Below are 55,088 nucleotides of genomic sequence, written 5' to 3'. Positions count from 1 at the left end.
AACTTATCCCAGCTTTTACAGGTGGTCGTGGTCGTTTCTGTGGTGAAGGACTTCATCACTTCTTTGCTGGTTAACTCTCTATCGTCGTTATCATAAGTAAAATCTCCGGTGGTTGTACCTGATAGTGTTCTTGTTAAACGGTTTTTAGCGTCATAACTATAGGCGGTGTTGCCACTGTCATTGCCCAGCGTACTAACGCGTTTTGCCTCGGACAGCCTCCCGGCGTCATCGGCTAAAAATGTTGTTACCGCCTTGCTTGACTGGTGCTTTTGCTTGATGAGCAGGTCGGATGCCTCTTCCGATCGGACGATTCGGCCACCGTCACCGGTGAGCACGGTGCCGCTGATTTCTTGCGCCATCAGCTCATGGCGGGCATTGCCATTCTCAATCATAGACATGTTAAATGTTGAGCTGTAATCCCAGTTGTTATGGTTTTTATCAAGCGTGCTGCTGAACTGGATCACTAAAATACTCTTGTTAATTTGTGACCTGACGGTTTTTTTAGCGCGTGAATGCAGCAGGGTACCGCAGTCATCAAATTCTACCTGGGAATCAGCCGAGATATAGTCATCCTTGCTGGTTATACGCATGCTGATTTTTTTAGGCGTTTTCTTAGCTGACCACTCTTGAGCCAAGATGGCATTGTTAAAGGCGTTGTTGGCTGATGTTTTTTCAGAGCAGAGGTTTTCATTTGCATATACATTGCATGAATAAATAATCGGCAAACAGAACAACATTGATTTTTTCAAAGTGAACACTCCATGTCATAGCACATTGATGTTGTATGATTATATCTACGTATTGCCATATATCGCAACTTTCGCCAGCCTGGGCAACAGGCCATCCGTTTTTGCAAAGATAACGGAAAACAGGCCAGAGCGTTCATGAATCGGTACCTGTCGTTACGTTACACAATATATACTATGGTATTGTAATTTTAGAGCATGTACTATTATCGTAACTATACGACTGTAGTGATGGATATTTATGCTATGCTAACATCTGACCCACGTTATCAACTTCTAGCAGTATATAGTGCACAACATCTCCGTGCTGTTGCTGGCAGAGTCATTGCTCGTGCTGAGCTGACACCTCTGAATTTTTCTACGCTGCTCTGGCGCTCAATGTGGCAATCACCAATTCCACCTCTTTTACACCCTGAATCAGGTCACGAATTTTTACAGGAAAACGGCTGCCCCTATCCACGACCTTATGGCCTTGAGTCGTGGATCACGACCAACAATAAAGGTATTCTTGATTTCCAGTCTGCTAATAAGATTATTTATTTGGCTGGTTTTATTGAAAAAGACTGGGGTCTTAGCAGGCAAATGCCAATATGGAGAAAACACGCAACGAGTCGGATCAATGGCTATGCATATAATATTGTTCAGATGTTTATGTATGATGGGCTTTCGGATGCTTATCCAACTGAATACTATGTTACGTTCGACTACGATCTTTTGAGTGACGAGTTGAAAAACACAAGGCTTAATCGCTGGGTGTCTACATACCAAAAAAAATCGAAAGATCCCTTTGTCGTTGCATCAATGGAAATTACTCGGATATCTAATGCGAGATCAATATTTCTATGGCAAATTACGCTTGAGACAGTTAAAGGGTTATGTACATCTTTAACGGTGGAGGCTACACCGGGTAATTCATATTTAAGCTATTTTCACCCCGTCAGACAAAAGCGAGTTCATCCGTTTATTGGCTATATTTGAATGCTCAAAGGATATAGTATTAAAGGGGGGGGTATGTGCTATGCGATAAATTTACTCTGTAAAACCTAAGGGTATAGGCGTGGAGCAAGAAGATGAAATATAATACCACTCAGTCGCCGTAGAATTTCTCGGCCAAAACCGTGCGAATAGAGACTGTAATTTAAATTGTGTATCTGCCTGTTTTTGATATGTTCATTCCCACAACGGAGACAGGCAAATTATGGATGAAAATAAACTCAAAGTGCTGGCTGCTGAACTGGCCAAAGGCCTTAAAACCGAAGCCGACCTAAACCAGTTTTTCCGGATGCTGACAAAGCTTACCGTCGAAACGGCGCTCAATGCAGAAGTGAGCGAGCACCTCGGACACGAGAAAAACGCGCCCAAAAAGCTCAAAGACCCGCAATGGCTACTCGTTAAAACGCTGCTGAGTGATGATGGCGAGAGCGAGCTGAGCACCCCGCGTGACCGTGAAAATACCTTTGAACCTCAGTTACCAGACGCGTATTACGCAGATGGACATCCAGATTTGGTCCCTCTACGCCAAAGGCACGACCTCCCGCGAAATCGTCGCCACGTTCAAGGAAATGTACGATACGGACGTGTCTCCCACGCTGATATCTAAAGTCACCGATGCAGTTAAAGAACAGGTGACAAAGTGGTAAAGTAGGCCTCTTGATGTACTGTATCCCATTGTTTATCTTGACTGTATCGTGGCGAGGGTTCGTCAGGCTGGCAGCGTGATTAACAAAGCCGTATTCCTCGCTCTGGGCATTAATACAGAAGGTGATCTTGACCCGCTATCTCCAGACAGCTTTTGTATCTTGAGTTAACAATGCCCGCAGGCGTCGGTATTCTCCCGGGGAGTGATATCCCAGTGCGAAACGAGGGTTTCCTCACCCAAGCTGGTGAATTTCATTCTGACCAGTGGAACAGTCGGCACCATGTTGACCTTTGTGGTCACCGGGCCATTTGTGGCGCACTTAGGCGTACATGCGGTGCTGGTTATGGCGGATGTGCTGTATTTTTTGGTCTTTATTCTCTGCTTTGCCCTGGGGTTCTGCACTCGGCACCACTTGCACGGCGGCAACGCCGAAAATATCTGACTCGCGCCGTGCCGAATAGCAAAAAGCCCGCTCGGGTTTCCCTGAGCGGGCTTCTCTAAATATGGCTCCTCTGACTGGACTCGAACCAGTGACATACGGATTAACAGTCCGCCGTTCTACCGACTGAACTACAGAGGAATCGTTTGAACGGGGCGAATAATAGCGGGGCGGTTGCGGCTTGTAAAGCGTGAAGACGTCCGATGCGTTCGTTTGCTGCAAGATTGCCCAACCTGCTGCTTTTTCTCGCTTTTGTCGCTTATCCCGCGCGCAGCGCCGCCGGGTTGCCCGTTGTTTGGCGCATTTGCCTGCCGATGGTGCAACGGTTGCCCTGCGCGGTGGCGCGCGCCGCCCGGCGAACGGCCATTTACCGCCTTGTACCCCGCTTCCACGGCCGTTTACCGACTCTGGCCTGGATCTTGCTGTGATTGCATGACCGGATTTCGGCATTCTCAATTTAGCGGCTCGCTGGAGGCACTATGAATTTCAGACGTCTGAAGTACTTCGTGAAAATCGTCGATATCGGCAGCCTGACTCAGGCGGCGGAGGTGTTGCACATCGCCCAGCCGGCGCTCAGCCAGCAGCTGGCGACGCTGGAAGGAGAGCTGAAGCAACAGCTGCTGATCCGCACCAAGCGCGGGGTGCAGCCGACCGAGGCCGGCAACATTCTGTATGCCCACGCGCAGACCATTCTGCGCCAGTGCGAGCAGGCGCAGAGCGCGGTTAACAGCGCCGGACAGGCGATGAGCGGCCAGGTGTCTCTCGGGTTGGCGTCAGGCAGCACCGCGGCGCAGCTGGCGCTGCCGTTGCTGCAGACTCTGCGCGATCAGCAGCCGGGTATCCTGCTCAGCCTGCATGAAAACGGCGGCACGACGCTCACCGGACAGGTGGCTAACCAGACGCTGGACATGGCGATGGTCTACGGCGCCAAAATGCCCGCTGGGCTGCACGCCATCGCGTTGATGCGGGAAGATCTCTATCTGGTGGCGACGCGCGCGGTGCCGCATCCCGGCAACAGCGTCGAGCTGCTGGACGTGGCGCGGCTGAACCTGTTCCTGCCGCGCGAGGGCGATGCGGTGCGCAACCAGCTGGAGGAGGCGATGGCGCTGCGCAAGCTGGCTGCCAACGTGGTGGGGGAGATCGAATCCTCGGGTGCGTTGAGCGCCGCGATCGCCAGCGGGCTGGGGGCGACCGTGCTGCCGGAATCGGTGGCGCGCGCGATGATCGGCCCGGCCAAGGCCTGGATGGCACGCATCAATGCGCCGACGATGTCGGTGCCGCTGGCGTTGTGCATGTCGGGTCAACAGGCGCTGTCCGCCCCGGCGCTGCTGGTCAAAGATCTGCTGCTGTCGATCGCCGGCGGCCGCAGCCAGGAAAAACGCGCACTGGCGCTGGTGCGTTGAGGAAAAAACGGCCCGCCGCAGCGGGCCTGAGCACCGTTACCGGAACGGCGGTTCGTTGAAGGTGCGCAGCTTGCGCGAGTGCAGACGATCGCCCTCAGCGCGCAGCAGATCGATGGCGCAGATGCCAATCTGCAGGTGCTCGGAGATCGCCCCTTCGTAGAAGCGGTTGGCCTGGCCCGGCAGTTTTATTTCACCGTGCAGCGGTTTGTCGGAGACGCACAGCAGCGTGCCGTACGGCACCCGGAAGCGGTAACCCTGAGCGGCGATGGTGGAGCTCTCCATGTCGACCGCCACCGCGCGGCTGAGGTTGAAGCGCCGCGCCGAAGCGGAGTAACGCAGCTCCCAGTTGCGATCGTCGGTGGTGACCACCGTGCCGGTGCGCAAACGCTGTTTGACCTCTTCACCGGGCATGCCGCTGACCATCTTGGTGGCGTCGTACAGGGCGCGCTGCACCTCGGCGATGCTCGGGATCGGGATATCCGGCGGCAGCACCGCATCCAGTACGTGATCGTCGCGCAGATAGGCGTGGGCCAGCACGTAATCGCCGATCTTCTGGCTTTCGCGCAGGCCGCCGCAGTGGCCGATCATCAGCCAGGCGCTCGGGCGCAGCACCGCCAGATGATCGCAAATGGTTTTGGCGTTGGACGGGCCGACGCCGATGTTGATCAGCGTGATGCCCTGGCCGGTGCGCGAGATCAGGTGATAGGCCGGCATCTGGTGGTTTTTCCACGCCAGATCGGACACCGCCTGTTCGGGCGCGCTGGTTTCCGGCGTGATGTAGGTGCCGCCGGCGCTGGAGAGCGCGATGTACGGGCTGGCCGGATCGGCGATCTGCGCGCAGGCCCAGCGCACGAACTCGTCCACATAGCGGGTGTAGTTGGTGAACAGCACGAACGGCTGGAAATGCTCCACCGGGGTGCCGGTGTAGTGCCGCAGACGCGCCAGCGAGAAATCCGCGCGCAGCGCATCGAAATGCGACAGCGGGAAATGGTTGTCGGTGGTGTGATACAGACCGTCGGCGGTCTCGTCACCGATCTGCGCCAGCTCGGTGGTGGGGAAATGCTGCGCGATACCGGCGCTCATTGAGCGATCGAGCGCCAGGCTGGACCCGTCGATCACATAAGGGAACGGGATCTCCTGCTGCGACGGCGCCACTTCAATATGGGCGGCGTAGTCGTGTTCCAGCATCGCCAGCTGTTCGGCCAGATAGTGGCGGAACAGCTGCGGCCGGGTCACGGTGGTGCTGTAGCTGCCGGGATGGGTAAAGCGGCCGAAGGCGCGGGTTTTGTTCGGGCCGGACTGCTGCCCGTCCCAGCTGACGCGCAGCTCGGGATACACGAACAGCCCGGCGGTGCGCGCCTGCGGGTCCGGCAGGGTGCCGTGGCTGATAAAGTCACTGACCGCCTGCCGCAGCGCGTCTACCGCGGCGTCATACAGGGCTTCCAGTTGATCGAGTGCCTGATCGGCGCTGAGGCCGCTGCGAGGTGGGGCATAGCTCATACTTTCTCCTTCGATGTCCCGGCTCTGGGGCGGGATTGGCGGCATTTCACCGTCACAGGTTAGCCGAAGCAGGGCGTAAAAGCTTGGTCGAAATGACGGGCACGGCAAAGAAATTACCGCGCCCGTGAAGGCGGGGGGATCAGGAGGCGGGAGCGGCCGCTTCGACCTTCAGCGATACCAGGCCGATGCCCAGCTTCTTCGGCGTGAAGCCGCCGCTGGCGCTCTCTTTCGGCTCGGTCGGTGCCGGCGGGGTAATGCTGATCTTCTGCGCGCCGCGCGGGTTGTCGAAGCGCAGGGTGACGGTGCTGTCCTGCTCGCCGAGCGACACGAAGCGCTCTTCGTCGCCGACGCGCACCGAAATTGGTTCGCCGACGTTGTTGCCGTAGGCGCGGGCGCGCAGCACCAGATCAAAGGTCTTCGGCAGCGGGTCGACGTAATCGATGTCGACCGCCGGCGCCAGGTTGGCGTCGGACCAGCGGCCCCACTCCTCGACGGCGGAAACGCCGGTAATGGCCTTCACCTGCTCCGGCAGGCCGGGCAGCATGAACTCGATGGCGTCCGCCCGGTATTTCACCGCCGCATCGTCCACCTGCAGGCGAGCGACGGCGTTTTGGTAATCGGCGACGCTGTCCGTCGCCGGGCCGGTGAAGTTCACCTTGCCGTTGAAGCGTTCGCCGCTGGCCTGCGCGATCTGCGGCGGCGAGGCCAGGGTGCCGGAGGCCACGCAGATGTCGGTGCTCAGCGCCAGCTGCGGCGCCCAGACCCGGCCGATCTCGTAGCATTTATCGACCCAGACGAATTTCTCCCCCGCGCCCAGCCCGGCCAGCTGTTTGCGCAGCGGGGTGGAGAGGTAGACGTTGAACATCGGTTCGATGCGGTTGTCGCCCACCCGCAGGATGAACGGCACCTTGTAAGTGACGCCGGAGAAGCTGAAGCTGCGTTGGCGCGTGTCCACGCTGTAGTCGCTGATGCGGTTCGGCAGGCCCCACTGGTTGATCACCGCCGGTTTCCAGCCGTTAATTTTCTCTTCGATATTCAGGAACACCGTAGACAGCGACGGCGCCGACAGGCTGCTGCGGCCGAGGCCGATGTAGTTGTCGCCGCCCATCACGTCCAGCACCGTGGCGCCGTTGTCCAGCGTGCTGCGCTTCTCGTTGCGCTGCTCCGCCTGCGGCCGGGTGCCGTCGATGATGAAGAACAGGTTGCGGCGCTTCTGTTTGGTCAGGATGTCGTAGGCGGTGTTGTTCATCGCCAGATGATCGGAGGAGACCACGATCACGGTGTTGCTGAAATAGGGCGAGCGTTTGATTTTGTCGATCAGCGCGGCGATGTGTTGCTGGCTGCAGGCCACCGCGCTCAGCGAGCGGTTTTCCTTGTTCTGCCAGGCGTAGCTTTTCTTGCTGCAGCCGGCGGAGATAAAGCCGTCCGGGTGATGGGTATCGACGGTCAGGGTAAACAGCGAGAACGGTTGGCGCTGTTTGGACAGCTCGACGAACTTGCCGTACACCACGTCCAGCACGCTGTCGTCGTACCAGCCCCAGTCGTTTTTGTAGCTCGGATCGGCGACCTGTTCGCGCAGCTCTTTGAAGCCGTAAACGTGGTCGAAGCCGTGGGATTTCAGGAAGGTGTCTTTACCGGCGAACGCCAGCTCGGCGCCCTGATAGAAATAGTTGCTGTAGCCGGCGGCCTTCAGCACGTCGCCCAGGCAGACGTTCTCCGGGTAGAAGGTGGAGACCGCGCTGGAGGCGTTGCCGTCGAAGGGCGCGAACAGCGGAATGCCGCACTGTGAGGCGACCATGCCGGCGATGGTGTAACCGGTGCCCGGCAGCTGTTGGGTGTTGCTGAAATCGATGCTGTCCGCGCGCAGGGCGTTCAGCTCATCGGCCAGGCCGGGAAACAGCTCGGTATCGAAGTAGGTGCGCTCCAGGCTCTCGGCATAGATGTACACCAGGTTCGGCCGTTTGCCCTGCACGGTTTTTTTCGGCGCTTTGTAGTAAGTGGTGAAATCGGCGGTATCGCCGACGATCTGGCTCTTGACCAGCAGCGAGATGTCCTGAAATGCCGGGGTGGTGCCGACCGAAAACAGCGCCAGCAGCACGGCGACGATACTGTAGGCCACGCTGCTGCCTTTGGCTTTGCGGCGCAGCAGGCTGCGGGCCAGCACCGCGAAGATAAGCCCCAACGCCGCCAGCAGGCCGATGAACGGCAGCACGTATTTGCTGATGCCCGCGCCTTTGAGGCTGCTGGTGACGGTGTAAATCACCGCGTCGGTGATGCCGTCGCCGGTAAAGTAGTTGCTGGCGATCAGAATAACGTTCAGCACCAGATAGCTGCCGAGCAGCGTCAGCAAAATGGCGAACCACCAGCGGTTGGCGGCGGCCCGGGTGCGATAAATCAAAATCGACGCCAAGAAGAGAACAAACGAAACGACTGCTAAAACCATCCGCCAAACCCTGTCTGATTGAAAAAACGTTGCTGCCCTGGTCTGCGCCGCCGACCGTGCCGCGGCGCGAAAAGTGAAGGGTATAGCCTATTGCCGGCGGCGGAACAACGCGCGATCTCCCGCTACGGCCGACGAACGGCGGCTATTGTACATTTTTATGACAATAGTGTGACGTTAATCACGCCGACGGCGGCCTCGGCGGCGAAAGCTTGCTGGTCGGAGGTTTCGCTCTACGCTTAATGAGCGCCACGACGGTGCGCCCATCAGCCTTTCACAGGAGGAAGTATGCAGACGATTCCCGCCGCGGTACTCGACGATCTGGCCCCGCAAGGCGTGTTGCGCGCGGCGATCAACTACGGCAATCCGGTGCTGGCACAGGCCGGGGCCGGCGGTAAACCGCAAGGCGCTTCGGTGGAGCTGGCCGCCGCGCTGGCCCAGGAGCTGGGCGTGGCGCTCGAGCTGGTCACCTATGACGCGGCGGGCAAGGTGTTTGCCGACCTGGACAGCGGCGCCTGGAACCTGGCTTTTATGGCTATCGAGCCGGTGCGTGCGGCGCAAATCGCCTTCAGCGAACCCTATGTGATCATCGAGGGGACTTACCTGGTGGCGAACGACGCGCCTTACTTTGAGGTGGCGCAGCTCGACCGGCCGGAGGTGCGCATCGCGGTCGGCCAGGGGGCGGCGTACGATCTGTTTTTATCGCGCACGCTGCAGCAGGCGCAGCTGGTGCGGGTGGCAACCTCCGCCGAGGCGATCGCGCTGTTTTTCGAACGGGGGCTGGAGGCGGCGGCCGGCGTGCGTCAACCGCTGCTGGCCGCTGCGGCCGCCCATCCCGGCTACCGGGTGCTGGACGGGCATTTCACCGCCATCCACCAGGCGATGGCGGTGCCGCGGCAAAAAACGCAGGGCGCCGCCTACGTGAACGCGTTTATCGAACGCTGCAAGGCCAACGGGCTGGTGAAGGCGGCCTTGCAGCGCAGCGGCCAGGGCGAGGTGACGGTGGCGCCGCCGGCCGCCTCGGCGTGATCAGTCGAGCTCCACCGCGTACTGTTCCACCGGGGTGATTTTCTTGATCAGCTTGTTGTCGAGCAGGAACTGTTCGTAAGCCTGGTAGCGCGCGCGATCCAACTTGGCCGGATCGCGGGCGAACAGCGGCAGGCTGGCTTGCCACGCCTGTTTGTTCAGCTCGGTATTCAGCTCCGGGTGCGCCTTGGCGAACGCCAGCCAGGTGTCCTGCGGGTGTGCATGCAGGTAGTCGCTGCCTTGCTTCAGTGCGGCGAGGAATTTGCGGATTTTCGGCTCGTTCACCGCATCGCGGTTGGCGACGATGATCAGCTCGTCGTAGGCCGGCACGCCGTAGTCTTCGACGTTAAACACCACCGGCTTTTTGCCCTGCAGCTTCAGCTCCAGCGCTTCGATATTGCGGTAGCCGCCGATCACCGCATCGACCTGGCCCGCCAGCAGGGCGCTGGTCAGCTGGAAGTTGACGTTGATGAGCTTGATGTCCTGCGGCTTGAGGTGCTCGTGTTCGACCATGGTGGCCAGCGTCGCCTGTTCGATGCCGCTGACCGAGTAGCCCACCGTTTTGCCCTTGAGATCCGCCGGCGACGTGATGTTTTTGTCCAGCGCGATCACCGTATTCAACGGCGTGTTGATCAGCGTGCCGACGCGCATCAGCGGCAGGCCCTGATCGGCGAAGAAGTGCAGCTGCGGCTGATAGGTGATGGCGAGGTCGGCCTGTTTGGCGGCCACCAGCCGCGGCGGCAGCGCCGGATCGGACGGCGGCACGATCTTGACGTCCAACCCTGCGGCCTTGAAGGCGCCGATCTGCTCGGCCACCATAATTGGCGCGTGATCGGGGTTGATGTACCAGTCGAGCACCAGCGTCAGCTTGTCGGCCGCGCCGGCCTGGCCGGTGAGGGCGGCGCCGAGCAGCAGCCCGCAAACGGTTTGTTTGATCATGGTCGTTCCTTTATCCCTGGTTATGGTTGCAATCATCAGTCGTTTTCCGGCGCCCAGGCGATCAGGCGCCGCAGCAGCGCATCCACCGCGGCCCACAGCAGCACGGTCATCAGCACCAAAATAAACAGCGCGGCGAAGCAGACGTCGGTCTGCATGCGCGCGTTGGCGTTCAGCATCACGTAGCCCAGCCCTTCGGCCGAGCCGACCCATTCGCCGATGATGGCGCCGATCGGCGCGACGGCGGCGGCCATGCGCAGGCCGGAGCCGAAGGCCGGTAGCGCCGCCATCAGCCGCACGTGCCGCAGCTGCGCCCAGCGCGAAGCGCGCATCGTGCGCGCCAGATCGAGATAGTCGTTGTTGACCCGGCGCAGCCCGTCGAAAAAGGCCGACACCACCGGGAAGAAAATCACCAGCACCGCCATCGCCACCTTGGCGCTCATGCCGAAGCCGAACCACAGCACCAGCAGTGGCGCCAGGGCGAACACCGGTATCGCCTGGCTGGTGAGCACCAGTGGCATCAGCCAGCGCTGCAGCCGCGGCGAGAAGATCATGCACAGCGCCAGCGCCGCGCCGAGCAGCACGCCCAGCACCAGCCCGCTGACGATCTCCGAAGCCGTGACCAGCGTGTGCCAGGCGAGATAGCCGCGCCCGTCCCACAGCGCCTGCGCCACCGCGCCCGGCGTGGGCAGCAGAAAGGCCGGAATGCCGCTTTGCGCCGCCAGCCACCACAGCAGCAGCAGGCCGGCAAACACCGTCAGCCCACGCCGCAGGCGGGTGAGGCCACGCTCTTCGGCAATCTTCATTGCGCGGCCCTCACCAGCTGTTGCAGCAGCTCGGCCTGGCTTTTCAGCAGGTCGGCGTCATCCGGCGCGCGCGGCGGTTGCCCGCTGATACGGTGGGTATCGTCGAGGCCCAGCGGCCAGGGCGACAGTACCAGCAGCCGGTGGCTCAGGCGGCAGGCCTCCATCGGATCGTGGGTGATCAGCAGTACGGTATTTTGCGCCAGCAGCTCGGCGGCCAGGCTTTGGATCTCGGCGCGGGTAATGGCGTCCAATGCGGAGAAGGGTTCGTCCATCAGCACGATCGGCTGGCGTTCGTAGAGCGTGCGGGCGATGGCGGCGCGCTGGCGCATGCCGCCGGACAGCGCGGCGGGCAGGCTGCGGCCATGCGCGGCCAGGCCTACGCGTTCGAGCAGATGCGCCACCCACGCCCGATCCGCCACTTCGCCGCGCAGCCGCGAGCCGAGGGCGACGTTCTCTTCGACGGTCAGCCACGGGTAGAGCAGGTCTTTTTGCCCCATGTAGGCGATGCGCCCGGCGATCGGCAAACCGTCGCTGCCGGTCACCGTGCCCGAACTGGCCTGCGCCAGGCCGGCGATGATCTTCAGCAGGCTGGTTTTGCCGGCGCCGCTGGCGCCGAGCAGGGCGACGAAGCTGCCGCCGGCGATGTCGAAGCTCAGCCGGTCGAAGACGATTTGCTGACCGAAACGCAGGCTGAGATCCCGCACCTGGATGCCGGGTGGGAGAAGCGGGGAGGTCATGAGGCGTTCAGCCCCATCTGCCAAAATGCCGATTCCAGCTGGGTGGCGGTGGTGAAAATCTGCGCCAGCTCGGTGAAGCGGCCTTGTGCGCCGCGCTGGTGGCCGACGGTTTCCAGCAGTTCGATGGCGGCACGCACGCCGGCCAGATAGCCCTCGTCGCCGTAGTTGCGGATCCAGGAGGCGTAAGGATTGCCCTCCATCTGAGTGGCGGGATCGTGCAGCAGCCGCAGGCCGATTTCGGCATAGCCGGCCACGCAGGGCAGCAGGCCGGCCAGCAGATCGAGGGCGTCGCCGGCATGGCCGATATCCAGCACGTAGCGGGTGTAGTTCATGGTTTCCGACGCTTCCGGCTGGGCGGCGATCTGCGCTTCGCTCAGCCCCCATTCGGCGCAGTAGGCCACGTGCAACGGCAGTTCGGCGACGATGCCGTTGAGCGAGGCGGTGGCGGCGCGCATCTCCGGCAGGGTGCGCAGCTTGCTGACCAGCAGCGCGTAGGCGCGGGCGAAGTGCAGCAGAAACAGATAGTCCTGGGTCAGGTAGCGGCGAAAAGCGCGTTCAGGCAAGGTGCCGGCGGCCAGCTGCTGCAGAAATGGATGATCGACGTAATCTTGCCAGTGGCTGCCGGCATGGTGGCGCAGCCGGCCGTAAAGACCGCTTTCGAACAGGGTAGTGATGGACATGGGACCTCCTTGAGTCAGTGGAGATCCGGGCACGCTGGGGTATGAACAGGCAACGGGTGAGAGCGTTGTTGCCTAACCGTCCCTTCGCTGGCATGACCCAGATCAGGTTCAAAGGGTTCGGCTTGCGCCATCTCAGCCCGTAACAGGACACCCCTCGGAGCTGCTTGTTATACGACATTTGTTTTTTGATTACAATCGCCGGGCGGTGCGGCGGCAATCGGTTCGTTTAGTGCGATCGAGGGTGATTTTGCTGGCGCAAGGCGCGCGGTTTTTGTCACTGTAGGCTCATGTTTTGCCTCTGAGGATGATGCCCGATGAAAAAGATTGGTTTTCTCTCGTTTGGCCACTGGTCGCCTTCCGCCCAGTCCGGCACCCGTTCCGCGGCGGATGCGCTGCTGCAGTCCATCGATCTGGCGGTCGCCGCCGAAGATCTGGGGGCGGACGGCGCCTATTTTCGCGTGCATCACTTCGCGCGCCAGCTGGGATCGCCGTTCCCGCTGTTGGCCGCCATCGGCGCCAAAACCCAACGCATCGAGATCGGCACCGGCGTGATCGACATGCGCTATGAAAATCCGCTGTACATGGTGGAGGACGCTGGCGCGGCGGATCTGATCGCCGGCGGGCGGCTGCAGCTCGGCATCAGCCGCGGCTCGCCGGAGCAGGTGATCGACGGCTGGCGCTATTTCGGCTATGCCCCGGCCGACGGCGAAACCGATGCGGACATGGCCCGCCGCCATACCGAAGTGTTCCTGGAAGCGCTGCGCGGCGAAGGGTTCGCCGAGCCCAATCCGCAGCCGATGTTCCCGAATCCGCCCGGGCTGCTGCGGCCGGAACCGTTTTCCGCCGGGCTGCGCGACCGCATCTGGTGGGGCGCCGGCTCCAATGCCACCGCCGTCTGGGCGGCGAAGCTCGGCATGCACCTGCAAAGCTCGACGCTCAAGAACGACGAGACCGGCGAACCCTTCCACATCCAGCAAGCCAAGCAGATCCGCGCCTACCGCGCCGCCTGGCAAGAGGCCGGCCACACGCATGAGCCGCGGGTTTCCGTGAGCCGTAGCATCTTCGCGCTGGTGGATCAGCGGGATCGCAACTACTTCGGCGGCAGCGGTAAGGAAGGCGACCAACTGGGGTATATCGATGCGCAAACCCGGGCGATCTTTGGCCGCAGTTACGCCGCAGAACCTGACGCGTTGATCGAACAGCTGGCGCAGGACGAGGCCATCGCCGAAGCGGATACCTTGCTGCTGACCGTGCCTAACCAACTGGGCGTGGATTACAACGCCCACGTTATCGAATCGATTTTAACCCATGTCGCGCCGGCGCTCGGCTGGCGCTAAACGGAGGAGCTGCATGTCACGCATTTTCATTACCGGCTCGGTGGACGGGCTGGGCCGCGCCGCCGCGCAAACGCTGTTGGACGAAGGGCATCAGGTGATTCTGCATGCGCGTGAGCCCGGCCGTCTGGACGCGGTGCGCGATCTGCTGGATCGCGGTGCACAGGCGACGATCGGCGATCTGTCCGATGTGCAGCAGATCCGGCAGCTCGCCGAGCAGGTCAATCGCCTCGGTCGCCCGGACGCGGTGATCCACAATGCCGGTATGTTTACCGGACCGCAGGTGATGCCGGTGAACGTCATAGCGGCCTACCTGCTGACGGCCCTGATCGAACGCCCCAAGCGTATCGTCTATCTGAGCAGCAGTATGCACTTTGACGGCGTGGCGGAACTGAACGGCGTGGATTGGCTTGGCGGCGCCGCAGGCTCTTATTCGGACAGCAAACTGTTCGTCACCGCGCTGGCCGCCGCCGTGGCGCGCCTGTGGCCTGACGTGATCAGCAGCGCGGTCGATCCCGGTTGGGTGCCGACAAAAATGGGCGGCGCGGACGCGCCCGACGATCTGGCGCTGGGGCATGTGACGCAGGCGTGGCTGGTGAGCAGCGATGAACCGCAGGCTCTGGCGTCCGGCGGTTATTGGCACCATCAGCAGCGCCTCGAACCCCACGCGGCGGTACACGACGAGGCGTTTCAAACGGCGCTGTTGGCGCAATTGGCGCGCGCTGGCGGGGTGAGCTTGCCGCAGGTTTGAATGGTTATTCCTTCCTGGCCCGTCGAGGTTATCGGCGGGCTTTTTTATGCCTGCAGGGTGAACCCGTGGCGCTTTTCTTATACAGTGGTTGTCTGGCCTGTTTTGACTGTTTTCTCTATTTTTGCCATGCACACATTCCTGATTATCGTCCCTGAAGGGGGCATGCTGTTCGAAGCGGCGGGCATCGCCGATATTCTGATGCAGGCTAACCGTCTGAGCCCTGCCGAGACGCCGCTGTATCAGATCGCGGTCGCCACCACGCAATCCCATCGGGTGGTGCACGGCCTGTCCGGGCTGAGCCTGTTGGCCGATCATCGCCTGACGGATCTCGATCCGGCCCTGCCGCGCGATACCGTCATTGTTGCCGGCAAGGGGGCAACCGAAGAAGAGGGCGCCCTGGTGGCGGATTGGCTGCGCCGCGCGGCGCCGCAGACGCGCCGTATCGCTTCGGTTTGCGGCGGGGCTCTGCTGCTGGCCGAGGCCGGGTTGCTGGACGGGCGGCGGGCGACCACTCACTGGCGGCTGGCGGAAACGCTGCAGGCGCGCTTCCCGCGGGTGCAGGTTGAAAACGGCCCGATCTACGTGCAGGACGGGCCGATTTGGACCTCCGGCGGCGTCAGTTCCGGCTTCGATCTGACGCTGGCGCTGGTGGAGGATGATTACGGCTTCGTGCAGGCGCGCGAAGTGGCGCAGGATCTGGTGATGTTTCTGCGCCGCCCCGGCGGGCAGGCGCAGTTCAGCCGCTACCCGCTCAACCAGGCCAAATCGCCGGGCCCGATCCGCGACCTGCAGTCCTGGATCCTGGAAAACCTCGCCGACGATCTCAGCGTCGATCGGTTGGCCGAACGCGTGGCGATGAGCCCGCGCAACTTTACCCGCGTATTCACCCGCGAGACGGGCATTTCTCCCGCCAAATTCGTCGAAGAAGGCCGGTTGCATACCGCCAGGCAGCGCCTGGAGCAGAGTGCGCAAGGCATCGAGCAGATCGCCCTGGCCACCGGCTTTGGCAACGGCCTTAACCTGCGGCGGGTGTTTGAACGCAAACTGCAGCTGACCCCGAGCGAATACCGCGAACGCTTTCATGCGCGCAATTTGGCGTAAATTGATCGGTAAACGTCATTTACGCCGCCTCGGGGCAGGGCTAGAGTTGAGGCAAAGCCCAAAACGAGGAGTGCATCATGGTGAGAGTAGGCATTAATGGATTTGGCAGGATCGGACGCAACGTGCTGCGCGCGGCGCTGGGGCGCAGCGATTTTGAAGTGGTGGCGATCAACGATCTGACGGACAGCAAAACGCTGGCGCACCTGCTGAAATACGACACGCTTTCCGGCACGCTGGCGGCCAGGGTGGAAGCCGGCGACAACCAGCTGCTGCTGGACGGCCGGCCGATTCAGGTGTTTTCGCAGCGCGATCCCGCCGAGATCCCCTGGAGCAGCGTGGGCGTTGACGTGGTGATCGAAGCGACGGGCTTCTTTACCGACAAGGCCAAGGCGGAAGTGCACATCACGCACGGCGGCGCCAAGCGGGTGATTATCTCGGCGCCGGCCAAGAACGACGACATCACCATCGTCATGGGGGTTAACGACCAGCTTTACGATCCGGCGCTGCATAAAGTGGTCAGCAACGGCAGCTGCACCACTAACGGGCTGGCGCCCGCCGCGCAGGTGCTGCATCAGGCGTTCGGCATCGAATACGGGCTGATGAACACTACTCACGCCTATACCAATAGCCAGGCGCTGCACGATCAGCCGGAAAAAGATCTGCGCGGCGCGCGGGCGGCGGCGGAATCGATCGTGCCTTATTCCAGCGGCGCGGCCAAGGCGCTCGGCAAGGTGATCCCGGATCTCGACGGCAGGTTGACCGGTTACTCGCTGCGGGTGCCGGTGCCGGTCGTCTCGATCGTCGATCTGACGGTGACGCTGAAACGCCCGGCGACGGTGGAAGAGATTAACGCCGCTTTCCGCGCGGCGGCGGCATCCGGCCCGCTGAAAGGGATCCTGGGCTACAGCGATGAACCGCTGGTGTCGAGCGACTACCGGGGTGATGCGCGTTCGTCGATCATCGACGGGCTGTCCACGCTGGTGATCGGCGGCAATCTGGTGAAAGTGCTCGCCTGGTATGACAACGAATGGGGCTTCTCCAATCGGTTGGTCGATCTGGCGCTGCTGATGGAAAAACGCGGGCTGTAAACGCCCCATAGCAAAAAGCCCGCTTAAGTTTCCTTAAGCGGGCTTCTCTAAATATGGCTCCTCTGACTGGACTCGAACCAGTGACATACGGATTAACAGTCCGCCGTTCTACCGACTGAACTACAGAGGAATCGTGTGAACGGGGCGCATGATATCCAGCGGCCCCGGGTGTGTCAACGCTAAATTGCCTGGAGTGGTGCGACTGCTCGGTATCTGAGCAATGTGCCCGTCAATCAGCCCATTGCGCGTCGTTTTCCGCCTGGCCGCGCAACAGGCGCGCCAGCGGATCCTGGCGGTAGAAGCGGCAAAAGTGCTGATACAGCGCCGGGAAGCGTTCGGCCAGCAGCTCGGGAGCGCTGAAGAAATACTCCGACAGCACGGCGAAGCACTCGGCCGCATCGGTGGCGGCATAGGCATCCATGCTGGCGGCCTCTTCACCGACCATGTCGATCTCGTCCTGCAGGCTTTCCATCGCGGCGTGCAGATCGTGCTCCCAGGCGGCCACCTCGCGCAGTGGGATCGGCGGTACGCCGGTGGCGACGCCGCCGTTGCGCATATCCAGCTTGTGCACCGCTTCGTGGATCACCAGATTGAAACCAGAGAGATCGAAAGAGTCCTGCACGTCTTGCCAGTTGAGCACGATCGGCCCCTGTTCCCAGCTTTGGCCAGACTGCACCACTGGCCCCGAGTGCACCAGGCCGATCTCGTCCTGCCATTCGTCTTCCACCACGAACGGGGTGGGGTAGAGCAGAATTTCGTTGAAGCCGTCGAGGCACTCCGCGCCGAGTTCCAGCACCGGCAAGGCGAACAGCAGGGCGATGCGCGCCTGCATTTGCGAGGTGAGCTGCAGCCCCTGCAGCGGCACGATGCGCTTTTGCTGCAAGATCTGCCCGGCAACGGCCACCAGCCGCTGCTGCTCCTGCTCATTCAGCGGCGAGAGCAGCGGGATCGCCAGCGCGTCCTGCCACTGGGCCTGAGTGTCTGCCTGGGGTTGAGAGGGTTGAGTCGCTTTCCACGGCCATTTAATCATCAGGTTGCTCGTAAAGTCGTCACTTGAACGTTCAGCGGTGTGCTAATGCTGTAAAAATGCCGTAAAAGCGGGCATGATAGCAAGCGTTGTTAGGAGAGATGCCGGAGCGGCTGAACGGACCAGTCTCGAAAACTGGAGTAGGGGCAACTCTACCGGGGGTTCAAATCCCCCTCTCTCCGCCATTATTCAATCACTTACGAATAAATCTTTCAACGATCCCCATCACAGATAGCGCTGGCCTGGCGCCAAATCACTGAACCACAATCCATTGCCTGCCGCTGATTTTCATCGCGTATTTTCGCGCCACATTGGCATTCTTTCATTTTAAACTCGCCTGGCTTTCACGCTTCCAACGCGCTTTGAATATAGCGCTGCGGCGACACGCCCAGTTTTTTGCGAAACATGGCGATGAACGCGCTAGGGCTGGCATAACCCAGCTCGTGGGCCAGTTGACCCACGGCCACGCCGCGCGCCAGATTGCACACCGCCTCCAGCAGGCGAATTTGCTGGCGCCATTCGGAAAAACTCAACGCGGTCTCTTCACGGAACAGCCGTGCCAGGGTGCGTTCGCTGGCGCCGACCTTTTTCCCCCACCAGGCGAGCGTTTCGCCATGGCCCAATTCGCGGCACAAAGCATCGCATACCTGGCGCAGGCGCCGGTCGTTCGGCAGGGCCACGTGACACAGTTGGCCACTTTGCATGCGTTGAAACTCATCGCTCAGCAGATTTTGAATGAGCGTAAGCCGTTCGGCGGAAATGGCGTTTTCAAGCCCGGCGGCAATCAGGGGATGCAACAGAGGAGTGGCGCTCAGCCCCTGAGGCCGTGCGCCATAGCGGCGAGAAAAGGGCGGCGTAAAGTAGATGTTGTGCGTCACGACGTCATTGATGGCTTCCAAACCGTGCGGTGTGCCGCTGGGGAGCCAAATGGCGCGGCCCGGCGAGAGCAGCCAGATGTGCTGCGCGGTGGCGATTTTCGCCACGCCGCGCAGCGGCAAAATCAGCTGCCCCTGTTCATGCTGATGGACGGGCTCTTGGCTGCCGGGGCTGTAGCGCAGCTGACGCAGGCCTTCAATACCGTGATGGGATGTCATGTTTACCTGCCTCTGTCCGGTTCTCACCATTTGTGCCTATTGCTGCGATAACGGACAACGTTTGTCCGTCTGGCGACATCCTGACTGTCGGTAGCGCCATTCTGCCATGAACGGGCTTCTCTTTTAAAGTTGAATAATTATCATTTCGATAAAATTCTACTAACAGTCGGAAATGCGATGAGACAGATTGGCAAGTTATTCAGGGAAAAACCGTTGAAAGTGCTGGTATATACGATAATCGCAGGCTATAGCGGGCAAGCGTTTACCGCGGATGGCAGGCAGAATACCACAAAAGAAGAGACCCTGGTGGTGAGCGCAGCGGCGTCTCAGGATCAGGATGACGAGAGCACGCTGGTGGCGCACGGCGCCGCCTCCGCGACGAAGTCAAACCAGCCGATTAGCCGCACTTCACAGAGCATCTCGGTGGTGACGCAAGCGGAGATTGACGCGCAAGCGGCGAAAAACGTCCCGCAGGCGCTGCGCTATGTTTCCGGTGTCAACTCGGAGAACGCTGGGCCGGATACCCGTTTCGATACCATCATCGTGCGCGGTTTTGAAGCCGACGAATACCTTGATGGCCTGCGGCTGCCGCGCGAAGCGTGGTGGAGCCGTCCGGCGTGGGATCCGTTCCTGCTGTCGCGTATCGAAGTGGTCAAAGGCCCTTCCTCGGTACTGTATGGCCAGGCGAATCCCGGCGGGATCGTCAACCTGGTCAGCAAAACGCCGCAGGCGACCCCGTCCGGTGAGGTGTATGTCAGCGCGGGCAACGAAAACCAGTTTGGTGCCGGCGTCGACGCCACCGGGCCGTTGAACGATAACGGCACGCTGTTGGGGCGCGTGGCGGGGACCTTTTTTGATACCGAAACCCAGGTTGATCACACCCGCTATCAACATTATGACATCGCGCCGTCGCTGACGTGGCAGCCGGACGCGCGCACCAGCCTGACGATTATTTCGCAGCTGCGCAAAGATCCGGACAGCGGATTCTACAACCAGATGCCGCTTTCCGGCACCTTGACGCCCAACCCGTACGGCCACATCTCGACCCGTTTTTACGGCGGCCAGCCGGGCTTCGACAAGTACGAACGCCAGCAGGGCAGCATCGGTTACCAGTTCCGGCACGATTTCAACGATACGGTGACTTTCCGCCAAAATCTGCGTTACCTCAGCAGCACCGGCGACTATCTGATGGTCTATCCATGGGGTGTGCATGCGGATGCGCCGCTCATCGATCGCTATTCGATGAACCTGAAGGAGAGCATGACCAACTTTGCGGTGGATAACCAGGCTGAATTCCACTTTGATACCGGTCGGGTGAAACATACGCTGCTGACCGGGATTGATCGCATGCATACCTCGGTGCGCAGCCAGTCGGGCTACGGTGACGCCAGCCCGATTAACTTCCTCAATCCGGACTATAGCGTGCCGGTGGCCATACCGCCGCTCGACAGCAGTACGCACAATACGCTCGATCAAACCGGGTTCTATCTCCAGGACCAACTCGAACTGGGGGGCTGGATCCTGAACCTTGCCGGCCGTTACGACGCGGCGAAAACCAAAAGCATCGACCTGCTGAACGACGCTCGCACCGAGCGCAGCGACTACGCGACGACCGGGCGCGCCGGGCTGTTGTACCACTTTGATAACGGATTGGCGCCTTACATCAGCTATTCCACGTCGTTTGTGCCGAGCAGCAGCAATGACTTTTACGGCCACGCCTTTAAACCGACCGAAGGCAAACAGACGGAAGTGGGGTTGAAATACGATCCGGTCGGGCTGGATGCCTTGTTTACCCTGGCGTTGTTCGACCTGCGTGAAACCAACGTGGCGACCGCCGATCCCGATCACCCGAACTTCAGCGTGCAGACCGGCGAAGTGCGCTCGCGCGGGATTGAGCTTGATGGCCGCATCAACATCACGCCGGCATGGTCGGTGCTGGCGTCGTACAACCTGACCGATCCGAAAGTGCTGAGCGCCAACGACGATACGCAGGGCAAGCGTCCGGTGGGCATTGCGCGCAATACCGCCAAGCTCTGGAGCCAGTATGCCTTTGACGGCGCGCTTGACGGCGTGACGCTGGGCGGCGGCGTGCGTTATGTCGGCACCAGCTACGCCACCTCGGACAACGGTCTGAAGGTGCCGGCGGCCACGGTCTACGATGCGCGCGTCGGCTATCAGTGGCGCCAATGGCAGCTGGCGCTCAATGCCGCCAATCTCGGTAACAAGACCTATCTGGCTTCCTGCTCCAACAATGGCTGCGAGTATGCGCTGAAACGCCAGTACATCGCGACCCTCAGCTATAAGTGGTGACCGATGCTGTCGCGACGCAGGTTGTTGACCGCTCTCCTGTTGGCCCCGCTTTATGCGCGGGCCGACGCCGGCCGGCCGCCGCAAAAGCTGGCCGTGTTGGATTGGGGGCTGACGGAAATTCTGTTGGCGCTGGGGGTGACTCCGGCGGGCGTCTCGGCGCCGGATTGGTATCGCAAGCTGATCCCGACGCCTGCGCTGCCTGCGTCGGCGTTGGATCTTGGCCTGCTGTTCCAGCCCAATCTGGAAACGCTGTACGCACTGCGGCCGGACACGATTGTCATCACGCCGCAGCATGCGTTGCTGAAGCCGGCGCTGGAACGCATCGCGCCGACGATCGCGCTGCCGGCTCACGGGCTGGCGGAACTCATCAGCGCCGCCCGGCAATTGGGCGAACGGCTTCAGCGGCAGCCTCAGGCCGCGCAGATATTGGCCAGCCTGAACGGCAAGCTGAGCCGCGCCTCGCTGCTGGCGCGGCAGGTTGAACGTCCGGCGCTGCTCGCCGCCCCGGTAGATGCGCTGCATCTGCGGGTCTACACCGCAGGCAGTCTTCCCGGCGACGTATTGGCCGCCTGCGGGCTGCGCAACGGATGGCATGGCGGCGCGGGAGCGGAAGGCAGCGTGCTGGTGGAGCTGACCCGCATCGCCGATCTGAATGCGCGGCTGATGCTGTTGACGCCTGACGATCAGCGGGAATCGGTGTCGCAATGGCGCCAAAGCCCGCTGTGGCAACGTCTGCCGCTGACCGCAGCGCACAACCTGAACCTGATAGACGAAAACATCAGCGATGCCGGCGCCCTGATAACCGCCGGGCGCTTTGCCGATATTTTCATCGGGATGATGATGAGGTGGCGTGATGCATGAATCTTTTTCCCGCCGTCTTTCCTGGGGGGTAATCGCCGCGTTGTGGCTGACGTCGTTGCCGTTGGCGCTGGCCGATATTCATCGGCAAGGCGGCATTGTCGCGTTGTTCTCCGAGCATAATCTCGATCCGGCGGCCATTATCCTGCATAGCATGTGGTTGCCGCGTCAGGGTATGGCGATGGTGGGGGGCGCGACGCTGGGGCTGTGCGGCTGGTTAATGCAGCGTGCGTTGCGCAACCCGTTGGCGGAGCCGATGACGCTCGGCATGACCGCCGGGGCGACGTTGGCGATGGGGCTGGCATCGTTGTGGTTGCCGTCGCTGCTGGTCGGCGCGCGCACCGCCGTGGTGATTGCCGGTGAGATTGCGGCGCTGGCGTGCGTGCTGGCGCTCAGCTGGCGTCAGCGTATGTCGCCGCTGGCGATGGTGCAGGCGGGCATCATGATCAATTTGTGGTGCGGGGCGCTGACCTTGCTGATTGCCATTATCAACGATCGCTTTTTACTTCAGGTGCTGATGTGGGGAGGCGGTTCGCTGGCGGTGGAAGACGGACAAATTCTGCTGCGGATGTTGCCGTGGCTCGCCGTCTGCGTAGTGGGCCTGTTGTTCTTGCTGCGCCCGCTTGAACTGCTGCAATTGCCGGAAACCGTGGTCAGCAGCCTCGGCGCATCGCCGGTGCGCATCCGCGCCGCCGCGGTGCTGCTGGCGCTGACCATGAGCGCCCTCATCATTAACGCAGTCGGCGTCATCGGCTTTTTAGGGCTCGCAGCGCCCCATCTGGCGCGCTTTGGCGGCGCGCGAACCTCCCGGCAAATGGTGCTGCATACGACGCTCATCGGTGCGGGCCTCCTGTGGCTGACCGATCTTTGCGTCTCTCGCGTGTCGCTGGAGAGCGGCCAGCTGCTGCCCGTCGGCATGCTGACCGCCCTTACCGGCGGCCCGTTGCTGATGCTGCTGGCGCGTTTTGCACGGCAGCAAAGCATCGATCTTGCGCCGCCGTTGCCGGTGTCGCATACCTCGCATCAACAACGGTTCATCTGGTTGTCGGCCGGCATTCTGGCTGCGGGGATCGTGGTCTCTTTATGTTTCGGTCATGGATTGCAGCATTGGCATTGGGCGGAAAGAGGGGAGCTGGCGAACCTGCTGCCATTGCGGTTGCCACGACTGCTGGCGGCGGTGAGCGCCGGTGCGCTGCTGGCGGGGGCCGGCGTGTTGATGCAGCGGGTGAGCGGGAACCCGCTCGCCAGCCCGGAAGTGCTGGGTATTGGCGGTGGCGCGGCCATGGGCGTTACGGCCTTTGTGTTTTTGCTTCCCGCTGGCGGCAGTGGCTGGCTGTTGGTGAGTAGCCTGGGGGGCGCGTTGATAAGCCTGTTGCTGACGTTGTGGAACAGCCGTCGAAGTGACTTTAATCCGCAGCGGGTATTGCTCAATGGTTTGGCGCTGAATGCGCTATGCCAGGCAGCGGTCAGCATCGTGATGCTCAACAATCTTGCCGCAAGTGCGGTGTTGTTGCCGCTGATGACGGGCAGCACCTATTACGTTGGCGCTTCGTTGGCCGAAGGCGTGTTTGTCATCACGTTGGTTCTCCTGGCGCTGATGCCGCTGTTTCGCCGCTGGCTGGTGCTGTTGCCGATGGGCAACGTCGCCGGCGCGCTCGGCGTGCCATTGCCGCGCGCACGTTTCAGCGTGCTGGCTATGGCGGCAGTCATGACAGGGCTGGCGACGTTGCTGGTCGGCCCGGTGTCTTTCATCGGCCTACTGGGGCCGCATCTGGCGCGCAAGATGGGCGCGAAAGGGCCGCTGATGCAGCTCTACACCGCCGCGCTGTTGTCATCCTCCATCATGACAGTTGCCGACTGGCTGGGGCGCAATGCGCTCTACCCGCGCCAGCTGCCGGTCGGGTTGGTGGCGTCGCTGATCGGTGTCCCTCTGCTGGTATGGCCGTTAATTCGCTATAAGACATCCCGGTTAAAACCATAAAAATTGTGAATATGAGCAAGGAATTCGGCATGTCGGTATTAATGATGTTGTTTCGTATGGTGCGCGGTTGGCTACTGCTCGCCGTGGTCGCCGGTGTCGTCAGCGGGCTGTGCAATGCCTCTTTGCTGGCGATGATCAATCACGGTCTGACGCAATCCAATGAGGCGTCATGGCTGAGTCCAGGAGGCGATTTTGCGTTACTGACGCTGTTGATGCTGGCGACGCGCGTGGTTTCTCAAACCACGTTTATGGCGCTGGGACAAAAGGTGAAGGCGCGCTTGCGCAGCGAGCTGGTGCAAGACGTCAGCGAAACGCGCTGGCTGCTGTTGGAGAAAGCGGGGATGGCAAGAACGCTGTCGGTGCTGACACAGGATCTCGATACGCTGGTGGTGTTTTTCGTCAATCTGCCCAATCTGCTGATTTTCGGCGCCGTTATCGTTGGCTGCCTGGTTTACCTTGGCAGCCTGTCATTGAGCGTACTGGCGCTGGCATTGGCGGTGATTGTCTGCGGCAGCCTGGGCTACCGCGCCGCGCACGGCCCCGCGATGCGTTTGTTGCGCCGATCGCGTCAGCGCGAAGATACGCTGATTCAGCAATGCAAAAAATTGTTTGACGGTGCGAGGGAGTTTCGGCTGAACGCGGTGCGCCGTCGTCAATTCGTCAGCGGTGAACTGGCGCAGAATATTGACGCGGTTCGCCGGGAGAGAACCCGCGGTTACGTGTTGTACGGTTTGGCGAGCAGTTGGGGAAGCGCGCTGTTTTTCGCTTTCATCGGCCTGGTGTTGTTCAGCTTGCGTGACGGGCTGTCTTTGGACGAACGGGCGCTTACCGGCTATATCATGGTGTTTCTGTATATGATTGTGCCGGTCGAAGGGCTGTTATCCGCGCTGCCCACCCTGGCCGGCGCGCGGGTGGCCATGCAGCGGGTACAGTCGCTGCGCGCGCAACTCAGGCCCGAAGTTCCACAGCGCCATTTTACGCCACCCCCTTTTGCTTCGTTGGCGTTGGATAATGTCCGTTACCAATATCAGAACGAAGAAGGGGAACATTTCACCCTTGGCCCGCTGAATATGCACATTGCGCCCGGTGAACTCATTTTTATCGTCGGTGGCAACGGCAGCGGCAAGACGACGTTGGCGAATCTGCTGGTGGGAATTTACCCGCCTGATCACGGCGCGATTTTGCTTAACGGCGAGCCGATCAGTGACGATCTTCTGGAAATATACCGCCGACATTTTTCGGTGGTGTTCAACGACTTCTTTCTTTTTGACGATGTGGCGTTTGTCACTGAGCGCACGCAACAGCAGGTCGAACATCTGCTGCGCCTGCTGAAGTTAAGCCATAAAGTCAGTTTTTCCCGCGGCCGTTTTTCAACAATCGCGCTCTCTCAGGGGCAGAGAAAACGGCTGGCTTTACTGCAGGCGTGGTTGGAAGAGCGTCCGGTTTATCTGTTTGATGAGTGGGCCGCCGATCAGGATCCGGAGTTTAAGGCTGTGTTTTACCTTGAACTCTTGCCGATGCTGAAGGCCGAAGGCAAAACGGTTATTGCGATTACTCACGACGATCGCTATTTCTACCTGGCGGATCGCATCATCAAGCTGGAATCGGGGCAGGTGGTCCCATCGACGCGTGGCGCGCCGTCATGATGCTCATCGTTTTTACCCAGCACGATATTTGGCTTTTCCCCTCATGTTTGATGATTCGCCCCGGCTTTCCTCTGCGAAGTGAACGCGGTGATAGTGTACTGTTGTCCGCGGGTAAGGTAATTTGCTGATGGCAATGATGACTGACGCGGGGGCCAACGGACATGAACGAAAGAATCGACTACCACATCGAGAAATACCATTTCGCGCCGCTGGATGAGGCCCCGCGGCTCGCGCACCAGTGGAGCGAGGTGTTGAACGAGTGCCGCGAGACGCAGGCCGGGGCGGAAGAGCGTCTGCGCATTGCGCTGCTCAATGTGGACTACGTGACCAGTTTTGAATTGCCGTTTCGCTTATTGCTGGTGCGGGCACCGCAGCTGATTGCCGGCCTGCGTGATGAGTTGTCGATCAGTCAAAAAAATGTGGTGTTCAACGGCAAGCGCTTTGGCTGTGTCTACAGCCTGAAAAGCGATTTGAGCGGCGTGCCGGAGGCTTTCCAATACGGCCTGTCGACCCGTATTCACCGAACATCTGCGTCGGGCGTGGATGCGCTGCCTTATCGGGAAATTGCCAAAGCGCTCAAGGCGCCGCGTGAGCGGCTTAAGCTGGCGCTGGAGCAAGGGTTGCCGGTGACGGCGCTGGATGGCTTGTTTTGGTTCGGCATCCAGCGCATTGCTGCCGAGGTGCGCAGGCTAAGAAAAACTGGCATGGCGATCGTGACGGCGGAAACGGAGATCTTCGACACCCTGACCGGCACGACGCGCAAGGTCCCTGTGTACCGCCTGGCCGAGAGTTAAACGCCGTTTCCGCACCGAGGAGGTTCAAACCAAAAACCTCCTTAGGGAATGCGCGGCTTACCGATAGGCTTCATTACGCGCGATCGTGTATTTGCCGCTGCCCAGCAGCAGAATGGCGAGCCCGCCCATAAAGAACACCAGTTCGTTTTCAATGCCCCAGGCGCCGACGTCAGTGACGCTGAACACCTTGCCGGTGCCCACCATCAAAAATGCCACCACCAGCGTAAAGGCGTAAACCAGCGCGGCGGGGCGGGTGAACAGTCCCAAAATGATCAGTATCGGCGCCAGGATCTCCCCTACATACACGCCGTAGGCGATGAAGGCGGGCAGCCCCTGTTCCTGCAACGCACCGGCAATCCAGCCGACGCCGTGCTGAATTTTCGCCACGCCGTGAAACAGCATCAGTCCGCCAAAGGTCAGTCTGAGTGCCAGCTTGCCGGCGTCCGGACGATCAAAAAGGCGCGTGAACACTGCATTCAATGACTTAACCATGGCCCTTCCTCCTGAATAGGAATGATTTTCAATCAATATATCAATAAGGTGAATGCGAAAGATGTTCTGGATCAGTAAAACGGCGGACTTTACGCCGAATCACCGGGTGAGATTTAGCGGGCGCTTCACACGGCAACGCAGGCTGTCCCCGCGACCCAAATCGCGGTAAAATGCAGCAGTTCACCTTATCGCACGTCATCAGGCCGTCGTACTCGCTATGAAAATGCGCAAACCCCGTCGTCCGCCCGGGCGGTGGATTTATTACATCCTGCATGAAGACATGCTGTGGCCCTGCCCGGTCAAATGGGAGTGGGAGAGCGGCTATAACGCCTGGCTGCCGTTTTATTATTCCCCTACGCTGGAATTCGTCGCCGGCAACCCCGCTCGCGCCACCAAGGTCAGCAGCGGCCGGCGCTAAGCGCGCTGCCCGCCTTGCCGCCCGGCATCCGCTCACCTAAGATCATTGCATCACCCACAGGTTTCCGGGAGCGCCCATGTCTACTCTGTTTCGCACGTTTCTTTGCGGCGCGGTGGCGTTGCTGCTGCTTGCGGGTTGTCAGCAGACGGCGCATCGACCGGCGCCGCCGCTGCAGGCGCAATTGGATCACATCGCTCTGATGCTGGCCGGCGGGCATTTCCTGCGCGTGGACTGCGGGCGCAGCGACGTGCCGGACGACGTGAAATTGCAACGCACCGCGATGCGTGCGGCGCAGCATCGCGGCTGGGATACGCATGCGGTAGGGTATCGACAGTTGCCGACGCTCACCCAGGCGCGTTACCTGACTCTGCAGCAGGACAATCAGCTGCTGACGGACAAATGCGCCACGCTCAGCCGCAGTACCGCGCGTTTTATCGCGGCGGCGCAGGCCGATCAGGAAGACTACATGGAGTAGCGTTGGGTAAGCCTGTCGTGCGCTCGTTACGGGCGCCTAAAAATTCTTTGCAGGATAACGATTTATCGATCATCATTTGAAATGATGTTTCACTTTTATCCATCGAGCCCACCTTGAATCTGTATGCCGCACTGCGTCAGCGCGTGGAAAATACGCCCTGGTACGCCAAACGGAAAAGCTACCGCGTGCTGTTCTGGCGCGAGATCACGCCGCTGGCGGTGCCGATCTTTCTGGAGAATGCCTGCGTTTTGCTGATGGGGGTGCTGAGCACCTTTCTGGTGAGCTGGCTCGGCAAAGAGGCGATGGCCGGGGTGGGGCTGGCGGACAGCTTCAACATGGTGATCATTGCCTTTTTTGCCGCGGTGGATCTCGGCACCACCGTGGTGGTGGCCTTCAGCCTCGGCAAGCGCGATCGCCGGCGTGCGCGGGCGGCGGCACGTCAGTCGCTGGTCTTGATGACCGGCGTGGCGGTGCTGTTGGCGGCGGGCATTCACCTGGCGGGCGAATCGATCATCGATGTGATCGCCGGCGCGGCGTCGCCGGAGGTGAAAGCGCTGGCGCTCTCTTACCTGCAGACCACGGTGTGGAGCTACCCGGCGGCGGCGATTGCGCTGATCGGCAGCGGCGCGTTGCGCGGCGCGGGTAATACCAAGATCCCGCTGCTGATCAATGGTGGCATGAATATCCTCAATATCATCATCAGCAGCATCCTGATTTACGGCATGCTCGGCTGGCACGGGCTGGGCTTTGTCGGCGCCGGGCTGGGGCTGACGATTTCCCGCTATATCGGCGCCATCGCCATCCTCTATGTGCTGGCGATCGGCTTTAATCCGGCGCTGCACATTACGCTGAAAAGTTATTTCACGCCGCTCAAGATGAGCATCCTGTGGGAAGTGTTGGGGATCGGCATTCCCGCCAGCGTCGAATCGGTGCTGTTCAACGGCGGCAAGCTGTTGACGCAGATGTTCGTCGCCGGCATGGGCACCAACGTTATCGCCGGCAACTTCATCGCCTTCTCCATCGCTTCGTTGATTAACTTGCCGGGCAACGCATTGGGATCGGCCTCGACCATCATCGTCGGTCGGCGGCTCGGCAAGGGCGAGATCGGTCAGGCGGAGCGGCAACTGCGCCATATTTTCTGGCTATCGACCCTTGGGCTGACCGCCATCGCCTGGGGCACGGCACCGCTGGCCGGGGTATTCGCCGCGTTTTATACCTCGCAGGATGATGTGAAAACGGTGGTGAAAACCCTGATTTGGCTCAACGCCGCCTTTATGCCGATCTGGGCCGCTTCATGGGTGTTGCCTGCCGGGCTGAAAGGCGCGCGCGACGCCCGCTTTGCCATGTGGGTGACGATGCTCGGCATGTGGGGCTGCCGTGTGGTGGCTGGCTATGTGCTGGGTATCGAACTGGGCATGGGCGTGGTGGGTGTCTGGTTGGGGATGTTCTTCGATTGGGCGGTGCGCGGCGCCTTGTTCTACTGGCGCATGATCAGCGGGCGCTGGCTGTGGAAATATCCGCGGGCCAAACGCCGGGAGGCCGAGTAACGTCGGCCGCGGGGCACCGGCGAGATGGCCTCAGTATAAAAGCGTCATCGCGCTGAAGAACAACAGCGTCAACGCGATAATGATGACGTTTTGCGTGGCTTTGCGCACCAGTCTGCTGGCGCTCAGTCGGCTGTCGATGACGTAGAGCAGCGGCACCATCAGCAGCACGTAGGCGAACATCAGCATGGCGGTAAAGGGTTGCAGGTTCATTTATGCTTCTCCTGTACGTCATCATGGCCGACTAGGTGCACCAGCACCGCCTCCGTCTGATGGGCCAAGCCAATAAAGGGCGGGGCGACAGGGGGATCCGCTGCGAACGGCAGGCCGGCGCGCCGCGTGTTCACCGCCGCTTGCAGAATTTTCTTTCTATGCTTCCGAGTATGGTCGACCATGCGCCTCCGAATAAGGCCGCCCGCAGGCGGCTGATCGTAGTATTACCATTAAGCTGGAGTAGGATTGCAGGCCGCTGCCGGGGCCATGCATTCATAATATTGCGAATGATAACCATTATCAATAATGAAAGTGAAAAAATTAAGGGTATTGCGAGAGGGGTGTCAGCGGGGAGGGAAAAGAAAAAGCACGCCTTGCGGCGTGCTTTGCGAGGTACTAACGGCGGTGGTTACTTCTGATCGGGCAGGGCGTAAGCGATCACATAGTCGCCCAGCTTGGTGCCGAAGGAACCGTGGCCACCGGCGTAGATCAGCACGTACTGCTTGCCATTGACCTCATAGGTCATCGGCGTCGCCTGGCCGCCGGCCGGCAAGCGTGCTTCCCACAGTTTTTCACCGTTGGTCACGCTGAAAGCGCGCAGGTAGTTGTCAGCGGTGGCGCCGATGAAGAACACGTTACCGGCGGTGGTTACCGGGCCGCCCAGCATCGGCATGCCCATTTTGAACGGCAGTGGCAGCGGTGAGCTGTCGCGCACGGTGCCGATGCGTTTTTTCCACACGATGTCGTTGGTTTTCAGATCCACGGCGGAAATGTAACCCCAGGCCGGCTGTTTGCACGGCAGGCCGAACGGTGACAGGAACGGGTTCAGGGTAACGCCGAACGGCACGCCATATTGCGGCTGTACGCCGGACTCGGTGCCGCTGCCGCCTTTGTCGCCTTCCGGCGGCTCAATCGGGTTGCCTGGGCCGCGCGGGATCAGTTTGGAGACGAACGGCAGCGCGATCGGGTTGGCGATGGCGATTTCGCGATCGGTATCGACGGCCAGGCCGCCCCATTCGAACATGCCCAGGTTACCCGGGAACACCAGCGTGCCCTGCTCGGAAGGCGGGGTGAAGGTGCCTTCATAACGCAGGCTGTGGAACATCACGCGGCAGACCAGTTGGTCATAGATGGTCGCGCCCCACATGTCCGCACCGGTCAGCTTCTTCTCAGGACGGAAGGTCAGCTCGGAGAACGGCTGGGTCGGTGACAGGCGGTCGCCTTTGGCCGGGCCCTGAGGTACCGGTTTCTCCGGCGCCGGCACCACCAGCTCGCCGTTGGTGCGGTTCAGCACGAAGATGTTGCCGGTTTTGGTCGGCACATAGATCACCGGCACTTTTTTACCGCTCTTGTCGGTAATGTCCGCCAGGGTCGGCTGCGCCGGCACGTCCATATCCCACAGGTCGTGGTGGACCGTCTGATAGAACCAGGCCAGTTTGCCGGTGGAGGCGTTCAGCGCCAGCAGGCCGCTGGCGTAGCGCTCCATTTCCGGGGTGCGGTTGCCGCCCCAGATGTCCGGCGTGGCGACGCCCATCGGCAGATAGACGATATCCAGCTTGGCGTCATAGGCGGCCGGCGCCCAAGAGTTCGGCGAGTTCGGCACGAAATGGTGCTCGTCCGCCGGGATGGCGTTCGGATCTTTCGCGCCCGGATCGAAGGCCCACAGCAGCTTGCCGCTGTTGATGTCGAAGCCGCGGATCACGCCGGAAGGCTCACGGTTGGAGTAGTTGTCGGTCACGGCACCGGCAACGACGATCACGTTATCGGTGATCACCGGCGGCGAGGTCGGCTCGTAGTGGCCCGGCGTCGCATACGGCATGTTGCTCTGCAGGTTCAGCTCGCCGTTGTTGGCGAAGCCCGGGCACGGTTTGCCGGTTTCGGCGTCCAGCGCGAACAGGCGGCCGTCGTTGACCGGCAGAATGATGCGGCGTGCGCACATCGCCGGTGCGGCATCGCCGGCGGCGCCCGCGGCTGCAGCGGTTTCGTGGTAAGACACGCCGCGGCAGGTGATGTGCTGGAAGGTCGGGTTGTACTTCAGCTGCGGATCAAATTTCCACTTTTCTTTACCGGTGGCGGCATCCAGCGCGAACAGCTTCTGGTGCGGCGTACACATGTAAAGGGTATCGCGGATCTTGATCGGCGTGACTTCGTTGGTGATCTCACCCGGATCGTTGGCGGTCTTCAGATCGCCGGTCTGGAAACGCCAGGCTTCTTGCAGCTGGCCAACGTTTTTGTCGTTGATCTGGCTCAGCGGCGAGTAACGGGTGCCTTCCTGGGTGCGGCCATAGGCCGGCCAGTCGGCGCCGGTGGCGTCTTTCGGCTGGACCTGCGCGGCGTCGAGGGTGCCGTTGATCTCTTGCGGATCGTTGAATACGGCATAGGCCAGTGCGATGACGGTGATCGCCAGCGCCGCGCTCAGCGCACCGTAGGCGAATTTGCCGTTGGCGACCAGCTTACGGTAGATAAACGGCAGCACCAGCCACAGGCCGAAGAAGAAGGTGACGTCCAGGCGCGGCGTCAGCGCCCAGAAGTCCGGGCCGACTTCCCACAGGGCCCAAATAGTGGTGCCCAGCAGGAACACCGCGTACAGCAGCAGCGCGGTGGCGCGGCGGCGGAACAGCAGCCAGGAGGTCGCCAGCAGCACCAGCCCGGCGATGATGTAATACAGCGAACCGCCCAACTTGGCCAGCCAGATGCCGCCGCCGAGCAGATAAAGCCCGCTCAGCGCGGCAAACAGCGCCGTTATGACGATAAGCGGCGATAGTGACGCTTTATTTTGCATAGCAATACCCTTACCAAAAATGAAAGTCCCCGATTTAGAGATTAAGCCAAATCGGAAAAAACACGCGGTTTCTCCCTATTATTTCAGCGGGAAGCCGCTAGGGTGACGTAAAACCCATCCCGTCTTTTAACCTTAAGGTGCTTTGCCTTATTCAAAGCGGTAAGACAAGGTGGCGCCGCCACCCCAGTTGCGACCCGGCGCCGGCTCGAAATAGCGGCCATTGCCTTCGTTGACGATCACCGAACCGACGTAACGGCGGTCGAAAATATTGTCCACCCGGCTGAACACGTCCAGCGCCCAGCGGTTCCAGGTAAAGCGATAACCGGCGTTTACGCCGGCCACGGTGTAAGAGGGGGCCTGCGCGCTGTTGGCGTCGTTGGCCTGAATGTCGCTCATGTAGCGCAGTTCCGCGCCGGCGTGCCAGCCTTCCGGCGGTGCAAAGGCCAGCGAGGCGTAGCCCATGTTGCGGGCGATGCCTGGCAGGTGATTGCCGGCGGGGGTACAGCCGGATTTACCGCACATTTCGCTGCGGTAGGTGGCGTCCAGCAGCGTCCAGGCCATATGCAGGCGCCAGTCCAGCGCGAACTCTTGATCCAGCGCCAGCTCCAGGCCGCGCCGCCGGGTTTTGCCGGCGTTGGCGTAGCTGGTGCGTCCGCCGCTGCTTTCCGCCACCACCAGCTCGTTGTCGGTATCGGTCTGGAACAGCGCAGCGCTCACCAGGCCGTTGCCGAGGCGCAGCTTGCTGCCCAGTTCGACGGTATCGCTGGTGGACGGCTGCAGGCCGATATTGAGGCCCGTCTGGCCGTCGGGGCGGTAGGAGAGTTCGTTGATGGTCGGGGTTTCAAAGCCGCGGCCGGCGGAGAGATAGACGTTCCACGCCGGATTGATCTTGTAGTTGAGCGAGCCCATCGGCAGCCACTGGTGGTAGCGTTTGCTGCCGCTGTCGTCGCCGTTGCGCGGCGTGATGTAATAGTCGGTCGAGTCGAAGCTGACGGTGCTGTAGCGCAGGCCGGCGTCCAGCGTCCAGCGCGGCGTCAGTTGCCAGGAGGTTTGCAGGTAAGGATCCAGGTTCCAGATACGGTTCTTCTCGTTGCGCCGCTGGTCGCCTTTCTCGCCGTAGTCCACAGTGCCGTCTCGCAGAATAAAGTTTTCGAACCCCTGGCGGCGTTCGGTCATGGTTTCATAATCCAGACCGCCGATCAGTGTTACCGGTAACGATGCGAGAGTATCCTCATGCTTCCAGCGAGTGTCAATGCCCTGATATTTTCTTTCCAGCACGATCACCCCGCCGGCGTGGGTGGGGTTGAGCTGCGGCCCCATCGGGATCGATTGGTACTGCGTGGTGTGGCGTTCGCCGTGGTAAGCGGTCAGCGTCAGTTCGTCGCGCTCGCTCATCTGGCGCTGATAGCGCAGGCCGGCCTGGGTCTGATCGAGCGACTTGCGGGTGTTGTATTGATCCGCGCGCGGCGCCTGGCGCGGGTTTTCCTTCCACTCTGCCTCGGTCAGGCCGCCCGGATCGCCGGCATCGATTGAGACGCTGTTGAACATCAGCGTCAGGGTGCTGACGTCGTCCAGCCGCACACCGAGCTTGCCGTTGCCGAGGTTTTTCCGCGCGGCGCTGTGATCGCGGTAGCCCTGAGTGGTGAAGCGGGTGCCCGAGATGGCGTAGTTGACGTCGCCGGCCTGGGTACCGTCGCCGGTGGCGCCGGTCGCTTTCACCCCATAGCGCCAGGTATTGTCGCTGCCGAAATAGCCGCCGGCCTCCAGCGTTGGCGGCTGGGTGCCGGTCTGGGTGTCAACGTAGATCACCCCGCCCGAAGCGTTGCCGTACAGAGCGGAATAGGGGCCGCGCAGCACCTCGATGCGCTCGACGGAGTTGATGTCGATGTTGGAGGTTTGTCCCTGGCCGTCGGGCATGGTGGCGGGAATGCCGTCGACGTACATGCGCACCCCGCGCACGCCGAACATCGATCGGCTACCGAATCCGCGTATCGACAGCTGCAGATCCTGCGCATAGTTTTGCCGGTTTTGGAGCTGCAGGCCCGGCACGCTGCCGAGGTTTTCCGACAGGTTAATCTGCGGTGCGGCGTTGCGCAGGTCCTGGCCGTCGATCACGCTGACGGACACCGGCGATCCCAGCTCGGTCAATCCGGTGGGTTGCGCCATCACCACCAGGGTGTCGCTTTTCTCTTCATTATTTTCTGCCGCCAGCGCCTGACTGGCAAACATGGGATGTAGCAATAGCATTGCAGCCGGGGTAAGCACGGCGCTTTTCTTATTGGTCATGGAATAAATCTGCCACTGGTATTGAAAGGGAATTGCAGGTCGATTCAGAGTTAGCCATCTGTCGCTCCATCTACATGACGCTAAACGAAAAGGGTAAGGCATCCTGATATCAGTATAGAGTATCTTGGGCAGGAACGTTCCCGCAAAAACTCCGGTCCCAGCGACGGTTAACGGATTCATGAGCCTGGCTCATAAGCTCAAGCGTATTTCGCCCCATAGTCATGGCGGCAGTCGCGTTTTACAGTCACCACACCGGAACGGCTCCGCGTCACGCGGGGCCGGTATCAATCAGTGGGAGAGTGAAGATGCAAACACGCAAATTGGGGCGCGAAGGGCTGGAAGTCTCGGCGTTGGGGTTGGGCTGTATGGGACTGAGCTTTGGCTACGGCCCGGCCACCGACAAACGGCAGGCGGTCGATCTGATCCGTGCCGCGGTTGACGAGGGCGTGACGTTCTTCGATACCGCCGAGATTTATGGTCCGTTCACCAACGAGGAATTGTTGGGCGAAGCGCTGGCGCCGGTGCGCGACCGGGTCGTCATCGCCACCAAGTTCGGTTTCGATCTGCCGCAGCCGGCGGGGCAGCAGGTGTTGAACAGCCGTCCGGAGCATATTCGCCAGGCGGTGGAAGGCTCGTTGAAGCGCCTGCGGATAGAGACGATCGATTTGCTGTATCAGCACCGTGTCGATCCTGAGGTGCCTATCGAGGAGGTGGCCGGTACGGTGCAGCAACTGATTCGCGAAGGGAAAGTGAAGTATTTCGGCCTGTCGGAAGCCGGCGCGCAAACCATTCGGCGAGCTCACGCGGTGCAGCCGGTCACGGCGCTGCAAAGCGAATATTCGCTGTGGTGGCGCGAGCCGGAGCGTGAAATCTTGCCGACGCTGGCAGAGCTGGGTATCGGTCTGGTGCCGTTCAGCCCGCTCGGCAAAGGCTTTCTCACCGGCGCCATTACCGAGGACACCACCTTTGACAGCGGCGATTTTCGCAACCTGGTGCCGCGCTTCAGCGCCGAAGCGCGCCGGGCCAATCAGGCGCTGGTGAGCGTGCTGGGGCAGATAGCGCAGCGCAAAGGCGTGACGCCGGCGCAGATCGCCCTGGCCTGGCTGCTGGCGCAACAGCCGTGGATCGTGCCGATCCCGGGAACCACCAAACGCCATCGGCTGCAAGAAAACCTTGCGGCGGCGTCGGTGGTGTTGGCGGCGGACGAACTGGGCGCGATCGAGCGTGCGCTCTCCGCTATCGACGTGATCGGCGATCGTTACCCGGCGCATCTGCAGAAGAACGTCGGGCGTTAAGCCCCGCGTCGCAGCGCCTCAATCAGCAGCGCAAAGGCGGTAGTGTGTTGCCTGCGGCTTGGATAATAGAGGTAATAACCGGGAAACGGCGGGCACCAGTCGTCCAGCGCCATCAGCAACCGACCGTCGGCCAGCGGCTCGGCGACGGTATCTTCCGGCACAAAGGCGATGCCGAGGCCGAGCTGCGCGGCGTCGATTCGCTGGCGCAGGCTGTTGAAGGTCAGTTGCCCCTCCACCCGCACTTTAATCTCCCGGCCATCGCGGGCAAATTCCCAGGCGTACAGCCCGCCGAGGGTGGGCAGGCGCATGTTGATGCAGCGATGGTTTTGCAGCGCTTGCGGCGTAGCGGGGAGGCCGTAACGGGCGAAATAGTCAGGGGAGGCGACGGGCACCATGCGCATGGCCGGCCCGATGCGCACCGCGACCATGTCCTTCGCCACCTGTTCCCCCAGCCGGATTCCGGCGTCGAATCGCCCGGCGACGATGTCGGTCAGGCTGTTGTCGACGGTGATTTCCACGTTGATATCCGGGTAATCGACGAGAAAAGTGCGCAGCACCGGCCACAGTACCGCATCCACCGCGTGTTCGCCGGCGGTGATGCGGATGTTGCCGGCGGGCCGATCGCGCATTTCACCCAGCGCGTTCAGCTCGCTTTCAATCTCCGCCAAGCGCGGGCCAATGCTGTTGAGCAACCGCTCACCGGCCTCGGTGGGGGCGACGCTGCGAGTGGTGCGCGTGAGCAAGCGCAGCGCCAGGCGTTCTTCCAGGCCGCGAATAGCGTGGCTGAGTGCCGATTGGGAAACCCCAAGCTGCGCCGCCGCTTTGGTGAAGCTGCGCTCCCTGGCCACCATCAGGAAAGCGATCAGATCGTTAAAGTTTTCTTTCAACATACCGGCACCGGAGAGCAAAGTTGGGGCGCTGCCGCGCGTAGATTTATGAATTGAGCTCATAGCTCCTTGCGCATTTTACCCGCTAGTCACCGGAAAAGCATGGCGCTATCTTGGCATCGCTGACTTATAACTATCAGCGTCGGTTGGAAAGCCGACGTGGAGGACACGACAGATGAAAATACAACGCAGCGGTTCTATCCCATCACAGCGCGGTTCGGCGGATTACTTTACCGGGCAGGTACGCATCGATGCCCCCTTCGCCGGTGACGCGCCGGCCAGGGTGGGCGGCGCGACCGTCACCTTCGAACCCGGCGCCCGCACGGCCTGGCATACGCATCCGCTCGGCCAGACGCTGATCGTCACTCAGGGGCGCGGGTGGATCCAGATGTGGGGCGAGAAGACGCAGGAGATGCATCCCGGCGATATCGTTTGGATACCGGCCGACGTCAAACACTGGCACGGTGCGACACCGGACACCGCCATGACCCATATCGCCATCGCCGAAGCGGTGGACGGCAGCCCGGTGACCTGGCTTGAGCCGGTCAGCGAGGCGGAATATCGGCCATAACGCCGATCAGGCCGAGGGGCTCTGTTCGCAAAACCGCAGCCGGTTGCCGAACGGATCGGTGAGGTTCAGCTCTTTGCCCCAGTCGACAATCTCCAGGCCCGGCCGGGCATAGCGATAGTTTTTGGCCGTGAGCTCCCGGTGCAGCGCGTCGATATCGTGCACCGGGATGAAAATGGCGGCGCCGGGCGTGCTGTCGCCGTAGTGTTCGCTCAGGTGCAGCGTCAGCCCGGTGCGGGTCACCTGCATGTACAGCGGTAGGTCTTCGCTGAAGCGGTGCTCCCACGCCAGCGTGAAACCGAGAAAATCCAGATAAAACTCTTTGGCCTTGTCGACGGAAAAGATACGCAGGATCGGAATGGCGGGGGAGAGCGTCATCATTGTTGACCTCACTGTCGCGTTAGCGGCAGCCGATATGGATATCGACCGCGTCGGGGCCGGTATAGGCTTCGAAGTCGGTCAGGAAGCGACGTTCGATTTCCGGGTGTTGCTCGAAGTAGGCCCAGATGGCTTGCCAGCCTTCGATGACCGCCGCCGGCAAGGCGCCTCGGGCCTGGAACACCAGATAGCGGCCAGGTTGGATGTGCAAACCGCTCTGTGCCTCACTGCCGGCGGTGACATCAAACGGCCCGCTGGCGTCGGAGGCGTAGTTGGAGTAGACCCCGTAAACCGGCATGGCGGGCGAGGTGGCGAAAAAGTCTGACCACAGCGCGGGGATTTTAGCCGTCTCGGGCTGGGTTTCGTCCTGATTGGTGGTTCTGATTGTCTGGCCGGCGACGTAAAAATCGGGCAGATGTACCGAGAGGGGCTGCATAGAGGCAATTCCTTTTAACCGCTGAAAAGATGCCTAAAGGTAGCAAAGGCTCCCCAAAACCGCCAGACAGGGCCCCCGCAGGCGCGGGGGGCCCTCACATCAGGCGCCCAAACCGCCGAGGCACAGGTATTTGATTTCGAGATAGTCCTCGATGCCGTATTTTGAGCCTTCGCGGCCCAAACCGGAGTGCTTCATGCCGCCGAACGGCGCCACTTCGGTGGAAATCAGCCCTTCGTTGATGCCGACAATGCCGTACTCCAGCGCTTCGGCCACGCGCATCACCCGGCCGATGTCGCGGCTGTAGAAGTAAGCGGCCAGGCCGAACGGCGTGTCGTTGGCCAGTTCGACGGCGTCGGCCTCCTGGCTGAAGCGGATCAAGGGCGCCACCGGGCCGAACGTCTCCTCACGGAAGATTTTCGCCGTGCGCGGCACATCGGTCAGGATAGTCGGGGTGAAAAAATTGCCGCCCAGCGCGTCAGGCTTGCCGCCCAACAGCACCGAGGCGCCGTGCTCGACGGCGTCGGCGATATGCTCGCGCACTTTCTCCACCGCGTCCGAGTTAATCAACGGGCCGATGGTGACGCCATCATCCAGGCCGTTGCCGACTTTCAGCTTGGCGACGGCGGCTTTCAGCTTGGCGGCGAACGCATCGTATACGCCGTCCTGCACCAGAAAACGGTTGGTACAGACGCAGGTCTGGCCGGCGTTGCGGTATTTTGAGGCGACCGCGCCGGCCACGGCGGCGTCCAGATCGGCGTCATCAAACACGATAAACGGCGCGTTGCCGCCCAGCTCCATACTGGTTTTCTTGATGGTGGGCGCACACTGGGCCAGCAGCTGCGCGCCGACTTCGGTGCTGCCGGTGAAGGAGAGTTTGCGCACGTCCGGGTTGGCGGTGAGTTCGCCGCCGATGCCTTTGCTGGGGCCTGTTATCACGTTGCATACCCCGGCTGGCAGCCCGGCGCGCTCCGCCAGCACGGCGATCGCCAGCGCCGAGAACGGGGTCTGGCTGGCGGGGCGGATCACCCCGGTGCAGCCGGCGGCCCAGCCGGGGCCGGCTTTGCGGGTGATCATCGCCGCCGGGAAGTTCCACGGGGTGATGGCCGCGAACACGCCGATCGGCTCTTTTTGCACGATGATGCGGCGACCGGCCTGCGGCTGCGGAATGGTGTCGCCGTAGACCCGTTTGCCTTCTTCGGCGAACCATTCGATAAAGGAGGCGGCATAGGCGATTTCACCGCGGCTTTCGGCCAGCGGTTTGCCCTGTTCCGCCGTCATGATGCGCGCCAGATCTTCCTGATTTTCCATCATCAATTCAAACAGCCGCCGCAGCTTGCCGGCGCGCTCTTTGGCGGTCAGCGCGCGCCAGGCGGGCAGCGCTTTTCTGGCGGCGGCGATGGCGCGAGCGGTTTCTTCGGCGCCGAAGGCCGGTACGTGGCCGACCCGTTCTCCGTTGGCGGGGTTATGAATGGCGATCGAACGGCCTTCCTGGGCCGGCAACCATTGCCCGTCGATGTAGTTGGCCTCGCGGAACAGCGTGGGATCCTTGAGGGTAGCGCAGATGCTGGTGCTCATGAGTCTCTTCCTTCTTTCCTGAGTTCAACAGAGTGGTCTATCCCATACGGCTACCCTTTACCCTAGCAAATTTTGCCGCCGCCGTTTGCCCGCGCGGCAACAAGATGGTCGTTTTCTTTATGCGCACCTTCTGTACAAAAAATATCCTCCGTCGGGCCGATACTGAAAGAGCAGGCATATGACCCTTTTCGATGTAATTAAAAGGAGTGTGCGAATGATGAAATCAGTGGACAGACATCTCGCGGCCTACGGCAGCGAAATGGATTTTTTGGCGTCGAGCATCGCTCTGATGGAATGGCAAGGGCGGCAGATTGACGCCGGGCAGGTGGCCGGCAATATGTCGGAGCAGCAAAGCCGCCTGTTCTTTGCGCGGTTGAATTATTTTCGTCAGCTTTATCAGGCCGCATCGGCGGCCGAACACAGCCTGTAATTTCCGATCCAGCCCCGCCGCAGCGGGGCTTTTCATTTCAGCGGTGCCACACCCCGGTCGCCAGCGTTGCCGGCGAATACTCCAGATTTCGTCCCCGCCACGGCAGCGCTGCCGCAAAACGCCAGGCGCGGCGCACGTCAAACCGCCAATAGCGTTCTGCGCCTTCAACGGCGGGATGCCCCTCCGTTTGCCAGAGGATCTGCGTTTCCCCCTGCAGATGCAGCACGTCGCCGCGTTTAAAATCGATGAACAGCAGCGCCGCCCGCGGTTCGGCCAGCAGATTGCCCAGCGTGTTCATGTAGCGGTTGCCGCGAAAATCCGGCATCCACAGCGTGTCGCCTTCCAGATGGATAAAGCCGGGGCGGCCGCCGCGATGGGAAATATCCACGCCGCCCTGCGCCAGTGCCAGGTGCGAGCCGCTGGCGACGAAGCAGGTGTCCGCGGCGCGGATCAGCGCCTGCGCCGCCACATCCAGCGAGGCTAAATGCTCAACCGGCTGCGGCCGGCTGTCCACCGGGTAGAGTTCGCGGCGCTGAATGTACTGCGGGCAGTTGCCGAAGCTTTGCTGAACGAGGATTTCCACCCGGTTTTTGTCGGTGCGGCTGACGGCGCCGTTGGCGCGGTTGCGCCGCCGGTTGCTGAAATCCAGCCCCAGCGCGCCGACCGGCTTGCCGGGCAGCAACAGCGCCTGGGCGGGATCGTCGCTGCGGCGCGGCGCGCTGATGCGTAAATGCGTGTCGTCCGGCGTGCGTAAAAATCCGGGCGGGCCGGTAAACAGGGTGGCGATGGGCCAGCCTTGTTCATCCAGCGTGGCGACGAACAGGTAGGGCAGCGCGGCGAAAAACGCGCGGTGCTGATCCGGCATCGCGGGGTAGATGCCGCCGCCTACGCCGCCAAACCCGGCCAGCGTCTGTGCGCGCAGCTCATCCGGATGGAACAGTTGCGGGATCATGGCGTCAGCTCGCCGCCGGTTCCGGCAGGGCCGGCATGGCAAAGAAGCCGGGCAGTGCAACGATGCGCGCCGCCCAGCGCCGTATCGCAGGGTAAGGCGCCAACGAAATGCCGCCTTCGGCCGCGACCGCTACGTAGCTGTGGCAGGCCAGATCGGCGATGGTGGGCTGTTCGGTGGCCAGGTAGTCCCGCTCGCTCAGATGCTGTTCCATCTGCGGCAGAAAACGATCGCTGACCGCCCGCGCCGCCTGATAATCCTCCGGCACCGCGAATTGGGCGATCAGTCGGCAAGAGGCCGGGCCGTAGCGAACTTCACCGGCGGCTTTGGAAAGCCAGGCCTGCACCCGCGCGGCCGCCGCCGGCTGTTCCGGCAGCCAGTGACTGTCCGGCGCATAGCGCTTCACCAGATAGACCAGAATGGCGTTGCTATCGGCCAGCGTCAGATCGCCATCCTGCAAGACCGGGATCTGGCCGAACGGATTGAGCCGGCGGAAGGCTGCGCTCTGCCGTACGTCCGCCGAGGCTTCGACCCATGCATAGGGCAGCGCCAGCATACGCAGCAGCAACGCCACGCGATGAACGTGGCCGGAAAGCGGGGTGCCGTAGAGTGTGATGGTGGACATGGCGTTTCTCCTCAGTGCTTTTTGTCAGCATACTCTTGCGCTGAACGAGCGAAATCCGGCAATGTGGAAATTGATAATTTCATTTTTCGGAAGAATCTATGGATCGGTTAGACGAGTTGGCGATCTTCGTGGCGGTGGTGCAGCAAGGCAGCCTGGCGGCGGCCGGGCGCAAACTGCGGCGTTCGGCGCCGGCGATCACCCGGGCGATCGCCGCGCTGGAACAGCGTTTCGGCACCCGATTGGTGGAGCGAACGACCCGGCGGCTGGCGCCCACCGAAGCGGGTATGCGGCTGTTGGAACGCGCGCAACAGCTGCTGCAGGATTATCAGGCGGTGGTGCAGGATACCGCCGAAGCGCAGCTGAGCGGCTTGCTGCGCGTCACTTCGCCGGTGCAGTTCGGCCGCCGCTACGTGGCGCCGGTGGTGATGGCGTTTCTCGATGATTACCCGCAGATGCAGATCGAAATGGTATTGAACGATCGCAATCTCGATCTGATTGACGAAGGATTGGATATCGCGGTGCGCATCGGTCATCTGCAGGACTCTTCGCGCGTGGCGCGGCGGCTGGGGCAGGTCAGCCGGGTGACGGTCGCCAGCCCGGATTATCTGGCGCGTTGGGGGAAACCGCGCTCACCGGCGCAGCTGGCGGAACATGCCACTATCGTCGGCACCCAGCGGCCGTCGCTGCGCGAATGGCGCTTCGGCCCGCAGGAAAACGGCGAGCGGGTGCGATTGACTCCCCGGCTATTGCTGAATGATGTGGAAGCGCAACTGCTGGCGGTGCGCGCCGGCAAGGGCGTCGCCCGGTTGCTCTCGTATCAGGTGGCGGACGATTTGGCCGCCGGTACGCTGGTGCGGCTGTTGACGGATCACGAGCCGTTGCCTATGCCGGTACAGCTGGTGGCGCAGCAGGCGCAGCACATGCCGCTGAAGGTGCGCGTCTTTTGGGATTATGCATTTGAACGGCTCAGCGCCTTGCCGCAAATTCAGCCGGGTGGGCGGGGGAAATAAGCGCAAAAAGTTTCATGGGTTAAACTTTTTCATTATTCATCAGGTTTTATTTTACCGGGCGCGCATTGCTGATGCGCCCGTCTTGACAATAATGTTGCCGGTGCTAATAGTTAATTCACATCTTAAATAATAAACGAAGTTTAATATATGAAACCACTTGCGGGGAGTTATGACAACGGCGCCACGGTGGATAATGAAGCGGCTATTTTGACTTCATTTCAAACCCGCAGTGCGGCTGTTTATAAACAGACGCGCCATGAAAATAATATTGCTTATGGCAACGGCGAACGCGAAACATTGGATTGGCTCTATTCTGCAAAGCAGCATCAGGGGACGTTAATTTTTATTCACGGCGGCTATTGGCAATTCTGCGATAAGGCAGATTTCGCCTTTATCGCCGCCGGGCCGTTGGCGTTGGGTTTTGACGTGGTGTTGGTGGAATATGCGCTCGCGCCGGCGGTGGATCTCGACGAAATATGCCGACAGATCGGTGTGGCGTTGAATGCCATTCAGCGCCGTCTGCCGCCGCACTATGCCTATCCGGTGCATCTGTGTGGCCATTCCGCCGGCGGCCATCTGGCGGCGTTTTGGCAGCAGCATGCGTTGGTGGATGCGGTCTTTCCCATCAGCGGCCTGTTCGAGCTGGCGCCGCTGCAACAAAGCTATGTCAATCGGGCGCTGCAGCTGACTGCGCGGCAAATTGAAACGCTCAGCCCGGCGCGCCACCTGCCGACGCGCGGCAAGCCGCTTACGCTGTATTACGGCGCATTGGAGCTGCCGGAACTGAGAGGCCAGTCGCAACACTATCATGCGGCGCTGCGCCAACGCGGGTTGTCGGCAGAACTGGTCGCGGTGCCCGGCGCCAATCATTTCACCATTCTGGATGCGTTGTTCGCCGCCGACGGCGCGCTGCTTCGCCAACTTAACCACCACGGGAACCACTGACATGCGCGAGATCGTAGAGACCGGGCTGCCGGAGATCGGCCAGCCTTTTTCCTGGGCCACCCGGGGCGGCGGCATGCTGTTTACCGCTCACGGCCCGGTGCGGGCGGACAGCAGCATCGAGACCGGCGCGCCGGAGCGACAGATTGCGTTAACCTTCGATAACCTGGCGCAGACGTTGAAGGCGGCGGGCAGCCACAGCGATAAGGTGCTGCAGGTGATCGTGTATCTTACCGACGTCAACGACGTTAAATGTCTCGATGAGATTTACCGGAAATACTTTAATTATCCTTATCCCAACCGCTCCACGGTTATTGTCGAAAAATTGGTGGTGCCGGGAATGAAAATAGAAATTACCGTCAGCGCCATCGCCTGATTTAATTTCTTCTTAAGTTCGTCTTTATATTAATTCAATAACGAGTTAAGGATGCGTCATGTTTAAACAGATTGCACCTTCCGCGGCCGATCCTATTATGTCGCTGATGGAAGCTTATTTGCAGGACCCCAATCCGCAGAAAGTGAATTTAGGTATCGGTCTGTATTACGACCGGCAGGGAAATATTCCGCTGATGCAGGCGGTCGAGGCCGCCGAGCAGCGGTTGCTGGCGCTGCGTCGCCCGCACGGTTATCCGCCGATCGAAGGTTCGCCGCAGTTCGCTCGCCAGGTGCAGGCGCTGCTGTTCGGCGAGCAACAGGCGGCCGAGATCGCCACGGTGCAGACCGTCGGCGGCTCCGGCGCGCTGAAGCTGGCGGCGGATTTTTTGCGCCACTTTCTGGCGCGCGGTGAAATTTGGGTGTCCGATCCCACCTGGGCCAATCACTGGGCGATTTTCGAAGGCGCCGGGCTGCGGGTGAATACCTATCCCTACTTTGATGAAGCGGCGGGCGGCCTGCGTTTCGCCGCCATGCTCGACGCGTTGGACAGCCTGCCGCCGGGCAGCGTGGTCCTGTTGCATCCTTGTTGCCATAACCCGACCGGCACCGATCTGACGGCGGAGCAGTGGCGCGCCACGCTCGCCGTGCTGCAGCGACGCAGCCTGCTGCCGCTGTTCGATATCGCCTATCAGGGCTTCGGCGACGGGCTGGAGGAGGACTGCTTTGCGTTGCGCGAAGCGCTGAAAACCGATCTGCCGTTTTTGGTCTGCAATTCGTTTTCCAAAAACGTCGCGCTGTACGGCCAGCGTCTGGGCGCGCTGTCGGTGCGCTGCGCCGACGCGGAAAATGCCGCCAACGTCAAAGGCGCGTTAAAAACGCTGATCCGCCGCAGCTACTCCTGCCCGCCGACGCACGGCAGCCAGATCGTGGAAACCCTGCTCGGCGACGCCGAACTGGGTGAACGTTGGCGCAATGAGCTGGCGGAAATGCGCTCGCGCATCAAGCAAATGCGTGAACAGCTGGCCGCCGGGCTGGCGCAGGGTGGCTCTTCGCTGGATCACCGGCGTATTCGCGATCAGCGCGGCATGTTCAGCTATACCGGCCTGAACGAAGCGCAGCTGCAGACCCTGCGGCAGCGCTATGCCATCTATCTGGTCTCGCCCGGCCGCATGTGCCTGCCGGGGCTCAATCCCGGCAACATTGACTATGTGACCGCCGCCATTCTCGACGTCACCCGTACCGCCTAACTCCGCCCGGGGGCACAGCCATGCCACAGATGAATGATTTTGAGCATATCGCCCGCCGTCAGGGCGGGTTGAACAAGCATCTTACCGCCGGGCAGATGTCGATGCTGGCGATCGGCGGCGCCATCGGCACCGGGCTGTTTCTCGGCAGCGCCTACGCCATTCAGATGGCGGGGCCGTCGGTATTGTTGAGCTACCTGATCGGCGGCGTCATTGCGCTGCTGCTGATGGGCAGCCTGGCGGAGATGACCTCCGAACACCCGACGCCCGGCTCGTTCGGCGACTACGCCGAATTCTATCTCGGCCCGCTGTTCGGTTTTCTGGTGCGTTATTCTTACTGGTCCTGTGTGGTGCTGGCGGTGGGTACCGAAGTCACCGCCATCGGCATGTACATGCAGTTCTGGTTCCCGGCGACGCCGACCTGGCCGTGGGTGCTGCTGTTCTCGGCGGCGGTGATCGTCGTCAACGTGATCGGGGTGAAGTCGTTCGGCCAGGTGGAATACGCGCTGTCCACCGTCAAAGTGACGGCGATCGTGGCGTTTATTCTGATCGGCATCGGCATTCTGGCATTCTCGGGCAACCCGGCCTACGGCCTGCGCAACCTGACCGCCGGCGGCTTCATGCCGTTTGGCGTCAAGGGCATGTGGTTCGCGGTGATCGTGTCCATCTTCAGCTACCTGAGCATTGAAATGATTGCGGTGGCCGCCGGCGAGGCGAAAAATCCGGTGATTGCGGTAAAGGCGGCGTTCAAGGGCACCATCGTGCGGCTGTTCATCTTCTACATGCTGTCGATCGCCCTGATGCTGGCCATCGTGCCCTGGCGCCAGTCCGGCACCGGCGAAAGCCCGTTCCTGATGGCGATGAACGTGATCCATCTGCCCGCCGCCGCCGGTATTTTCAACTTTATCGTGCTGGTGGCAGCGCTGTCGGCAATGAACAGCCAGCTGTACATCACCACCCGCATGATGTTCTCGCTGTCGCGTGCCGGGCAGGCGCCGGCGGCATTGGGGCGCGTCAGCCGGCGCGGCATTCCGGTCAATGCGTTGGCGATGTCGTGCATCGGTATCGTGGTGTCCATCGTGCTGAGCCTGGTGGCGCCGGAAACCTCGTTCGCCGCCATGATGTCTATCTCGGTGTATGGCGCCTGCTTTACCTGGCTGATGATTTTCGTCACCCACCTGTTCTTCCGCCGCCGGCATCGGCAGACCCACCTGAAGTTCCGCATGTGGGGCTTTCCCTATACCACCTTGCTCGGCGCCGGGCTGATGGCGGCGCTGATGATCTCGACGGCGTTTACCGAATTCTTCCGCATGACGCTGTGGTTCGGTATTCCGTTCACCTTGCTGCTGGTGGTGGCTTATCACTTCCAGAGCCGCCGCGCGGCTACACCGTCGCCGTTCAAGGCGCCGGAGGTGGAGTAATAAGGGGAGGGGCTGAGGCGCATCTCAGCCCCGGGGATTAAAGCTGGCTTTTCGGGATCAGGTGGTCGCCGAAGCTCAGGCGTTGGCGGCCCGGTTCGATTTCGGTCAGCGGCGCCACTTCGTGCAGCGAGGATTTGCAGCGCTGTACCAGATCCTGATACTCGCGGGTGCCGGCGATCTTCCAGGCCAGCTCCTGTTCGGTCAGATCGCGCAGCACGCGCGCCGGGCTGCCGACCACCAGCTTGTTGGCTTCGATCACCGCCGCGGCTTTGACGAACGCCATCGCGCCGACGATGGTGTTCTCGCCGATCTCCGCACCGTCCATCACCACCGCGTTCATGCCCACCATCGCGTTGCGGCGAATGCGGCAGCCGTGCAGGATGGCGCCGTGGCCGATATGGCCGTCTTCTTCCACCACCGTGTCCTGCTGCGGGAAGCCGTGCATCACGCAGTTGTCCTGAATGTTGGCGCCGTCGCAGATTACCAGGCGGCCAAAATCGCCGCGCAGGCTGGCGTTCGGGCCGATATACACGTGTTTGCCGACGATCACGTCGCCGATCAGCACCGCCGTCGGGTGCACGTAACTGCTTGGGTCAACGACCGGCGTCAGGCCGTCAATCTGATACACAGGCATAGCGTGAGTTCCTTAATATGTAGGGTCGCGCGGCAGGCCGCCGAAGCGCCGATAGTAGCCGGCGGCCGGCGCGGGCAGGGCGCCGATGGTGGTCTCCGCCAGCGCACTGACGTACTCCGTCGCGGCGCGATCGACCTGCTGATAGAGATTGATGCACAGATTACGGGCGATTTGGCCCTCCCACTGGGCGGGCAGCAGCGCGTCCGGCAGCAGCGGATCTTTCAACACCACGCGACGGAAGAAGTGAATCAATAATAGCTTAATCTGGAAACCGCGCAGCGGCGTCAGCGCCGCCGGGTCGACTTCGCGCAGCAGCGCCATCAGCGGCCGGAAGGAGACGATAAACTCGTGATAGCCGGCCGCCACATCGCTGAGCGACCAGCAGTCGGCCACCAGTTTTTGCAGCGTTTGCTCGGAGCGGTTGTAGGGGTAATCGGCGCGAAAGTAGATCACCTGCTCACTGGCGTTCAATTCGCCGAGCAGCGCCGTCACGTCGGTTTGCGCATGGGTGGGGGCGGCCATCAGATTGTTGGCGATCTGCCCGAACCCGAGCCAGCCCAGCTCTTTTTTCAGCCGCGCGCGCGCGTTTTTTTCGGCGCATTCCAGCAGCAACAGCTCCCACTTGCCGTCCCAGGCGGGCTGCTCGCGCAGATAGATTTTCGATTCGGCGTGGCGGAACTGGCGCATTCCCTGCTCGGTCACGCGGTAGAAGCTGCGGCGGCCGATTTTCTCCACCGCCAGCCAACCCTCTTTCTGCAGGCGGAACACCGAGGTGCGCACGAAGCGATCGCCGAAACCGAAGGCCTCCAGCAGCGCGCTCAGGCTGCCGAGCCACACTTCGCCGCCGCGGTGGCTGAGCGCGTCGCCGTACAGCGAAATGATCAGCGAGGTACCGCTGATCGGCTGCGCGTCGACGGCATGGCGAATGAACTCATCCAGTTTATGTTCCATATTTTTCCATGGGTTAGCCTTCGATGAGCCATAACATTACCATAATTTAAGGCGGCGTCATCCGTGACGCCGTCCGCTTCAGCGCGGCCGCAAATCGACCACGCGCTGCGCCTTGCCTTCCGAGCGCGGAATATCGCCGCAGTTGGCGATGCTGACGTCGGTGCTGACGCCCACGATCGATTTGATGTGGTGGCGCAGCTGGTGGCAGATATCGCAACGCTGCTGGTGGCTGAGGCTGAGCGCCGACTCCTTGAGCTCGACGCGCACCGCCAGCGTGTCCAGATGCCCGCTGCGGCTGACCTGCAGCTGGTAGTGCGGCGACAGCTGCTCGAACTGCATGATCTGCTCTTCCACCTGCGACGGGAAGACGTTGACACCGCGAATGATCAGCATGTCGTCGGAGCGGCCGGTGATCTTGCCCATGCGGCGCATCTGGCGCGCGTCGCCCGGCAGCAGCCGAGTAAGATCGCGGGTGCGGTAGCGGATCACCGGCAGCGCCTCTTTGGTCAGGGTGGTGAACACCAGTTCGCCGTGCTCGCCGTCCGGCAGGGCAATGCCGGTTTCCGGGCAAATGATCTCCGGCAGGAAGTGGTCTTCCCAAATGGTCGGGCCACCGCCGCTCTCCAGACACTCCATCGCTACGCCCGGCCCCATCACTTCCGACAGGCCGTAAATATCCAGCGCCTTGATGCCCATGCGGGTTTCGATCTCGTGGCGCAGGGCTTCGGTCCAGGGTTCGGCGCCGAACACGCCGAGCCGCAGCGAGCAGCCGCGCGCATCGCCGCCCATTTTGCGCTCCAGTTCGTCGATCAGCGTCAGGCAATAGGACGGCGTCACCATGATGATGTCGGGCTTGAAGTCGAGGATCAGCTGCGCCTGGCGCTCCGTCTGGCCGCCGGACATCGGGATCACCGTCGCGCCGAGCCGCTCTGCGCCGTAGTGCGCGCCGAGGCCGCCGGTGAACAGGCCGTAGCCGTAGGCGACGTGCACCTTGTCTTTGGCGGTGGCGCCGCCGGCGCGCAGGCAGCGGGCGACGATATCGGCCCAATTATCGATGTCGCGCTGGGTGTAACCGACCACCGTCGGGCGGCCGGTGGTGCCCGAGGAGGCGTGGATGCGCACCACCTGTTCCATCGGCACCGCGAAGGTGTCGAACGGGTAGTTGTCGCGCAGATCCTGCTTGGTGGTGTAGGGGAAGCGCGCCAGATCGCTCAGCTGTTTGAGATCGTCGGGGTGTACGCCGGCCTGGTCGAATTTGCGTTTGTACATCGGCACATTGTCGTAGGCGTGGTGCAGCGTCCACTTCAGACGCGCCAACTGCAACGCTTCAATCTCATCGCGCGAGGCGAATTCGATCGTTTCGAGGGGCTGTGGATTTATTGTCATGGTTAGCCTCAGGGGTCAGACACGCTCAATGATCATGGCGATGCCTTGGCCTACGCCGATGCACATGGTGCACAGGGCGTAGCGGCCGGCTCGCCGTTCCAGTTCAAACAGGGCGGCTAGCGCCAGGCGCGCGCCGCTCATGCCCAACGGATGCCCCAGAGCGATCGCGCCGCCGTTGGGGTTAACCTGCGGGGCATCGTCCGGCAGGCCAAGCTGGCGCATCACCGCCAACGCCTGGGCGGCGAACGCTTCGTTCAATTCGATGACGTCCATCTGCGCCAGGCTCAGCCCGGCGATCTCCAGCACCTTGCGGGTGGCCGGCAGCGGGCCGATGCCCATCAGCCGCGGTTCCACGCCGCAGGTGGCGGTGGCAACGATGCGCGCGCGCGGCGTCAGGCCTTGGCGTGCTGCCATCGCTTCAGAGGCGACGATCAGCGCCGCCGCGCCGTCGTTCAGGCCCGAGGCGTTGCCGGCGGTGACGCTGCCGGGCTGACGGAACGGGGTTTTCAGCGCCTGCAACTGCTCGAAGGTGGTGTCGGCGCGCGGGTGTTCATCCTGGCTGAACAGGGTGACCGCGCCTTTTTTACCGGTGAGGCTGACCGGCGCTATCTCCTGCGCCAGGTGACCCAGCGCCTGCGCCCGGGCGGCGCGCTGCTGGCTGCGCAGCGCAAAGGCGTCCTGATCGGCGCGGCTGATGTTGAACTGCGCCGCGACGTTTTCGGCGGTCTCCGGCATCGAATCGGTGCCGAACTCGGCCTGCATCCGCGGATTGACGAAGCGCCAGCCGAGGGTAGTGTCGTACAGCTGCGCCTGGCGGCTGAAGGCGCTGTCGGCCTTGCCCATCACCAGCGGCGCACGGGTCATCGATTCCGCGCCGCCCGCCAGCAGCAACCCGGCGTCGCCGGCCTTGATGCTGCGCGCCGCCATCGCCAGCGCATCCAGGCCCGAACCGCACAGGCGGTTCACCGTGGTGCCGGAAACGCCGATCGGCACTCCGGCCAGCAGCAGCGCCATGCGTGCCAGGTTGCGGTTGTCTTCCCCGGCCTGGTTGGCGCAGCCGAGGATCACGTCGTCCAACTGCGCCCAATCCACCTGCGGATGGCGTTCCAGCAGCACGCGCAGCGGCAGGGCGGCGAGATCGTCAGCGCGCACCTGGGCCAGCGCGCCGCCATAGCGACCGATCGGGGTGCGCACGCCGTCGCAGATAAATGCCTGATTCATGCCTGATCTCCTAAAATACTGTGGCCGAGGCGGTGCGCGCGGCCGCGGAACCAGGCGACGGTTTTGCCCAGTTGGTTGACGATCTCGACGTCGTACAGCCCGGTGGCTTTGCCTTGGTGGCGCACCGCCGCGCTGGCGGTGAGGCGATCGCCGGCCAGTGCCGGGCGGACGAAATCGATGCTGCAGCCGGAGGCCACCGCCGCCAATCCCTGGCTGTTGCAGGCGTAGGCGAAGGCGGTATCCGCCAGGCTGAACAGCTGGCCGCCGTGGCAGGTCTGGTGGCCATTGAGCATCTGCGGGCCGACGGTCATGCTGACCTGTGCGTACCCTGCATCGACGGCGTCGATATGCATCCCCATCGCCTGAGCGCAGGTATCTTGCTGGAACATCTGTTCGGCGCAGCGCTGAGCCAGCGCGCGCGGCGTATTGGCGGTCATCGTTCGGCTCCTGAGAAAGAGGCGGGGGAAGCGTAGCGGCGCAGCAGTGGCATCGGGCGATAGCGCGCTTCGCCGTAATAGCGTTGCAGGTTTTCCAGCGTCGTCAGAATGTGGCGCCAGCCGAGTGCGGCGCCCCAGGCCAGCGGGCCGCGCGGATAGTTGACGCCGCGCAGCATCGCCAGATCGGTATCTTCGGCGCCGGCGACGCCTTTGTTCACCACGTCGAGCGCTTCGTTGGCCAGCATGGCCAGAGTGCGCATCGTCAGCAGGCCGGGATAATCCGGCAGTTGAATGACCTGCTTGCCGAGGGACTGCAGCAGGCGAATCGCGTTGGCATTGTGTTGCGCGCCGTTTTGCGCAGCGCAGCTGATGGCGATGGCGGAGGCATGCGCATAGTCGGCACAGAGATCGAACAGCACCACGGGCGTTCCACGTTCGTCGGCCAGTTGGCCGGCGGTTTTACCATTGGTTAACATCATTGTAACGTCGTCGATCGTGAGGTACGGGCTGGTCTGGCCAGGTTGTTTGATCGCCCCCGCATTTTCGATCAACAGTTCCGCCAAATCGGCCAGTGAAGACCAGTCGCCGTGCAGCGTGACGCGTTGCGGCGGCGCGGCCTGCGCCGGCGGCGCAAAGGCGATCATCTCTGCGGCGGGCCGTTGCGCGTCGTAGCGGTAGAAGCCGCGGCCGGATTTGCGGCCGAGGCGCCCGGCGGCCACCAGCTCCTGCTGCACCAGTGAGGGGGTGAAACGCGGATCCTGATAGAAGGCCTGATATACCGATTCGGTCACGGCGTAATTGACGTCCTGGCCGATCAGATCGGTCAACTGCAGCGGGCCCATGGCGAAACCGCCGGCGTCGCGCAATACCGCGTCCAGCGTGGCGGCGTCGGCTACCCGTTCCTCCAGCGCGCGCAGGGTTTCGGCATAGAACGGCCGCGCCACGCGGTTGACGATAAATCCCGGCGTCGAGCGGCACACGACGCTCTGCTTACCCCAGCGCTGCGCCAGGGCCTGCAGCGCGGCGAGGGTCTCGGCGCCGGTCTCCAGACCGCTGACGATCTCCACCAGCTTCATCAGCGGCGCCGGGTTGAAGAAGTGCAGCCCGGCCATGCGTTCCGGGTGTTGCAGTGCCCCGGCGATGGCGGTGATCGACAGCGAAGAGGTATTGCTGGCGAACAGCGTCGTGGGCGAGCAGAGCGCCTCCAGATCGCGGAACAGGCCCTGTTTGATGGCCAGATTTTCCGCCACCGCTTCAATCACCAGCGCGCAGTCGGCCAGCTGCTCGAGGGAGTCGGCGCGTTCGAGGCGCGCCAGCAGCGCTTCGGTGGTCGCGGCGTCGGCCTTGCCGCCGTCTACCCGCTGGCGCAGGCGGCGAGCGAGATCGTCGATCGCGCGCTGGGCGGCGGCGGGCGCGATGTCGAACAGCCGCACCGGATGGCCGGCGGCGGCGGCCACCTGGGCGATGCCGATGCCCATGGTGCCGGCGCCGATCACCGCCACCTGGCCGTTAAGAAGGAGCGCGTTCATGGCTATTTCCCGCTGAAGTTTGGCGTGCGTTTGGCAAAGAACGCGCTGACGCCTTCGCGGTAGTCGTCGCTGCGGCCGCCCAATCGCTGCAGATCGCGCTCCAGATCGAGCTGCTGATCGAGGCTGTTGGTGGCCGAGCTGTAGAGGGCTTTCTTGATCAGTCCCAGGCCGTAGGTCGGCTGGGTGGCCAGATGGCGCGCCAGCGTTTGCGTGCGGTCGGCCAGCTCGTCCGCCGGCACCACCTGCCAGATCATGCCCCATTCCAGCGCCTGCTGGGCGCTGATTTTGTCACCCAGCAAGGCCATGCCCATCGCGCGGGCGTGGCCGGCCAGCCGCGGCAGGAACCAGCTGCCGCCGGAGTCAGGCACCAACCCCAGACGGCAGAACGACTGAATAAAGCTGGCGTTGTCGGCGGCGATGACGATATCGCACGCCAGGGCCAACGCGGCACCGGCACCGGCCGCCACGCCGTTGACCGCGCACACCACCGGCTTTGGCAGGGCGGTCAGGCGACGGATCAGGGGATTGTAGAAACGTTCGACCGACAGGCCGAGATCCGGCGCCTGTTGGTCGGCGCTGACGTTGCGATCGTTGAGATCTTGCCCGGCGCAGAAACCGCGCCCGGCGCCGGCGATCAGCAGGCAGCGCACGCTGTCGTCGCGCTCGGCTTGCGTCAATGCTTCGCTCAGTTGGCGATGCATCTCGTCGTTAAAGCTGTTGAGCCGATCCGGCCGGTTGAGGGTCAGCGTCAACACGCCGGCGTCGAGATGGCTGAGAATCAATGCGTTATCCATAAATCAGCGCCCCTGATAGTTTGGCGTACGTTTTTCGAAAAAGGCGGCGATGCCTTCGCGGCGATCGTCGGTGGCGGCCAGGGTGACAAATTGCTGACGCTCCATCGCCAGCCCCTGGCTAAGACCGATTTCCTCGGCCTGTTTCAGCGCCTGTTTGGCGGCGCGCAGCGCCAGCGGCGCCTGACGGCTGATGCGATCGGCAATCTGCTGCGTGCGTTCCAGCGTCAGGGCATCGACGCACACTTCGCTGATCAGGCCAGCCTGCAACGCAGTGCGGGCGTCGATGGCTTCGCCGGTCAGCACCATCTGGCTGGCGCGCGCCTTGCCGACGCAGCGGATCAGGCGCTGGGTGCCCCCGGCGCCCGGCATCAGGCCGAGGGTGATCTCCGGCAGGCCGAAGCGGGCGCTTTCGCCGCCGATAACGATGTCGCAGGCCAGCGCCAGCTCGCAGCCGGCGCCCAGGGCATGGCCGTTCACCGCCGCCAGCAGCGGCTTGCTGAACTGCGCCAGCCGCTGCCACAGCTGCGGACGGCGATCCGCCAGCGCGGCCGGCAGATCCTGCTGTTGCAGTTCGCGCAGATCGGCGCCGGCGGCGAAAAAGCGCGCCGCGCCGGCGATCACCACGGCGCCCACGCCGCTGTCGGCGTCGGCCTGCTCCAGACGGGCAACCAGCTGTTCCAGGCACGGCGTGCTCAGGGCATTACGCGCCTCCGGGCGGTGCAGCGTCAGCGTGACCACGCGGTGCTGCTGTTGATGCAAAATAAACGGGGTATCCATCGCGGCTCCTAGACGTCGAAGTCCAATACCACGCCGTCGCCTTTCGGCCACGACTGGCAGCTCAATACGTAGCCCGCCGCCAGCTGATCCGGCTCCAGGCTGTAGTTGACGCCCATCTCCACCTGGCCGGCCTTCAGACGGCATTTGCAGGTGGCGCACACGCCGCCTTTGCAGGCGTAGGGCAGATCGGCGCCTTGGCGCAGCGCGGCATCGAGAATGCTGTCGTCCTGTTCGCCGATCTCGATATCCAACCGGCGGCCGTCGAGCAGGATCGCCACCCGGGTAGCGTTGCGATCGCCGCTGTGGCGCGGGCGGGTGACCAGGCCGCTGGTGTTGAAGCGTTCGCTGTGGATGTGATTGGCCGGTACGCCGGCCTGCTCCAGCACGGTTTGCGCGTCGTCCATCATCGATTCCGGCCCGCAGATGAAGGCGTGGTCATAGTCGCGGAAATCCAGCAGCGCGCCGCCGATCGCCGCCAGGCGTTCACGGTCGATGCGGCCGCTGAGCAGCGGGCTGTCGAGGCTCTCCTGGCTGAACAGGTACAGCGGCTGAAAACGCTGCGGGTAGCGGTTTTTCAGATCCGACAGCGCCTCTTTGAACATCATTGAACGGCTGTTGCGGTTGCCGTAGATCAGGGTGAAGCTGCTGCCCGGTTCGAGCAGCAGCGTCGCCTTGATG

Annotated in this window: 52 protein-coding genes, 3 tRNA genes, 2 pseudogenes and 1 riboswitch (2 of these 58 cut by a window edge); of the genes and pseudogenes, 27 read left to right on the top strand and 30 right to left on the bottom strand. The window is 61.9% G+C overall.

Features of this window, described 5'->3' with window-relative positions:
- Positions 1 to 749: the 5' portion of a hypothetical protein gene (locus FOT55_RS21065; protein WP_230201396.1), read on the bottom strand. 115 nt of this gene lie to the left of the window's left edge; the window shows 749 of its 864 coding nt (coding positions 1–749); the start codon lies at positions 747 to 749; its stop codon lies off the left edge, out of view.
- Positions 750 to 992: 243 nt separating this feature from the next.
- Here FOT55_RS21065 and FOT55_RS21060 point away from each other — a divergent pair, with 243 nt between their 5' ends.
- The 3 genes and pseudogenes from FOT55_RS21060 to FOT55_RS25495 form a co-directional block, all read left to right on the top strand.
- Positions 993 to 1,724, top strand: coding sequence for a hypothetical protein (locus FOT55_RS21060; protein ID WP_141998452.1), 732 nt, complete (start codon positions 993 to 995; stop codon positions 1,722 to 1,724).
- A 220-nt stretch (positions 1,725 to 1,944) separates the two neighbouring features.
- Positions 1,945 to 2,554: pseudogene (locus FOT55_RS21055) on the top strand (transposase).
- Positions 2,555 to 2,605: 51 nt separating this feature from the next.
- A pseudogene (locus FOT55_RS25495) lies at positions 2,606 to 2,827 on the top strand (MFS transporter TsgA); the annotation flags it as partial.
- Between the two features lie 62 nt (positions 2,828 to 2,889).
- Here the strand turns inward: FOT55_RS25495 and FOT55_RS21050 are convergent.
- A tRNA-Asn gene (locus FOT55_RS21050) sits at positions 2,890 to 2,965 on the bottom strand.
- 62 nt (positions 2,966 to 3,027) lie between these two features.
- Between FOT55_RS21050 and FOT55_RS21045 the strand changes: the two genes are divergently transcribed.
- Together FOT55_RS21045 and nac are read left to right on the top strand one after the other, a co-directional pair.
- Complete coding sequence (locus FOT55_RS21045; protein WP_145957800.1) at positions 3,028 to 3,252, top strand: hypothetical protein; 225 nt, start codon at positions 3,028 to 3,030, stop codon at positions 3,250 to 3,252.
- Positions 3,253 to 3,303: 51 nt separating this feature from the next.
- Positions 3,304 to 4,227 carry a nitrogen assimilation transcriptional regulator NAC gene (gene nac / locus FOT55_RS21040; RefSeq protein WP_043139985.1) on the top strand — a complete coding sequence of 308 codons (924 nt, stop codon included), beginning with the start codon at positions 3,304 to 3,306 and terminating at the stop codon, positions 4,225 to 4,227.
- Positions 4,228 to 4,263: 36 nt separating this feature from the next.
- On the opposite strand, the gene FOT55_RS21035 is transcribed toward nac, so the two are convergent.
- Together FOT55_RS21035 and opgB are read right to left on the bottom strand one after the other, a co-directional pair.
- On the bottom strand, positions 4,264 to 5,727 hold the full coding sequence (locus FOT55_RS21035) for an AMP nucleosidase (RefSeq protein ID WP_060433496.1): 1,464 nt from the start codon (positions 5,725 to 5,727) through the stop codon (positions 4,264 to 4,266).
- A gap of 139 nt (positions 5,728 to 5,866) precedes the next feature.
- Positions 5,867 to 8,170, bottom strand: a complete 2,304-nt coding sequence (opgB, locus tag FOT55_RS21030; protein ID WP_147823977.1) for a phosphatidylglycerol--membrane-oligosaccharide glycerophosphotransferase — start codon at positions 8,168 to 8,170, stop codon at positions 5,867 to 5,869.
- A gap of 285 nt (positions 8,171 to 8,455) precedes the next feature.
- On the opposite strand from opgB, the gene FOT55_RS21025 reads away from it, so the two are divergent.
- Positions 8,456 to 9,196: a transporter substrate-binding domain-containing protein gene (locus FOT55_RS21025; protein WP_147823976.1), complete on the top strand. Its 741-nt coding sequence runs from the start codon at positions 8,456 to 8,458 to the stop codon at positions 9,194 to 9,196.
- Here FOT55_RS21025 and FOT55_RS21020 read toward each other — a convergent pair whose 3' ends face one another.
- The 4 genes from FOT55_RS21020 to FOT55_RS21005 are packed head-to-tail and all read right to left on the bottom strand — an operon-like array spanning position 9,197 to position 12,352.
- The gene (locus FOT55_RS21020) at positions 9,197 to 10,132 is read right to left on the bottom strand and encodes an ABC transporter substrate-binding protein (RefSeq protein ID WP_147823975.1); all 936 of its coding nucleotides are present in this window, start codon (positions 10,130 to 10,132) and stop codon (positions 9,197 to 9,199) included.
- A gap of 35 nt (positions 10,133 to 10,167) precedes the next feature.
- Positions 10,168 to 10,935 (bottom strand): ABC transporter permease, encoded by a 768-nt coding sequence (locus FOT55_RS21015; protein WP_043140003.1) that lies wholly within the window; start codon positions 10,933 to 10,935, stop codon positions 10,168 to 10,170.
- Positions 10,932 to 11,672 (bottom strand): ABC transporter ATP-binding protein, encoded by a 741-nt coding sequence (locus FOT55_RS21010; protein ID WP_025303401.1) that lies wholly within the window; start codon positions 11,670 to 11,672, stop codon positions 10,932 to 10,934. The genes FOT55_RS21015 and FOT55_RS21010 overlap by 4 nt, the downstream gene beginning before the upstream one ends.
- On the bottom strand, positions 11,669 to 12,352 hold the full coding sequence (locus tag FOT55_RS21005) for a TenA family protein (RefSeq protein ID WP_147823974.1): 684 nt from the start codon (positions 12,350 to 12,352) through the stop codon (positions 11,669 to 11,671). The genes FOT55_RS21010 and FOT55_RS21005 overlap by 4 nt, the downstream gene beginning before the upstream one ends.
- A 62-nt stretch (positions 12,353 to 12,414) precedes the next feature.
- Positions 12,415 to 12,517, bottom strand: a riboswitch (TPP riboswitch).
- A gap of 149 nt (positions 12,518 to 12,666) precedes the next feature.
- Here FOT55_RS21005 and FOT55_RS21000 point away from each other — a divergent pair.
- The 4 genes from FOT55_RS21000 (at position 12,667) to gap (ending at position 16,626) form a co-directional block, all read left to right on the top strand.
- The gene (locus tag FOT55_RS21000; protein ID WP_025303399.1) at positions 12,667 to 13,689 is read left to right on the top strand and encodes an LLM class flavin-dependent oxidoreductase; all 1,023 of its coding nucleotides are present in this window, start codon (positions 12,667 to 12,669) and stop codon (positions 13,687 to 13,689) included.
- A 13-nt stretch (positions 13,690 to 13,702) separates the two neighbouring features.
- Positions 13,703 to 14,437, top strand: coding sequence for an SDR family NAD(P)-dependent oxidoreductase (locus FOT55_RS20995; protein WP_147823973.1), 735 nt, complete (start codon positions 13,703 to 13,705; stop codon positions 14,435 to 14,437).
- A 126-nt stretch (positions 14,438 to 14,563) separates the two neighbouring features.
- A complete protein-coding gene (locus FOT55_RS20990) occupies positions 14,564 to 15,538 on the top strand; it encodes a GlxA family transcriptional regulator (protein WP_147823972.1) in 975 nt (324 codons plus the stop codon).
- A gap of 77 nt (positions 15,539 to 15,615) precedes the next feature.
- Positions 15,616 to 16,626 (top strand): type I glyceraldehyde-3-phosphate dehydrogenase, encoded by a 1,011-nt coding sequence (gene gap / locus FOT55_RS20985; protein ID WP_025303396.1) that lies wholly within the window; start codon positions 15,616 to 15,618, stop codon positions 16,624 to 16,626.
- 54 nt (positions 16,627 to 16,680) lie between these two features.
- Here gap and FOT55_RS20980 read toward each other — a convergent pair.
- Positions 16,681 to 16,756, bottom strand: a tRNA-Asn gene (locus FOT55_RS20980).
- Positions 16,757 to 16,855: 99 nt separating this feature from the next.
- Positions 16,856 to 17,656: a DgsA anti-repressor MtfA gene (mtfA, locus tag FOT55_RS20975; RefSeq protein ID WP_060433487.1), complete on the bottom strand. Its 801-nt coding sequence runs from the start codon at positions 17,654 to 17,656 to the stop codon at positions 16,856 to 16,858.
- Between the two features lie 92 nt (positions 17,657 to 17,748).
- Here mtfA and FOT55_RS20970 point away from each other — a divergent pair.
- A tRNA-Ser gene (locus tag FOT55_RS20970) sits at positions 17,749 to 17,838 on the top strand.
- A 159-nt stretch (positions 17,839 to 17,997) separates the two neighbouring features.
- Here FOT55_RS20970 and FOT55_RS20965 read toward each other — a convergent pair.
- On the bottom strand, positions 17,998 to 18,747 hold the full coding sequence (locus tag FOT55_RS20965; RefSeq protein WP_147823971.1) for an AraC family transcriptional regulator: 750 nt from the start codon (positions 18,745 to 18,747) through the stop codon (positions 17,998 to 18,000).
- A gap of 306 nt (positions 18,748 to 19,053) precedes the next feature.
- Between FOT55_RS20965 and FOT55_RS20960 the strand changes: the two genes are divergently transcribed.
- From FOT55_RS20960 to FOT55_RS20940, 5 genes are all read left to right on the top strand, one after another.
- Positions 19,054 to 21,057, top strand: coding sequence for a TonB-dependent siderophore receptor (locus tag FOT55_RS20960; protein WP_238476124.1), 2,004 nt, complete (start codon positions 19,054 to 19,056; stop codon positions 21,055 to 21,057).
- A gap of 21 nt (positions 21,058 to 21,078) precedes the next feature.
- The gene (locus tag FOT55_RS20955; RefSeq protein ID WP_238476123.1) at positions 21,079 to 21,918 is read left to right on the top strand and encodes an iron-siderophore ABC transporter substrate-binding protein; all 840 of its coding nucleotides are present in this window, start codon (positions 21,079 to 21,081) and stop codon (positions 21,916 to 21,918) included.
- Positions 21,911 to 23,896 carry a Fe(3+)-hydroxamate ABC transporter permease FhuB gene (gene fhuB, locus FOT55_RS20950; RefSeq protein ID WP_147823968.1) on the top strand — a complete coding sequence of 662 codons (1,986 nt, stop codon included), beginning with the start codon at positions 21,911 to 21,913 and terminating at the stop codon, positions 23,894 to 23,896. Before FOT55_RS20955 ends, fhuB begins: the two co-directional genes overlap by 8 nt.
- Before the next feature lie 29 nt (positions 23,897 to 23,925).
- Entirely contained in the window at positions 23,926 to 25,542 is a 1,617-nt protein-coding gene (locus tag FOT55_RS20945) for a cyclic peptide export ABC transporter (protein WP_147823967.1), read from the top strand.
- A 161-nt stretch (positions 25,543 to 25,703) separates the two neighbouring features.
- Positions 25,704 to 26,336 (top strand): ECs1377 family protein, encoded by a 633-nt coding sequence (locus tag FOT55_RS20940; RefSeq protein ID WP_025303392.1) that lies wholly within the window; start codon positions 25,704 to 25,706, stop codon positions 26,334 to 26,336.
- 57 nt (positions 26,337 to 26,393) lie between these two features.
- On the opposite strand, the gene FOT55_RS20935 is transcribed toward FOT55_RS20940, so the two are convergent.
- Positions 26,394 to 26,828, bottom strand: coding sequence for a DoxX family protein (locus FOT55_RS20935; protein WP_025303391.1), 435 nt, complete (start codon positions 26,826 to 26,828; stop codon positions 26,394 to 26,396).
- A gap of 217 nt (positions 26,829 to 27,045) precedes the next feature.
- On the opposite strand from FOT55_RS20935, the gene FOT55_RS20930 reads away from it, so the two are divergent.
- From FOT55_RS20930 to FOT55_RS20920, 3 genes are all read left to right on the top strand, one after another.
- The gene (locus FOT55_RS20930; RefSeq protein ID WP_016927170.1) at positions 27,046 to 27,246 is read left to right on the top strand and encodes a hypothetical protein; all 201 of its coding nucleotides are present in this window, start codon (positions 27,046 to 27,048) and stop codon (positions 27,244 to 27,246) included.
- A 76-nt stretch (positions 27,247 to 27,322) separates the two neighbouring features.
- Positions 27,323 to 27,721, top strand: coding sequence for a type II secretion system pilot lipoprotein GspS (gene gspS, locus FOT55_RS20925; RefSeq protein WP_025303389.1), 399 nt, complete (start codon positions 27,323 to 27,325; stop codon positions 27,719 to 27,721).
- 113 nt (positions 27,722 to 27,834) lie between these two features.
- Entirely contained in the window at positions 27,835 to 29,268 is a 1,434-nt protein-coding gene (locus tag FOT55_RS20920) for an EmmdR/YeeO family multidrug/toxin efflux MATE transporter (RefSeq protein ID WP_025303388.1), read from the top strand.
- A gap of 30 nt (positions 29,269 to 29,298) precedes the next feature.
- Here the strand turns inward: FOT55_RS20920 and FOT55_RS20915 are convergent, their stop codons facing one another.
- From FOT55_RS20915 to pqqU, 3 genes are all read right to left on the bottom strand, one after another.
- Positions 29,299 to 29,478, bottom strand: a complete 180-nt coding sequence (locus FOT55_RS20915) for a hypothetical protein (RefSeq protein WP_019453466.1) — start codon at positions 29,476 to 29,478, stop codon at positions 29,299 to 29,301.
- Positions 29,479 to 29,887: 409 nt separating this feature from the next.
- Positions 29,888 to 32,260, bottom strand: a complete 2,373-nt coding sequence (locus FOT55_RS20905) for a glucose/quinate/shikimate family membrane-bound PQQ-dependent dehydrogenase (RefSeq protein ID WP_147823966.1) — start codon at positions 32,258 to 32,260, stop codon at positions 29,888 to 29,890.
- A gap of 147 nt (positions 32,261 to 32,407) precedes the next feature.
- Positions 32,408 to 34,546, bottom strand: a complete 2,139-nt coding sequence (gene pqqU / locus FOT55_RS20900; RefSeq protein WP_187181962.1) for a TonB-dependent receptor PqqU — start codon at positions 34,544 to 34,546, stop codon at positions 32,408 to 32,410.
- Between the two features lie 305 nt (positions 34,547 to 34,851).
- Between pqqU and FOT55_RS20895 the strand changes: the two genes are divergently transcribed.
- Positions 34,852 to 35,841 carry an aldo/keto reductase gene (locus FOT55_RS20895; RefSeq protein ID WP_147823964.1) on the top strand — a complete coding sequence of 330 codons (990 nt, stop codon included), beginning with the start codon at positions 34,852 to 34,854 and terminating at the stop codon, positions 35,839 to 35,841.
- On the opposite strand, the gene FOT55_RS20890 is transcribed toward FOT55_RS20895, so the two are convergent.
- The gene (locus tag FOT55_RS20890; RefSeq protein WP_049209468.1) at positions 35,838 to 36,731 is read right to left on the bottom strand and encodes a LysR family transcriptional regulator; all 894 of its coding nucleotides are present in this window, start codon (positions 36,729 to 36,731) and stop codon (positions 35,838 to 35,840) included. The genes FOT55_RS20895 and FOT55_RS20890 overlap by 4 nt on opposite strands.
- A gap of 172 nt (positions 36,732 to 36,903) precedes the next feature.
- On the opposite strand from FOT55_RS20890, the gene FOT55_RS20885 reads away from it, so the two are divergent.
- Positions 36,904 to 37,299, top strand: coding sequence for a (R)-mandelonitrile lyase (locus tag FOT55_RS20885; RefSeq protein ID WP_025303382.1), 396 nt, complete (start codon positions 36,904 to 36,906; stop codon positions 37,297 to 37,299).
- Between the two features lie 6 nt (positions 37,300 to 37,305).
- Here FOT55_RS20885 and FOT55_RS20880 read toward each other — a convergent pair whose 3' ends face one another.
- From FOT55_RS20880 to gabD, 3 genes are all read right to left on the bottom strand, one after another.
- Positions 37,306 to 37,674, bottom strand: coding sequence for a glyoxalase superfamily protein (locus tag FOT55_RS20880; protein ID WP_025303381.1), 369 nt, complete (start codon positions 37,672 to 37,674; stop codon positions 37,306 to 37,308).
- A gap of 22 nt (positions 37,675 to 37,696) precedes the next feature.
- Positions 37,697 to 38,110 (bottom strand): GyrI-like domain-containing protein, encoded by a 414-nt coding sequence (locus tag FOT55_RS20875; protein WP_147823963.1) that lies wholly within the window; start codon positions 38,108 to 38,110, stop codon positions 37,697 to 37,699.
- Between the two features lie 99 nt (positions 38,111 to 38,209).
- Positions 38,210 to 39,685, bottom strand: coding sequence for an NADP-dependent succinate-semialdehyde dehydrogenase (gabD, locus tag FOT55_RS20870; protein ID WP_025303379.1), 1,476 nt, complete (start codon positions 39,683 to 39,685; stop codon positions 38,210 to 38,212).
- Positions 39,686 to 39,899: 214 nt separating this feature from the next.
- On the opposite strand from gabD, the gene FOT55_RS20865 reads away from it, so the two are divergent.
- Positions 39,900 to 40,115 carry a glycogen synthase gene (locus FOT55_RS20865; protein ID WP_004935234.1) on the top strand — a complete coding sequence of 72 codons (216 nt, stop codon included), beginning with the start codon at positions 39,900 to 39,902 and terminating at the stop codon, positions 40,113 to 40,115.
- A gap of 37 nt (positions 40,116 to 40,152) precedes the next feature.
- Here FOT55_RS20865 and FOT55_RS20860 read toward each other — a convergent pair whose 3' ends face one another.
- Both FOT55_RS20860 and FOT55_RS20855 read right to left on the bottom strand, forming a co-directional pair.
- Positions 40,153 to 41,067: a pyridoxamine 5'-phosphate oxidase family protein gene (locus tag FOT55_RS20860; protein ID WP_147823962.1), complete on the bottom strand. Its 915-nt coding sequence runs from the start codon at positions 41,065 to 41,067 to the stop codon at positions 40,153 to 40,155.
- A gap of 4 nt (positions 41,068 to 41,071) precedes the next feature.
- The gene (locus FOT55_RS20855; RefSeq protein ID WP_049203978.1) at positions 41,072 to 41,689 is read right to left on the bottom strand and encodes a glutathione S-transferase family protein; all 618 of its coding nucleotides are present in this window, start codon (positions 41,687 to 41,689) and stop codon (positions 41,072 to 41,074) included.
- Between the two features lie 98 nt (positions 41,690 to 41,787).
- Between FOT55_RS20855 and FOT55_RS20850 the strand changes: the two genes are divergently transcribed.
- The 5 genes from FOT55_RS20850 (at position 41,788) to FOT55_RS20830 (ending at position 46,681) form a co-directional block, all read left to right on the top strand.
- Positions 41,788 to 42,699 carry a LysR family transcriptional regulator gene (locus FOT55_RS20850; RefSeq protein ID WP_147823961.1) on the top strand — a complete coding sequence of 304 codons (912 nt, stop codon included), beginning with the start codon at positions 41,788 to 41,790 and terminating at the stop codon, positions 42,697 to 42,699.
- A 147-nt stretch (positions 42,700 to 42,846) separates the two neighbouring features.
- Positions 42,847 to 43,644 (top strand): alpha/beta hydrolase, encoded by a 798-nt coding sequence (locus FOT55_RS20845; protein ID WP_043140036.1) that lies wholly within the window; start codon positions 42,847 to 42,849, stop codon positions 43,642 to 43,644.
- 1 nt (position 43,645) lies between these two features.
- Positions 43,646 to 44,017, top strand: a complete 372-nt coding sequence (locus FOT55_RS20840) for a RidA family protein (protein ID WP_147823960.1) — start codon at positions 43,646 to 43,648, stop codon at positions 44,015 to 44,017.
- A 58-nt stretch (positions 44,018 to 44,075) separates the two neighbouring features.
- Positions 44,076 to 45,263 carry an amino acid aminotransferase gene (locus tag FOT55_RS20835; protein ID WP_147823959.1) on the top strand — a complete coding sequence of 396 codons (1,188 nt, stop codon included), beginning with the start codon at positions 44,076 to 44,078 and terminating at the stop codon, positions 45,261 to 45,263.
- A gap of 20 nt (positions 45,264 to 45,283) precedes the next feature.
- Entirely contained in the window at positions 45,284 to 46,681 is a 1,398-nt protein-coding gene (locus tag FOT55_RS20830; protein WP_025303372.1) for an amino acid permease, read from the top strand.
- A gap of 37 nt (positions 46,682 to 46,718) precedes the next feature.
- Here FOT55_RS20830 and paaY read toward each other — a convergent pair whose 3' ends face one another.
- The 9 genes from paaY to paaE form a co-directional block, all read right to left on the bottom strand.
- Complete coding sequence (gene paaY / locus FOT55_RS20825) at positions 46,719 to 47,315, bottom strand: phenylacetic acid degradation protein PaaY (protein ID WP_021505794.1); 597 nt, start codon at positions 47,313 to 47,315, stop codon at positions 46,719 to 46,721.
- Positions 47,316 to 47,327: 12 nt separating this feature from the next.
- On the bottom strand, positions 47,328 to 48,266 hold the full coding sequence (gene paaX / locus FOT55_RS20820; RefSeq protein ID WP_025303371.1) for a phenylacetic acid degradation operon negative regulatory protein PaaX: 939 nt from the start codon (positions 48,264 to 48,266) through the stop codon (positions 47,328 to 47,330).
- A gap of 78 nt (positions 48,267 to 48,344) precedes the next feature.
- Positions 48,345 to 49,652, bottom strand: a complete 1,308-nt coding sequence (gene paaK, locus FOT55_RS20815; protein ID WP_016927188.1) for a phenylacetate--CoA ligase PaaK — start codon at positions 49,650 to 49,652, stop codon at positions 48,345 to 48,347.
- Between the two features lie 15 nt (positions 49,653 to 49,667).
- A complete protein-coding gene (gene pcaF / locus FOT55_RS20810; protein ID WP_025303370.1) occupies positions 49,668 to 50,873 on the bottom strand; it encodes a 3-oxoadipyl-CoA thiolase in 1,206 nt (401 codons plus the stop codon).
- The gene (paaI, locus tag FOT55_RS20805; RefSeq protein WP_147823958.1) at positions 50,870 to 51,310 is read right to left on the bottom strand and encodes a hydroxyphenylacetyl-CoA thioesterase PaaI; all 441 of its coding nucleotides are present in this window, start codon (positions 51,308 to 51,310) and stop codon (positions 50,870 to 50,872) included. The genes pcaF and paaI overlap by 4 nt, the downstream gene beginning before the upstream one ends.
- A complete protein-coding gene (locus FOT55_RS20800; RefSeq protein WP_147823957.1) occupies positions 51,307 to 52,839 on the bottom strand; it encodes a 3-hydroxyacyl-CoA dehydrogenase in 1,533 nt (510 codons plus the stop codon). The genes paaI and FOT55_RS20800 overlap by 4 nt, the downstream gene beginning before the upstream one ends.
- Before the next feature lie 2 nt (positions 52,840 to 52,841).
- On the bottom strand, positions 52,842 to 53,633 hold the full coding sequence (gene paaG / locus FOT55_RS20795; protein ID WP_043140507.1) for a 2-(1,2-epoxy-1,2-dihydrophenyl)acetyl-CoA isomerase PaaG: 792 nt from the start codon (positions 53,631 to 53,633) through the stop codon (positions 52,842 to 52,844).
- Between the two features lie 3 nt (positions 53,634 to 53,636).
- Positions 53,637 to 54,410 (bottom strand): 2,3-dehydroadipyl-CoA hydratase PaaF, encoded by a 774-nt coding sequence (paaF, locus tag FOT55_RS20790; RefSeq protein ID WP_147823956.1) that lies wholly within the window; start codon positions 54,408 to 54,410, stop codon positions 53,637 to 53,639.
- An 8-nt stretch (positions 54,411 to 54,418) separates the two neighbouring features.
- Positions 54,419 to 55,088: the 3' portion of a 1,2-phenylacetyl-CoA epoxidase subunit PaaE gene (gene paaE / locus FOT55_RS20785; protein WP_049295906.1), read on the bottom strand. 389 nt of this gene lie beyond the right edge of the window; 670 of the gene's 1,059 nt are visible here — the last part of the coding sequence; its start codon lies off the right edge, out of view; its stop codon occupies positions 54,419 to 54,421.

It is taken from the genome of Serratia bockelmannii (genome assembly GCF_008011855.1).
In the GTDB taxonomy this organism is placed as follows: Bacteria; Pseudomonadota; Gammaproteobacteria; order Enterobacterales; family Enterobacteriaceae; genus Serratia; species Serratia bockelmannii.
This window is presented reverse-complemented; position numbering and strand designations above follow the sequence as displayed.

Coding starts and splice junctions, on each gene's coding strand:
- FOT55_RS21060 (WP_141998452.1), top strand. CDS start 993: ATGCTAACATCTGACCCACGTTATCAACTTCTAGCAGTATATAGTGCA.
- FOT55_RS21045 (WP_145957800.1), top strand. CDS start 3,028: ATGCGTTCGTTTGCTGCAAGATTGCCCAACCTGCTGCTTTTTCTCGCT.
- nac (WP_043139985.1), top strand. CDS start 3,304: ATGAATTTCAGACGTCTGAAGTACTTCGTGAAAATCGTCGATATCGGC.
- FOT55_RS21035 (WP_060433496.1), bottom strand. CDS start 5,727: ATGAGCTATGCCCCACCTCGCAGCGGCCTCAGCGCCGATCAGGCACTC.
- opgB (WP_147823977.1), bottom strand. CDS start 8,170: ATGGTTTTAGCAGTCGTTTCGTTTGTTCTCTTCTTGGCGTCGATTTTG.
- FOT55_RS21025 (WP_147823976.1), top strand. CDS start 8,456: ATGCAGACGATTCCCGCCGCGGTACTCGACGATCTGGCCCCGCAAGGC.
- FOT55_RS21020 (WP_147823975.1), bottom strand. CDS start 10,132: ATGATCAAACAAACCGTTTGCGGGCTGCTGCTCGGCGCCGCCCTCACC.
- FOT55_RS21015 (WP_043140003.1), bottom strand. CDS start 10,935: ATGAAGATTGCCGAAGAGCGTGGCCTCACCCGCCTGCGGCGTGGGCTG.
- FOT55_RS21010 (WP_025303401.1), bottom strand. CDS start 11,672: ATGACCTCCCCGCTTCTCCCACCCGGCATCCAGGTGCGGGATCTCAGC.
- FOT55_RS21005 (WP_147823974.1), bottom strand. CDS start 12,352: ATGTCCATCACTACCCTGTTCGAAAGCGGTCTTTACGGCCGGCTGCGC.
- FOT55_RS21000 (WP_025303399.1), top strand. CDS start 12,667: ATGAAAAAGATTGGTTTTCTCTCGTTTGGCCACTGGTCGCCTTCCGCC.
- FOT55_RS20995 (WP_147823973.1), top strand. CDS start 13,703: ATGTCACGCATTTTCATTACCGGCTCGGTGGACGGGCTGGGCCGCGCC.
- FOT55_RS20990 (WP_147823972.1), top strand. CDS start 14,564: ATGCACACATTCCTGATTATCGTCCCTGAAGGGGGCATGCTGTTCGAA.
- gap (WP_025303396.1), top strand. CDS start 15,616: ATGGTGAGAGTAGGCATTAATGGATTTGGCAGGATCGGACGCAACGTG.
- mtfA (WP_060433487.1), bottom strand. CDS start 17,656: ATGATTAAATGGCCGTGGAAAGCGACTCAACCCTCTCAACCCCAGGCA.
- FOT55_RS20965 (WP_147823971.1), bottom strand. CDS start 18,747: ATGACATCCCATCACGGTATTGAAGGCCTGCGTCAGCTGCGCTACAGC.
- fhuB (WP_147823968.1), top strand. CDS start 21,911: ATGCATGAATCTTTTTCCCGCCGTCTTTCCTGGGGGGTAATCGCCGCG.
- FOT55_RS20945 (WP_147823967.1), top strand. CDS start 23,926: ATGTCGGTATTAATGATGTTGTTTCGTATGGTGCGCGGTTGGCTACTG.
- FOT55_RS20940 (WP_025303392.1), top strand. CDS start 25,704: ATGAACGAAAGAATCGACTACCACATCGAGAAATACCATTTCGCGCCG.
- FOT55_RS20935 (WP_025303391.1), bottom strand. CDS start 26,828: ATGGTTAAGTCATTGAATGCAGTGTTCACGCGCCTTTTTGATCGTCCG.
- FOT55_RS20930 (WP_016927170.1), top strand. CDS start 27,046: ATGAAAATGCGCAAACCCCGTCGTCCGCCCGGGCGGTGGATTTATTAC.
- gspS (WP_025303389.1), top strand. CDS start 27,323: ATGTCTACTCTGTTTCGCACGTTTCTTTGCGGCGCGGTGGCGTTGCTG.
- FOT55_RS20915 (WP_019453466.1), bottom strand. CDS start 29,478: ATGAACCTGCAACCCTTTACCGCCATGCTGATGTTCGCCTACGTGCTG.
- FOT55_RS20905 (WP_147823966.1), bottom strand. CDS start 32,260: ATGCAAAATAAAGCGTCACTATCGCCGCTTATCGTCATAACGGCGCTG.
- pqqU (WP_187181962.1), bottom strand. CDS start 34,546: ATGACCAATAAGAAAAGCGCCGTGCTTACCCCGGCTGCAATGCTATTG.
- FOT55_RS20895 (WP_147823964.1), top strand. CDS start 34,852: ATGCAAACACGCAAATTGGGGCGCGAAGGGCTGGAAGTCTCGGCGTTG.
- FOT55_RS20890 (WP_049209468.1), bottom strand. CDS start 36,731: ATGTTGAAAGAAAACTTTAACGATCTGATCGCTTTCCTGATGGTGGCC.
- FOT55_RS20885 (WP_025303382.1), top strand. CDS start 36,904: ATGAAAATACAACGCAGCGGTTCTATCCCATCACAGCGCGGTTCGGCG.
- FOT55_RS20880 (WP_025303381.1), bottom strand. CDS start 37,674: ATGACGCTCTCCCCCGCCATTCCGATCCTGCGTATCTTTTCCGTCGAC.
- FOT55_RS20875 (WP_147823963.1), bottom strand. CDS start 38,110: ATGCAGCCCCTCTCGGTACATCTGCCCGATTTTTACGTCGCCGGCCAG.
- gabD (WP_025303379.1), bottom strand. CDS start 39,685: ATGAGCACCAGCATCTGCGCTACCCTCAAGGATCCCACGCTGTTCCGC.
- FOT55_RS20865 (WP_004935234.1), top strand. CDS start 39,900: ATGATGAAATCAGTGGACAGACATCTCGCGGCCTACGGCAGCGAAATG.
- FOT55_RS20860 (WP_147823962.1), bottom strand. CDS start 41,067: ATGATCCCGCAACTGTTCCATCCGGATGAGCTGCGCGCACAGACGCTG.
- FOT55_RS20855 (WP_049203978.1), bottom strand. CDS start 41,689: ATGTCCACCATCACACTCTACGGCACCCCGCTTTCCGGCCACGTTCAT.
- FOT55_RS20850 (WP_147823961.1), top strand. CDS start 41,788: ATGGATCGGTTAGACGAGTTGGCGATCTTCGTGGCGGTGGTGCAGCAA.
- FOT55_RS20845 (WP_043140036.1), top strand. CDS start 42,847: ATGAAACCACTTGCGGGGAGTTATGACAACGGCGCCACGGTGGATAAT.
- FOT55_RS20840 (WP_147823960.1), top strand. CDS start 43,646: ATGCGCGAGATCGTAGAGACCGGGCTGCCGGAGATCGGCCAGCCTTTT.
- FOT55_RS20835 (WP_147823959.1), top strand. CDS start 44,076: ATGTTTAAACAGATTGCACCTTCCGCGGCCGATCCTATTATGTCGCTG.
- FOT55_RS20830 (WP_025303372.1), top strand. CDS start 45,284: ATGCCACAGATGAATGATTTTGAGCATATCGCCCGCCGTCAGGGCGGG.
- paaY (WP_021505794.1), bottom strand. CDS start 47,315: ATGCCTGTGTATCAGATTGACGGCCTGACGCCGGTCGTTGACCCAAGC.
- paaX (WP_025303371.1), bottom strand. CDS start 48,266: ATGGAACATAAACTGGATGAGTTCATTCGCCATGCCGTCGACGCGCAG.
- paaK (WP_016927188.1), bottom strand. CDS start 49,652: ATGACAATAAATCCACAGCCCCTCGAAACGATCGAATTCGCCTCGCGC.
- pcaF (WP_025303370.1), bottom strand. CDS start 50,873: ATGAATCAGGCATTTATCTGCGACGGCGTGCGCACCCCGATCGGTCGC.
- paaI (WP_147823958.1), bottom strand. CDS start 51,310: ATGACCGCCAATACGCCGCGCGCGCTGGCTCAGCGCTGCGCCGAACAG.
- FOT55_RS20800 (WP_147823957.1), bottom strand. CDS start 52,839: ATGAACGCGCTCCTTCTTAACGGCCAGGTGGCGGTGATCGGCGCCGGC.
- paaG (WP_043140507.1), bottom strand. CDS start 53,633: ATGGATAACGCATTGATTCTCAGCCATCTCGACGCCGGCGTGTTGACG.
- paaF (WP_147823956.1), bottom strand. CDS start 54,410: ATGGATACCCCGTTTATTTTGCATCAACAGCAGCACCGCGTGGTCACG.